52 protein-coding genes and 6 pseudogenes (1 of these 58 running past the window's edge) are annotated in these 57671 nt (G+C 51.4%); 34 read left to right on the top strand and 24 right to left on the bottom strand.

Going from position 1 to position 57671, the window contains the following annotated elements; all coding sequences use genetic code 11:
- Both AC2FAP_RS22815 and AC2FAP_RS22810 read right to left on the bottom strand, forming a co-directional pair.
- Nucleotides 1-1193, bottom strand: partial view of a MalY/PatB family protein gene (locus tag AC2FAP_RS22815; RefSeq protein WP_045343608.1) — the 5' portion only. 37 nt of this gene lie to the left of the window's left edge; the window shows 1193 of its 1230 coding nt (coding positions 1-1193); its start codon is at nucleotides 1191-1193; the stop codon falls past the left edge of the window.
- A gap of 123 nt (nucleotides 1194-1316) precedes the next feature.
- Nucleotides 1317-2171 carry a DMT family transporter gene (locus tag AC2FAP_RS22810; protein ID WP_014172362.1) on the bottom strand — a complete coding sequence of 285 codons (855 nt, stop codon included), beginning with the start codon at nucleotides 2169-2171 and terminating at the stop codon, nucleotides 1317-1319.
- 187 nt (nucleotides 2172-2358) lie between these two features.
- Between AC2FAP_RS22810 and AC2FAP_RS22805 the strand changes: the two genes are divergently transcribed.
- Complete coding sequence (locus tag AC2FAP_RS22805; RefSeq protein WP_041163014.1) at nucleotides 2359-2853, top strand: thioredoxin family protein; 495 nt, start codon at nucleotides 2359-2361, stop codon at nucleotides 2851-2853.
- Nucleotides 2854-3096: 243 nt separating this feature from the next.
- Here AC2FAP_RS22805 and AC2FAP_RS22800 read toward each other — a convergent pair whose 3' ends face one another.
- From AC2FAP_RS22800 to AC2FAP_RS22785, 4 genes are all read right to left on the bottom strand, one after another.
- On the bottom strand, nucleotides 3097-3849 hold the full coding sequence (locus AC2FAP_RS22800) for an alpha/beta hydrolase family protein (protein WP_041163026.1): 753 nt from the start codon (nucleotides 3847-3849) through the stop codon (nucleotides 3097-3099).
- An 87-nt stretch (nucleotides 3850-3936) separates the two neighbouring features.
- On the bottom strand, nucleotides 3937-4710 hold the full coding sequence (locus AC2FAP_RS22795; RefSeq protein ID WP_014172358.1) for an SDR family NAD(P)-dependent oxidoreductase: 774 nt from the start codon (nucleotides 4708-4710) through the stop codon (nucleotides 3937-3939).
- Nucleotides 4711-4773: 63 nt separating this feature from the next.
- Nucleotides 4774-5475 carry a DsbA family oxidoreductase gene (locus AC2FAP_RS22790; protein ID WP_041163013.1) on the bottom strand — a complete coding sequence of 234 codons (702 nt, stop codon included), beginning with the start codon at nucleotides 5473-5475 and terminating at the stop codon, nucleotides 4774-4776.
- A gap of 81 nt (nucleotides 5476-5556) precedes the next feature.
- Complete coding sequence (locus tag AC2FAP_RS22785) at nucleotides 5557-6663, bottom strand: alkene reductase (RefSeq protein WP_014172356.1); 1107 nt, start codon at nucleotides 6661-6663, stop codon at nucleotides 5557-5559.
- Between the two features lie 363 nt (nucleotides 6664-7026).
- On the opposite strand from AC2FAP_RS22785, the gene AC2FAP_RS22780 reads away from it, so the two are divergent.
- The gene (locus tag AC2FAP_RS22780) at nucleotides 7027-7590 is read left to right on the top strand and encodes a YbhB/YbcL family Raf kinase inhibitor-like protein (RefSeq protein WP_014172354.1); all 564 of its coding nucleotides are present in this window, start codon (nucleotides 7027-7029) and stop codon (nucleotides 7588-7590) included.
- Here the strand turns inward: AC2FAP_RS22780 and AC2FAP_RS22775 are convergent.
- Complete coding sequence (locus AC2FAP_RS22775; protein ID WP_230682134.1) at nucleotides 7549-8346, bottom strand: helix-turn-helix transcriptional regulator; 798 nt, start codon at nucleotides 8344-8346, stop codon at nucleotides 7549-7551. The genes AC2FAP_RS22780 and AC2FAP_RS22775 overlap by 42 nt on opposite strands.
- Before the next feature lie 357 nt (nucleotides 8347-8703).
- Between AC2FAP_RS22775 and AC2FAP_RS22770 the strand changes: the two genes are divergently transcribed.
- On the top strand, nucleotides 8704-9033 hold the full coding sequence (locus tag AC2FAP_RS22770) for a thioredoxin family protein (RefSeq protein WP_041163012.1): 330 nt from the start codon (nucleotides 8704-8706) through the stop codon (nucleotides 9031-9033).
- A gap of 120 nt (nucleotides 9034-9153) precedes the next feature.
- Here the strand turns inward: AC2FAP_RS22770 and AC2FAP_RS22765 are convergent, their stop codons facing one another.
- The gene (locus AC2FAP_RS22765; protein ID WP_014172351.1) at nucleotides 9154-10473 is read right to left on the bottom strand and encodes a 6-phospho-beta-glucosidase; all 1320 of its coding nucleotides are present in this window, start codon (nucleotides 10471-10473) and stop codon (nucleotides 9154-9156) included.
- Nucleotides 10474-10613: 140 nt separating this feature from the next.
- On the opposite strand from AC2FAP_RS22765, the gene AC2FAP_RS22760 reads away from it, so the two are divergent.
- Nucleotides 10614-11516 carry a LysR substrate-binding domain-containing protein gene (locus AC2FAP_RS22760; protein WP_232937875.1) on the top strand — a complete coding sequence of 301 codons (903 nt, stop codon included), beginning with the start codon at nucleotides 10614-10616 and terminating at the stop codon, nucleotides 11514-11516.
- 129 nt (nucleotides 11517-11645) lie between these two features.
- On the opposite strand, the gene AC2FAP_RS22755 is transcribed toward AC2FAP_RS22760, so the two are convergent.
- The 4 genes from AC2FAP_RS22755 to AC2FAP_RS22740 all read right to left on the bottom strand — a co-directional run bounded on the left by AC2FAP_RS22755 (nucleotide 11646) and on the right by AC2FAP_RS22740 (nucleotide 14691).
- Nucleotides 11646-11984 carry a carboxymuconolactone decarboxylase family protein gene (locus AC2FAP_RS22755; RefSeq protein WP_041163011.1) on the bottom strand — a complete coding sequence of 113 codons (339 nt, stop codon included), beginning with the start codon at nucleotides 11982-11984 and terminating at the stop codon, nucleotides 11646-11648.
- 16 nt (nucleotides 11985-12000) lie between these two features.
- Nucleotides 12001-12570, bottom strand: coding sequence for a TetR/AcrR family transcriptional regulator (locus AC2FAP_RS22750; RefSeq protein WP_014172347.1), 570 nt, complete (start codon nucleotides 12568-12570; stop codon nucleotides 12001-12003).
- A gap of 186 nt (nucleotides 12571-12756) precedes the next feature.
- Nucleotides 12757-13314 carry an OsmC family protein gene (locus AC2FAP_RS22745; RefSeq protein WP_014172345.1) on the bottom strand — a complete coding sequence of 186 codons (558 nt, stop codon included), beginning with the start codon at nucleotides 13312-13314 and terminating at the stop codon, nucleotides 12757-12759.
- Nucleotides 13315-13902: 588 nt separating this feature from the next.
- Entirely contained in the window at nucleotides 13903-14691 is a 789-nt protein-coding gene (locus AC2FAP_RS22740; protein ID WP_045343606.1) for a MipA/OmpV family protein, read from the bottom strand.
- 125 nt (nucleotides 14692-14816) lie between these two features.
- Between AC2FAP_RS22740 and AC2FAP_RS22735 the strand changes: the two genes are divergently transcribed.
- The 5 genes and pseudogenes from AC2FAP_RS22735 to AC2FAP_RS22715 form a co-directional block, all read left to right on the top strand.
- Nucleotides 14817-15509 carry a response regulator gene (locus AC2FAP_RS22735; protein WP_041163010.1) on the top strand — a complete coding sequence of 231 codons (693 nt, stop codon included), beginning with the start codon at nucleotides 14817-14819 and terminating at the stop codon, nucleotides 15507-15509.
- Nucleotides 15506-16687, top strand: a complete 1182-nt coding sequence (locus AC2FAP_RS22730; RefSeq protein WP_232937877.1) for a sensor histidine kinase — start codon at nucleotides 15506-15508, stop codon at nucleotides 16685-16687. The genes AC2FAP_RS22735 and AC2FAP_RS22730 overlap by 4 nt, the downstream gene beginning before the upstream one ends.
- Nucleotides 16688-16778: 91 nt before the next feature.
- Nucleotides 16779-17909, top strand: a complete 1131-nt coding sequence (locus AC2FAP_RS22725; protein WP_041163009.1) for an efflux RND transporter periplasmic adaptor subunit — start codon at nucleotides 16779-16781, stop codon at nucleotides 17907-17909.
- Nucleotides 17906-20986: pseudogene (locus AC2FAP_RS22720) on the top strand (efflux RND transporter permease subunit). Before AC2FAP_RS22725 ends, AC2FAP_RS22720 begins: the two are co-directional and overlap by 4 nt.
- 285 nt (nucleotides 20987-21271) lie before the next feature.
- A pseudogene (locus tag AC2FAP_RS22715) lies at nucleotides 21272-21373 on the top strand (transposase); the annotation flags it as partial.
- Between the two features lie 149 nt (nucleotides 21374-21522).
- Here AC2FAP_RS22715 and vapB read toward each other — a convergent pair.
- The gene (gene vapB / locus AC2FAP_RS22710; protein WP_041163025.1) at nucleotides 21523-21753 is read right to left on the bottom strand and encodes a type II toxin-antitoxin system VapB family antitoxin; all 231 of its coding nucleotides are present in this window, start codon (nucleotides 21751-21753) and stop codon (nucleotides 21523-21525) included.
- Nucleotides 21754-22183: 430 nt separating this feature from the next.
- Here vapB and AC2FAP_RS22705 point away from each other — a divergent pair, with 430 nt between their 5' ends.
- The 5 genes from AC2FAP_RS22705 (at nucleotide 22184) to AC2FAP_RS22685 (ending at nucleotide 28432) form a co-directional block, all read left to right on the top strand.
- Nucleotides 22184-24988, top strand: a complete 2805-nt coding sequence (locus tag AC2FAP_RS22705) for a TrlF family AAA-like ATPase (RefSeq protein ID WP_232937879.1) — start codon at nucleotides 22184-22186, stop codon at nucleotides 24986-24988.
- Nucleotides 24989-25324: 336 nt separating this feature from the next.
- Nucleotides 25325-25705, top strand: a complete 381-nt coding sequence (locus AC2FAP_RS22700; RefSeq protein ID WP_014172336.1) for a LysR substrate-binding domain-containing protein — start codon at nucleotides 25325-25327, stop codon at nucleotides 25703-25705.
- 886 nt (nucleotides 25706-26591) lie between these two features.
- Entirely contained in the window at nucleotides 26592-26930 is a 339-nt protein-coding gene (locus AC2FAP_RS22695) for a hypothetical protein (protein WP_239660960.1), read from the top strand.
- Nucleotides 26931-26974: 44 nt separating this feature from the next.
- The gene (locus AC2FAP_RS22690) at nucleotides 26975-27583 is read left to right on the top strand and encodes a hypothetical protein (RefSeq protein WP_100122904.1); all 609 of its coding nucleotides are present in this window, start codon (nucleotides 26975-26977) and stop codon (nucleotides 27581-27583) included.
- Nucleotides 27584-27649: 66 nt separating this feature from the next.
- On the top strand, nucleotides 27650-28432 hold the full coding sequence (locus tag AC2FAP_RS22685; RefSeq protein WP_333063220.1) for a site-specific integrase: 783 nt from the start codon (nucleotides 27650-27652) through the stop codon (nucleotides 28430-28432).
- Between the two features lie 157 nt (nucleotides 28433-28589).
- On the opposite strand, the gene AC2FAP_RS22680 is transcribed toward AC2FAP_RS22685, so the two are convergent.
- A complete protein-coding gene (locus AC2FAP_RS22680) occupies nucleotides 28590-28895 on the bottom strand; it encodes a ribbon-helix-helix domain-containing protein (RefSeq protein ID WP_014172326.1) in 306 nt (101 codons plus the stop codon).
- Entirely contained in the window at nucleotides 28892-29518 is a 627-nt protein-coding gene (locus AC2FAP_RS22675) for a ParA family plasmid-partitioning AAA ATPase (RefSeq protein WP_008502208.1), read from the bottom strand. Before AC2FAP_RS22675 ends, AC2FAP_RS22680 begins: the two co-directional genes overlap by 4 nt.
- 231 nt (nucleotides 29519-29749) lie before the next feature.
- Here AC2FAP_RS22675 and AC2FAP_RS22670 point away from each other — a divergent pair, with 231 nt between their 5' ends.
- Nucleotides 29750-31108 (top strand): hypothetical protein, encoded by a 1359-nt coding sequence (locus AC2FAP_RS22670; protein ID WP_119916869.1) that lies wholly within the window; start codon nucleotides 29750-29752, stop codon nucleotides 31106-31108.
- 293 nt (nucleotides 31109-31401) lie between these two features.
- Here AC2FAP_RS22670 and repE read toward each other — a convergent pair whose 3' ends face one another.
- The 3 genes from repE to umuD form a co-directional block, all read right to left on the bottom strand.
- The gene (gene repE, locus AC2FAP_RS22665) at nucleotides 31402-32163 is read right to left on the bottom strand and encodes a replication initiation protein RepE (protein WP_014172323.1); all 762 of its coding nucleotides are present in this window, start codon (nucleotides 32161-32163) and stop codon (nucleotides 31402-31404) included.
- A 443-nt stretch (nucleotides 32164-32606) separates the two neighbouring features.
- A complete protein-coding gene (locus AC2FAP_RS22660; protein ID WP_333063225.1) occupies nucleotides 32607-33878 on the bottom strand; it encodes a Y-family DNA polymerase in 1272 nt (423 codons plus the stop codon).
- On the bottom strand, nucleotides 33878-34309 hold the full coding sequence (umuD, locus tag AC2FAP_RS22655; protein ID WP_045261331.1) for a translesion error-prone DNA polymerase V autoproteolytic subunit: 432 nt from the start codon (nucleotides 34307-34309) through the stop codon (nucleotides 33878-33880). Before umuD ends, AC2FAP_RS22660 begins: the two co-directional genes overlap by 1 nt.
- Nucleotides 34310-34540: 231 nt before the next feature.
- On the opposite strand from umuD, the gene parM reads away from it, so the two are divergent.
- From parM to AC2FAP_RS22605, 10 genes and pseudogenes are all read left to right on the top strand, one after another.
- Nucleotides 34541-35512, top strand: a complete 972-nt coding sequence (gene parM / locus AC2FAP_RS22650; RefSeq protein ID WP_333063242.1) for a plasmid segregation protein ParM domain-containing protein — start codon at nucleotides 34541-34543, stop codon at nucleotides 35510-35512.
- A gap of 2 nt (nucleotides 35513-35514) precedes the next feature.
- On the top strand, nucleotides 35515-36177 hold the full coding sequence (locus tag AC2FAP_RS22645; protein WP_049022775.1) for a plasmid partitioning/stability family protein: 663 nt from the start codon (nucleotides 35515-35517) through the stop codon (nucleotides 36175-36177).
- 3 nt (nucleotides 36178-36180) lie between these two features.
- Nucleotides 36181-36444: a hypothetical protein gene (locus tag AC2FAP_RS22640; RefSeq protein ID WP_333063228.1), complete on the top strand. Its 264-nt coding sequence runs from the start codon at nucleotides 36181-36183 to the stop codon at nucleotides 36442-36444.
- A 28-nt stretch (nucleotides 36445-36472) separates the two neighbouring features.
- Complete coding sequence (locus tag AC2FAP_RS22635) at nucleotides 36473-36676, top strand: hypothetical protein (protein WP_013087140.1); 204 nt, start codon at nucleotides 36473-36475, stop codon at nucleotides 36674-36676.
- A gap of 374 nt (nucleotides 36677-37050) precedes the next feature.
- Nucleotides 37051-37518, top strand: a complete 468-nt coding sequence (locus AC2FAP_RS22630; RefSeq protein WP_023327694.1) for a hypothetical protein — start codon at nucleotides 37051-37053, stop codon at nucleotides 37516-37518.
- 522 nt (nucleotides 37519-38040) lie between these two features.
- Nucleotides 38041-38733, top strand: coding sequence for a DNA methylase (locus tag AC2FAP_RS22625; RefSeq protein ID WP_333063230.1), 693 nt, complete (start codon nucleotides 38041-38043; stop codon nucleotides 38731-38733).
- Nucleotides 38730-38951 carry a hypothetical protein gene (locus AC2FAP_RS22620; RefSeq protein ID WP_013087144.1) on the top strand — a complete coding sequence of 74 codons (222 nt, stop codon included), beginning with the start codon at nucleotides 38730-38732 and terminating at the stop codon, nucleotides 38949-38951. Before AC2FAP_RS22625 ends, AC2FAP_RS22620 begins: the two co-directional genes overlap by 4 nt.
- A gap of 55 nt (nucleotides 38952-39006) precedes the next feature.
- Nucleotides 39007-39429 carry a DUF1380 family protein gene (locus tag AC2FAP_RS22615; protein WP_479435896.1) on the top strand — a complete coding sequence of 141 codons (423 nt, stop codon included), beginning with the start codon at nucleotides 39007-39009 and terminating at the stop codon, nucleotides 39427-39429.
- 356 nt (nucleotides 39430-39785) lie between these two features.
- Nucleotides 39786-39971 (top strand): annotated as a pseudogene (locus AC2FAP_RS22610) (antirestriction protein); the annotation flags it as partial.
- Nucleotides 39959-40636: pseudogene (locus tag AC2FAP_RS22605) on the top strand (IS3 family transposase); the annotation flags it as partial. The pseudogenes AC2FAP_RS22610 and AC2FAP_RS22605, both read left to right, overlap by 13 nt.
- 1624 nt (nucleotides 40637-42260) lie before the next feature.
- Here the strand turns inward: AC2FAP_RS22605 and lpxP are convergent.
- The 3 genes from lpxP to AC2FAP_RS22590 form a co-directional block, all read right to left on the bottom strand.
- Nucleotides 42261-43169 carry a kdo(2)-lipid IV(A) palmitoleoyltransferase gene (gene lpxP / locus AC2FAP_RS22600; RefSeq protein WP_016239703.1) on the bottom strand — a complete coding sequence of 303 codons (909 nt, stop codon included), beginning with the start codon at nucleotides 43167-43169 and terminating at the stop codon, nucleotides 42261-42263.
- A 202-nt stretch (nucleotides 43170-43371) separates the two neighbouring features.
- A complete protein-coding gene (locus AC2FAP_RS22595) occupies nucleotides 43372-43644 on the bottom strand; it encodes a hypothetical protein (RefSeq protein ID WP_016239704.1) in 273 nt (90 codons plus the stop codon).
- 79 nt (nucleotides 43645-43723) lie between these two features.
- Nucleotides 43724-43900 (bottom strand): YnfU family zinc-binding protein, encoded by a 177-nt coding sequence (locus tag AC2FAP_RS22590; RefSeq protein ID WP_213076229.1) that lies wholly within the window; start codon nucleotides 43898-43900, stop codon nucleotides 43724-43726.
- Between the two features lie 153 nt (nucleotides 43901-44053).
- On the opposite strand from AC2FAP_RS22590, the gene AC2FAP_RS22585 reads away from it, so the two are divergent.
- The gene (locus AC2FAP_RS22585; RefSeq protein ID WP_032682062.1) at nucleotides 44054-44287 is read left to right on the top strand and encodes a hypothetical protein; all 234 of its coding nucleotides are present in this window, start codon (nucleotides 44054-44056) and stop codon (nucleotides 44285-44287) included.
- 19 nt (nucleotides 44288-44306) lie between these two features.
- On the opposite strand, the gene AC2FAP_RS22580 is transcribed toward AC2FAP_RS22585, so the two are convergent.
- The 3 genes from AC2FAP_RS22580 to cspF form a co-directional block, all read right to left on the bottom strand.
- Nucleotides 44307-52889: a GH36-type glycosyl hydrolase domain-containing protein gene (locus AC2FAP_RS22580; protein WP_333063277.1), complete on the bottom strand. Its 8583-nt coding sequence runs from the start codon at nucleotides 52887-52889 to the stop codon at nucleotides 44307-44309.
- Nucleotides 52890-53044: 155 nt separating this feature from the next.
- Nucleotides 53045-53209, bottom strand: coding sequence for a YnfU family zinc-binding protein (locus AC2FAP_RS22575; RefSeq protein WP_213076230.1), 165 nt, complete (start codon nucleotides 53207-53209; stop codon nucleotides 53045-53047).
- 81 nt (nucleotides 53210-53290) lie between these two features.
- Nucleotides 53291-53503 (bottom strand): cold shock-like protein CspF, encoded by a 213-nt coding sequence (gene cspF, locus AC2FAP_RS22570; protein ID WP_071993114.1) that lies wholly within the window; start codon nucleotides 53501-53503, stop codon nucleotides 53291-53293.
- A gap of 266 nt (nucleotides 53504-53769) precedes the next feature.
- On the opposite strand from cspF, the gene AC2FAP_RS22565 reads away from it, so the two are divergent.
- The 8 genes and pseudogenes from AC2FAP_RS22565 to AC2FAP_RS22530 all read left to right on the top strand — a co-directional run bounded on the left by AC2FAP_RS22565 (nucleotide 53770) and on the right by AC2FAP_RS22530 (nucleotide 57038).
- Nucleotides 53770-53988: a cold shock domain-containing protein gene (locus AC2FAP_RS22565; protein WP_032681777.1), complete on the top strand. Its 219-nt coding sequence runs from the start codon at nucleotides 53770-53772 to the stop codon at nucleotides 53986-53988.
- A 268-nt stretch (nucleotides 53989-54256) separates the two neighbouring features.
- Complete coding sequence (locus AC2FAP_RS22560; RefSeq protein ID WP_032681776.1) at nucleotides 54257-54484, top strand: hypothetical protein; 228 nt, start codon at nucleotides 54257-54259, stop codon at nucleotides 54482-54484.
- A 527-nt stretch (nucleotides 54485-55011) separates the two neighbouring features.
- The gene (locus AC2FAP_RS22555; RefSeq protein WP_024195748.1) at nucleotides 55012-55416 is read left to right on the top strand and encodes an H-NS family histone-like protein; all 405 of its coding nucleotides are present in this window, start codon (nucleotides 55012-55014) and stop codon (nucleotides 55414-55416) included.
- A gap of 52 nt (nucleotides 55417-55468) precedes the next feature.
- Nucleotides 55469-55630, top strand: a pseudogene (locus AC2FAP_RS22550) (arsenical resistance protein ArsH); the annotation flags it as partial.
- A 166-nt stretch (nucleotides 55631-55796) separates the two neighbouring features.
- Nucleotides 55797-56063: a type II toxin-antitoxin system TacA family antitoxin gene (locus AC2FAP_RS22545; protein ID WP_039025113.1), complete on the top strand. Its 267-nt coding sequence runs from the start codon at nucleotides 55797-55799 to the stop codon at nucleotides 56061-56063.
- Nucleotides 56051-56536, top strand: a complete 486-nt coding sequence (locus AC2FAP_RS22540) for a GNAT family N-acetyltransferase (RefSeq protein WP_039025114.1) — start codon at nucleotides 56051-56053, stop codon at nucleotides 56534-56536. The genes AC2FAP_RS22545 and AC2FAP_RS22540 overlap by 13 nt, the downstream gene beginning before the upstream one ends.
- 225 nt (nucleotides 56537-56761) lie before the next feature.
- A pseudogene (locus AC2FAP_RS22535) lies at nucleotides 56762-56971 on the top strand (DUF5431 family protein); the annotation flags it as partial.
- Nucleotides 56916-57038, top strand: a complete 123-nt coding sequence (locus AC2FAP_RS22530) for a type I toxin-antitoxin system Hok family toxin (RefSeq protein WP_223256846.1) — start codon at nucleotides 56916-56918, stop codon at nucleotides 57036-57038. The pseudogene AC2FAP_RS22535 and the gene AC2FAP_RS22530, both read left to right, overlap by 56 nt.
- Nucleotides 57039-57671: the final 633 nt, after the last annotated feature.

Raw genomic sequence — 57671 nt, 5'->3', positions numbered from 1 at the left:
ACCTTACTTATGCGTCTGAGCCCCTCAGCCAGCATAGCGCGGGGGCATGCCAGGTTGAGGCGTATATGCCCGTCGCCATTACCGACAAACATCCCCCCCCCTTCAAGCAGTACACCAGCATACCTGGCAAAGAACAGGGTTATATCGCTCTGATTGCTAACATTCATGAGAGGAGATATATCAATCCAGGCAAGATATGTCCCTTCGGGTATCAAAAACCTAACCTGAGGATGGTATGTGTAAAGGTAGCTCTTCAAATAAAGAAAGTTTTCATCAATATAGTATCTGACCTGTGTCAACCACTCGTCACACTCGGACCAGGCGGCCTTGTTAGCTACGAGGCTCAGTGGAGAGATAAAATCATCATACAGTCGAAGCCAGTTTGCTCTTACGGAGGCATCGGGGATCATTATGTTTGCCAGCAGATTACCCGCCAAGTTAAACGTTTTGCTGGTAGACATGCAGGTGATAATTTTATGATTTTCAGGAAAAACTGACGCCGCGGGGATATGCCGGACGCCCGAGCGGGATAAATCACAGTGGATTTCATCAGAAATCACCCAAACATCATGCTTAATGCATAAGGCAATCATTCTCTGTAGCTCATCGTGTCGCCAGACGCGCCCGGTAGGATTATGTGGGTTACAGAGGAAGAAGACTTTAATCCGTTTCTGTTCATCACACAGAGCTTGTTCCATCGCCTCGAAATCTGGTGTCCAGTGACCTTGGTTATTTTTAAGCGGACATTCGACGACGCGACGACCGCTATAGTCTCCGGCTTTTTTAAACGGTGCGTAAGAAGGGGTCAGGATAAGGATGCTGTCTTCTTTATGGGTGAGCAACGGTACCAGTCGGTTAAGCGCAGGAATGATACCGGGGGAGAAAACAATGTTTTCCTCCTGAAACCGGTATCCGTAATTCCTTTCACACCAAGCCCCAAAAATATCATAATAATCCCTGTCATAAACGCGTGTGTAGCCGAGAATTTTTTTATCTAACCGGGAACGTATAGCTTCAAGCACCGGCGCGGGTGTGGAAAAAGCCATGTCTGCTACCCAGAGGTTTATAAAACCATTGGACGGCACTTCCGGCACAGTTCCTTCACAGGCACCAAACATATATTCGCGCCAGCCATCGACGGTTAAGCTATCTGTCCCTGTCCTGTCCACTACTTCATCAAAATCATATTTCATAGAGGTTACCCGATTAGTTTATTCACAGAAGTCATAGCCGCACAAAATTTTGCTCACGATCCGATATACCACGGTTTTAAAGCCTAAAAACCTGCTAATAGAGGGCGAGTCATGACTGGCACGTTAATGCCAGTACCGTGTTTTCTGACCCGGTGCCTTGATCACCAACAGAATTCCTGCAAGAACTGCCAAGGTTGAAAACGCCATTCTGAGGCTGAGTGACTCGCCCAGAAACGTTACGCCTCCCAGCATCGCCAGGCAGGGCACACTCAGCTGAACCGTACTTGCAGCAAAAGACTCAAGACGAGGTAAAAGTGAATACCACAAGACATAGGCTCCGGCAGAAGCACCGGCACCTGAGAATAATGCCAGGAGAATACCGATGCTATCGAAGTGCGCTCCCTGACTAATAATCGGCGATAACACCAGGGCAAAAGGCACAGCAACGATGAAATTTGCCGCAGTGGACTGCACAGCATCGGGAGAGCGCTTTCCGCAGAGGGTGTAGGCCGCCCAGGCAAGACCAGAAAGTGCCATCAGAACAGCGCTGCCCAGGGGGGGCGCTTTGGCTCCCGGTAAAAGAAGAGCAACCATGCCAGCTACAGCTAACCCAAGCCCCGTTGCTCTGGAAAACGACAGCCTTTCTCCATGGAAAAGACCATGGGCCACCATCGCCAGTTGCACAACACCAAATAAGAGCAACGCCCCCGTTCCGGTATCCAAATGGATGTAGGCAAGAGAGAAACACAGAGCGTAGGCCATAAGAAAGAACCCGCTTTTCATGCTCCAGACGCCCTGCTTTTTCCCCTCACGCCATAACAACAGTGGTAACAAGACCACCGCCCCGCTAATCAGGCGAAGGTCACTGAATGTCACCGGATCAATATGTTCGCCTTTCAACGCAACCCGACAGAGCACAGAATTGGCGGCGAATGCCATCATTGCTATCACTATCTTGAATCCAAAAGACCACACCATCAGCTTTACGCCTCAGAATTAACAAAATATCTTTTAATCTATCAATTAGTAGATAGAATGACAATATCTACTTTCGAGAGCCAGCCCCCGAAATGGCTGGCCCCTTAAGGTCATGCATGAAACATTGGCCTTTATCAATGCCAGTTTTATGTGTAGTCGTATACCCGTTCCTAACAAAGGAAAACCCATGAAGGATTTCAAAGAACTGCTCGAAACAGCATCAGATTACAACGAATTTGTTGGCAGCGGATCAGAAGAAGACCGCAACGCATTGCGGCATTTTGAAGTGCTTGCCAACAAGGCATTACCTGATGATGTCATCAGTAAGCTCTCCCAGCTTCCGGGTTCGTATAGCATTCTGGTTGCAGCTGAAATGTGGTGCCCGGACTGTCATAAAAACTTGCCCGTTATCCATGCCGTTGCCGCGTCAGCGCCGGCAATTCGTCTGGGCATCGTTACGCGCAATAAGGCGGAAGCCGTCTTTAAAGCCCACTTCGGTGTCGAAAAAGTCAAAATTCCGTTTGCGGTGATACTGGATGAAAACGCGACTCCGCTGGGGCAGTTTATTGAACGGCCTGAAAATGCTACCGGCAAGAACGGAGAAGTGATCGAGAGTTACAAAAACGGCGAGCTTCTGGCCGAGACCGCCCGTGAAGTGACTTCAATTTTTCCAGGAAAATAGGAGATCAACAAAGTTAAATTAATGAATCTCAACATTCAGGTAATAAGCCTGAATGTTGAGCAGTGCCAGGGAAATAATAAAAATAAACTCTAGCAACATTGATTTCAGCCCTGCACATAAGCAGGGCTTTTTTGCGCGTAAACAAAGCATGTGACGCAGTCTTCTATGTCAACCAAAATGGTATGCCCATTTATTCTATGGCCAACGACAGCACCTGCGGCTTCGCGATGCTTTTCTCGCCCTCTAAATGTAAGCAGAACTCCAGGCAACGATAATCCCGGCGACATATTCTGCATCCTGGGGATGCGTCAGAAGATGATCAGCTTCGCCCAGTGAGATAAAGCTTTTGGGGTGTCGGGCGGCTTTAAAAATTTTCTCTGCCTGTTCAATCAGCACGGTATCATCATTGGGAGCATGAAAAATCAGCAGCGGCTTATTCATGGTAAATACCTTTTCCGCTATTTTATGCTCCTGAATATTATCCAGCATTTGTTTTTTGAGCGTGAATACCCGCCCCGCAAGCTCGACCGGAAACGCGCCATGATTCCTGATATCTTCGATATTGTCTTTGAACAACCGCTGTACATGCGTCAATTCGCCTGGCGAACCAATAGTTACGACAGCTCTGGCCTCAGGAACTTTGGCCGCAATAGAGAGAATTGCTGAACCGCCAAGGCTGTGACCAATCAGCAGCGAAGGAGCCTCGTATTCCCGACGAAGATAATCTACCGCGCATAGCAGATCGGAAATATTGGATGAAAAATTGGTATTAGAAAAGTCGCCTTCGCTGTTGCCTAACCCGGTGAAATCAAAACGAAGCACAGCAATAGAATTTTCTGTCAGTTTCTTCGCAATGCGCGCAGCACCCTTCAGATCTTTCCCGCAGGTAAAGCAGTGCGCCAGCAGGGCAAAGGCTTTTGGATTTTCTGGCAATTCAAGCAACCCGGCAAGTTCCTCACCCTCTGCATTCTTGAAGGTAAATTTTAATTTTTTCATTGCGTTAACTTTCAGCATGACTGAATTACAAAAAAAATGGCTATGAGCCACCCCATCATGGGGTGGCTTTGCGAGGTTACGAGAAACTTATCTGCGAACGGCCATGATACCGGCATCGACATCCCAGATTGCGCCAGTCACCCAGGAGGCTTTGTCGGACAACAGGAAGAAGATGGTATTGGCCACATCTTCCGGTGTGCCGACACGTCCCAGCGGATGGAAAGCATTCAGCGATTGCATTGCGCCGGCAATGTCTTCTTTCGCCATGAAGCCTTCATAAATCGGGGTATGCACGATCCCTGGCGAGACAGCGTTCACGCGGATACCCGCGCTGGCCAGTTCAATGGCCAGATTACGCGTAAGCGCGTGTAGGCCGGCTTTGGCCATGGAATACGCGGAAGCTGGTGAGTCGCCGAGTGCGGCTTGCGCGCCAATAGATCCCACGTTCACGATAGCACCTTCACGGCCGTCGGCCAGCATGTTCTTCACCACGTCCTGCGTGATGAAGAAGGTTGCCCGGTTCAACATCAGGTACATGTCGTAATCGGCTTCCAGATGCTCGGTAAAGCCTTTCGGCATGAAGATCCCGGCCGCGTTGACCATTAGGCTAATATCGCGATGATTAGCATTAATCTCCTGACGAATGGCGTTCATGCCCTCTTCGGTCATCAGGTTTGCCGCAATTACGGACACGGAACCCAGCGTGCTCAGCTCTTTCTGAACCGCTTCTGCCTTGTCTTTTTTATTACCAGTCAGTACCACGCTACCACCGGCTTTCAGCACCATACGCGCCGTTTCGAGCCCCATTCCGCTGGTGCCACCCACGACAAGCAGTTTTTTGCCTTTAAAGTAATCGCTCATTTTGAACTCCGTTATTTGCAGGGTAGATGTGGCCGGCAGCTATACCGCCGGCTCGTTCAGGTTTCAGATACTGCAACCGTCAGCGCCACAGGTCTGGCCGTCGGTTTGTGCCAGTTCAGCCGCTTTTTCCTCCCAGACTTGCTTTAAAGCATTCAGGAAGTTGTCCGCAGATTGCGCGCCGCTGATGGCATATTTTTCATTGAGCAGGAACAGCGGGACACCGCTGACCCCGATCGACCGGGCATAGGCTTCATCTTCAGCCACCGAGGCACGGAAAGCCTCATTTGCAAGGGCATCTTCGGCATCGGCTCTGGACATGCCCACTTCGACAGCTAACGCAATGAGCTCCTGCGGTTCGAAAATGGAACGCCCTTCAGTCACACTGGCCTGATAAAACCGTTCTGCCATGGCGTCGCCCATATTGGCGTGACGTGCAGCAGCGAGCAGCGTGTGGGCATCTTCGGTATCGCCAAAGAGCATGGTGTCAAAGTTATACTGGAGCCCTTCGGCCTTCCCGGCCGTGCCCACCTGATTCATCATCAGTTCAGCCCCATGTTCCCCGCCAAACTTCTTGTAAAGGGCTTTGCGGAACGGCACGGCCGGCCGGTCGCCGGAGATACGGAAACTGTGGTGGCGGACCACGACCTGTTCCTTGTGTTCAAAGGCGGCAAGGCCCTGTTCGAAACGCTTTTTGGCAATCCAGCACCATGGGCAGACCAGATCTGACCAAATATCTATCGTAATAATCGGCTTAAGAGTTTGCATATTGGCTCCTGAATACCTCATGAATATCGTCTGACGGTGCCTCTTTATGTGGGCACCGCACATGCCACCATCTGAGTGACGTTAGTTGGCTTGCCAGGCGGGATAATCGGTGTAGCCTTTTTCCGGCGACCCCGTCACGCCGTAATACGTCGTGCGATCGCTTTCAGCCAGCGGCCAGCCGTTCTGCATTCTTTCGACCAGATCAGGGTTGGCAATGAACGGCACGCCAAACGCCACAAGATCCAGTTCGTCTGCCTCAAGGGCAGTTTCGGCAATCTCGCGGGTGAAGCCGCCGGCGGCAATAACCGTGCCCCCCAGAGCTTTACGGAACGCGGCCTTGAAACCGGCAGGAACCGGAGCCTGGGTATAAACAGGCTGATAATAGAGGTGCACATAAGCCAGCTCACGCTGGCCGAGGGCCGCAGCGATACTGGCCCAAATCTCTTTTTCATCTTCATAAGGTGCCAGGTCGTAAATACGCCCGAACGGTGAAATGCGCAAGCCCACCTTATTGCTACCAATAGCCGCAGAGATGGCATCAACCGTTTCCAGCAGGAACCGCTGACGGTTTTCCACCGAGCCACCGTATTCATCAGTTCGTGAGTTCAGTTCACTGCTGAGGAACTGGTCGAAAATGAAGCCGTTCGCCGCCATGATTTCCACGCCGTCAAATCCGGCCTCCATTGCCAGACGCGCTGAATGAACAAAGTCAGCAGTAACGCGGCGGACTTCTTCGGTTTCCAGCGCACGCGGCTGGCTTGGAACTACAGGACCCGGTTCGCCAGACTCGGTCAGCGCAAAGACCGTGGTGTTAACTGCCTGTACAGTACCGGCGGAAACTGGCGCGATGTTGCCAGGCTGAAGAGATGTATGAGACATCCGGCCCACATGCCACAGCTGAGCAAAAATACGACCACCCTTCGCATGTACCGCATCGGTCACTTTGCGCCATCCCTGAACGTGTGCAGCGTTGTAGATGCCTGGGGTATACAGATAGCCGCGCCCTTCCTCAGAAACAGGCATGCCTTCGGTGATAAGCAGACCCGCAGAGGCGCGCTGGGCGTAGTAAAGTGCAACAACGTCATCTGGCACGTCGTTCATTGTGCGTGTGCGGGTCATCGGGGCCATGACCACGCGGTTTTTTAACTGCATGCCTGACAGATTGTAGGGGGTGAACAACTTACTCATCGTGTACCTCGCAAGGCGAAAGAGAGAAAAGCCCCGCAGGGGCCGGAGTGAATACTTAGTGCGTCGGGAGATGAAGGTCGTTTCCCAATCTCATTAAGCGTATGCCCACACTATATCTATCTACTAGTTGATTGGTCAAGAGGGAAAGCACAAAACATGCTTTTACATTATCTCCGAAAGCGGACACGAGAGTGATGTGTGAAGGGAGTTGCCACACTTAGCACAGCCATCAGTCTGTGAAATCAGAAGGTTTAAATGCCAATCTTGAGCGCTATGGAGCTAAAAATGGCTGGCTCAGGGCGGCAGCAAGCCCTTCTCTAATCTTATTATCTGGATGATATTTGTTCCTATGGAGAAGAGAGAATGTCCAGACTTAACTTTACCATTATGAGTACAATATACCTCGCGTTGTCGAGCCAGGTAGCTTTAGCTGCAGATTTTACGCTGACAAGTCATGAGCTTGAAAAAAAATATTTCCCTGATGCCCAAACACTGAGTACACCTTATGGATTTGGGTGCAGTGGTGGAAACATTGCCCCCTCTTTTAACTGGAGCGGTGCTCCGGCAGGAACCCAAAGCTTCGCTCTTAAAATTTATGACAGGGATGCGCCGACAGGTCTGGGTTGGATCCACTGGCAGGTGGTGAATATTCCCTCATCCCTTCACTCGTTACCGGCTGGGATAACGGCGGATAATAAAAATCTCCCGCAAGGGGCTCTTCAGACCCGAACTGATTTCGGTATCCCGGGTTATGGTGGCCCTTGCCCACCGAAGGGCGAAATGCACCGTTATGAGGTCACGCTGACGGCACTTCGTGTCGACAAACTTCCGGGAATAACCGCAGACTCAACGCCCGCACTGGTCGGCTTTATGACAAAAGCGAACTCACTGGGCGAAGCGCACCTTCAGATTACGCAGGGGCGCTAACCCAGCCAGGTTGCCGATGGTCGGGCCGGAAACCCGGACCAGGCTGGGGCTGAACCCGAAGCGGGTTCGAAATCTTGCGGCAAACTTAGACGGATTTTCATAACCGACTTCTTGGGATATGCGGGTGACAGAAAGATCGGTCACCTGCAAAAGTGTCAGGGCGCGACACATGCGAATGTCTGTCACGAGGTGGGTGAATGACGTATTTTCGGCATGCAGATGGCGTCTCAGCGTGGTGGCGGACATACCAAATTCAGCCGCTACTTGCGCAGTATTCCAGTCTTGTGATATGTCTGCTGCAACGAGTTTACGGATTTTTATCGCAAGTCCGGTATGTTTTTTCAACGCGAAGAAAATGTGGTATTCATCCAGCCAACTCAACATTTCTTCCATACGCCTGGCCACAATACTTTCAGGTATGTTTTCAGTATCTGCAATGGCATCTGCAGTGTGATAAAAGGCCTTGCGAAAACTGTTACCAGGCTCCGCCATTTTATTTGCTTCGTTCATACTCATACGTGGGGCATGCATGAAGCAGTAGTTTTGGACGAAATCGGAACAGAAACTCAGCCATGATGCTTCGTACGTACCCGTTAAAGGTGATGGCGTATTGATAATATCAAAAGAGTCTCCCTCGCCGATAACCACTGCGTCACCAGCCTCCAGGTTTATCTCCCTTTGTGCCCAGCGTATTATTTTCCTGCCATGCCGGACCAGGATAATTGTGGGTTCATCAATGGTGATATGACGCATCATCAGGGGCTGCGTATGCTGCACATGCGCTGTACTCCCTACATTAATACGACTGGATAGTGTTCTTTCCATCATCGCCTTCCGAAAAGGAACAGGCCTGTCCTGTAGTCCGACATTTTATAGGTGGGCTTGCTTTTTATAAAGTAATCCCGTTTTTACAATACATCAGTTTTCTCACTGAGATGCTGTGAATATCATACTCCTCAGAACGCCTTTCATATAAGATGACGATTAGACATTGATAACTAAAGGCATTTTCTTCGCTTCTACACATTCTGTTGATGATAGCTTTTTTTGTTAAAAAAAACTACCAACTGGTTGGTAGAATCAATATTAGGTTATATCCTACAGGAGTGAATGATGCGTGAATTAACTCTATACAATGAAGATAATTTTAGAGAAATCGAAAGGTATGAAGGAGTTGCTGTGGTACGCTTCTCTGCCCCCTGGTGCCCACCTTGTCAGATGAGCGAAGACATATTTAACCATTTTGTCGGACAGATTGAAAGCGACGTCAAAGTCGGCAAAGTGAATGTGGATCTGGCGCCGGTACTGACCACCAAATATAAAATTTGGGGACTACCGTCCGTACTGATGTTCAGGGACGGGCAGTTGGTCAAGCGTATACCGGGTGTGAAATCGGCAGGGTTTTATCAGCAAGCATTATCAGAGCTGAAAAAAGGGCAGTAATATCCTTTTATGTATGATTAAAAAGTCTCTTAGCAATCTGATGCCTCATCGACAAGCGGTTACCCCTCGCTCAGAGAGATAACCGCTGAGTTATAAAAAAGTCGACAAGTCAGCTTAGCGTTAGTTATTGTGCTGGAAGGCTGGCATTAGCGCTTTGTTATGGTCGATTACTTCATCCAGTGCATTTTCAAGCAGTTGCCCGCTTTTGATCAACGGATTGATGACCAAAGCGCGCCATGCCGTATATCGATTGCCACTGATGGCTGCCTCAATGGTCAATTGCTCAAAGCTTTTCATCAGTTGAATCAGGCGAAGTACATCTTCTGGGAAAGGTTCGACATTCAATGGTATAGGTCCTGAACGGGTGATCATTGAACTGACCTCAACCGCACAGTCATCCGGCAGGTCCGCAATCGCACCATTGTTTCGCGTATTGACATGCATGATGATGCGTTTGTCATTATATATAGCGCTCATCAATTCACATGCCGCATCCGAATAGTACTGCCCTCCCCGACCTTCCAGCGCTTTCGGTTTCTCGGAGAGTTCCGGGTTTCGATAAATTTCGAATAGCTCTCTTTCGAGCTCTTTTACTATCTCACCACGAGTACCTTCCCCTCGTGCTTCGCCAAGCTCCTGACGGTACATGTCGTCGCTCATGTAGTAATAACGCAGGTAGGGGCAAGGAATCATTCCCATATTCGCCAACAACCGATCCGGCCATTTGAAAGGAGGAATATTTTTTGGCACCAACGGATCATTCCCCTCTGAAATCAGATCAATAACCTGGGGAAGCTTATCCTTACCTTCATGATATATATGGCGCGCAAAAATGAAGTGATTAAGTCCCGCGACCTGCATGATGAATTCATTGATGTCACTGACGCCTAAAGCACTGGCAATACCCTTTTGCATGATAACAGGCACATTGCACAGCCCTACGGTTTTGACTTTACTGTATTTCAGTATCGCTTCGGTGACCATTCCCGATGGGTTGGTAAAGTTCAGCAACCAGGCATCCGGGCACAGTTGTTCCATTTCTTTCGCTATAGCCAATGCAATCGGGATAGTGCGGCATGCATTGGCAAACCCACCCAGACCATTGGTTTCCTGACCGATCATGTCATATTTCAGTGATATCCTTTCGTCGCTGATCCGCGCTTCAAGGCAGCCGGCCCTGAACTGAGAGCAAACAAAATCTGCACCGGGCAGTGCTTCTTTACGGTCAAGGGTTTCATAAACGGGAATATCCAGCCCATTTTTTTCCAGCATCCGTCGGGTTAGGGCCGCAATGATCGCCATTTTTTCACGACCATCCTCAATATCAACCAGCCATAATTCGCGGATCGGAAATTCATTTTGACGTTTGATAATGCCTTCCATCAGTTCAGGTGTATAGCTTGAACCCGCTCCAATAACCACTAACTTAAGACCCTTCATAAGATTATCCCCTCATTGTTGTTGTCAGGACGTCTGTTGGGTCAATTAAAGAGCACATGGGCTTAGTGGACAAACGATCAATTCCGGGGTATGCATTAATGTAAATAATGCATAAAAGAAATTTAGAAGGAAAATAACGAATGCTCGCTCAACAGAACATGCTGGCACTATTGCATACGTTTGAAACGGCAGCACTGCATATGAGCTTTACTAAGGCGGCGACTACCCTCAATCTGTCGCAAGGTGCTGTTAGTCAACGCATTCGCTCTCTTGAATCCATGCTCGGATTCAGACTCTTTATCAGAATGACCCGAAAGCTTCAGTTAACCGATGAAGGGGAGCGTTTACTTGGCGTGCTCGCGTTTTCACTTAAACGCATCAGTGATGAAATAGAAGATATTCGCGTGCAGGGGTTGAGAGGAACCTTGTCAGTCGGCCTTCCACCTACCTTCGCTTTTCTCTGGCTGATGCCGCACTTACCGGTATTTACCGAACGCTGGCCCGGCCTGAATATCAATTTCAGAGTAAGAGCCGGTCTGGTAGATTTTAATCTTGAACGGGTAGACGTCGCTATCTACTACAGTAATCTAAAATACCCCGACCTCTACTGCGAACGGTTATCTGAAGAGACGCTGGTTCCCGTCTGTATTCCATCTCTTGCAAAAAAAATCAGGCAAGCAAACCATTGGTTAGCTGAAGTCCCATTTATCCACACGTCTGAATCCGTTGATTCACAGAATGTTTTTTCCGAATGGCGAGAATGGTGCCGGGATTCTGGCAAAAACCTGCCTGTCGAAGATAATTTTTTAAGCTTCAACAACTGTCAGATGTCAATTGAAGCGGCACTCAATGGCAGCGGTATCATCATGGGCAGAAAACGACTCATTCGACATTTCCTCGATGAGGGCCGACTGGTTGCCCCTTTTGAAATAGAAATACCCGCCGGGCGAGGATATGACCTCATTATGCCCCGAGAAAACATTAACCGACCGGGTGTTCAGGCTTTGGCCGAATGGGTAAGAAATGTGTTTAACGAAGAATAAAGTCTGTTTTCGTTCTGATAAGGGTAATGTAAGCCATAACAGACCTAATCCCAAAAAGTTGGATGAAAATGTATGTCAGAAGTGAAAAAAGGGCAGTAATGCCCTTTTTTATTTTCAGCGTGATAAATATTACGCTTTCATTTGCTTAATCGCATCCAGCGTACGCGCTGAATAGACGACAGCAGCGCCTGCGTTAAGGTTGATTGCCACACCCAGGGCTTCAGCAATTTCTTCTTCTGTTGCACCGGCTTTGACGGCAGCTTCTGCATGAACAGCAATGCAACCATCACAGCGGGTCGTCACCGCACAAGCCAGTGCGATTAACTCACGCATTTTCGCGCCAAGAAGGTTGGTCTTATTACCGGCATTGCCCAGAGCCATGACGCCTTTTAACGTTTCCGGGGTCAGTTTACCCAGCTCACCAACACGTTCCATTACTTCTGAGCGATATTCATTCCAGTCTAACATGGGGTTATCTCCTGAATTATTTTCTTTTAACAATCATTAGGATCTGTTCAAGCGTATCGTTGAAAATCTCAGGCTTGTTAATCGCCCGGGAAACAACGCTGGCACCTTCGCATAAATTTAAAATAAGCAGTGCCATTTTTGATGGCAGCAGGTCAGCAGTCAGTTCCCCTGCATCAACGCCACGGCTGACAATCCTGGTCAACCAGGCAATCTGCATATCGAAATATTCGGTAGCCTGTACTCTGATATTCGGTGGCAGATTGGCCATTTCCGCAGACAATGCACAGCACAGTGGCATACGCGACGTGCGATAGCTCTCGATGAAAAGCTCCACGTAAGCGGTAAGCATCTGCACTACCGTATTCTCCGTCGCTTCAATCTGTTCAAATCGATTTTTGGTATCGGTATGGGCCTGAATCACCACTTGTTCGCCCAAAACGTCTTTGGTTGGGAAATGGTGATGAATACTGGCCTTGGTGATACCAATGCTCTTAGACAAATCGGCATAGCTGAATGCAGAGTAACCCCGTTCACGCATCAGATGGTCTGCTTCATTAAGAAGCCTTTCTCGTGTCATGACTGACATATAATCCTCATACCTGTAATCTACTAGTTGGTAGATTTTATCTGCAACGGATGTTCCCTGCAAGGGTCTTCAGCCAGGAACAACAATACAACCTTCTTCTGATAACGTGTTTTCATCCGGGGCTAACAGCCAACAAGTCGAGTAAAATGACTGGGTGCAGAGATTTTCTTCTTTAAGGTTTACCTGTTATACCAGGCGGGTATCAATGTTAACCGGATTCGCCAGGGTATCGTGGATTGGAGAACTTGCTGGCAGGGCGCGAACCATTTCTTCGAGCTGTTCACGGCTGGCCGTTGGGCTGGATAGTTTAACGCCAACTCGGATCCCTTTTGCCCCTTTACGAATTTTATCGTCAAGACCCAGGAAGCCATTCAGATCGATGTCAAAGTTCAGATCAAGGTCAATACCGTCAAGATCGATGCCTTTTTCTGCCGCCATCACGGTAAGCGTTGCGGTATAGCAGCCAGCAAGCGCCTGCAAAATGTACTCAGCAGGCCCCATACCGCTATCAGTACCTGACAACTCAGCAGGTTCATCGCCGACATTTACAAATTTGCCGGAGCGACTGGTATCAACCTGACCATTCTGAATCGTCGCATGAGTTTCCACCCGTACGGATACCCCACCGTTAGACTGACTCTTCATGTTAAACGTGATATTACCCAGTTCCGGATGCTGGCGAATAGCTTCTCGTGTATTGCGAATAACATTAGCGTCAGCAACAGGTTTTTTTGAATTAGTCATATTTACTCCTCAAAATATAATCAGAATTTAATAAATGGTTAAGTAAAACGAAACTCAACCAACTAGATGGTAGATTACACACCAAATGAGATGTTGTCTACTACCTCTGACGCATTTATGAAACCCTAGCCAAATCTAAACGGAATTTAGATGAAGATGGCCTTGGTCAATCGCTCCACATCGCTTTATCGAAGGCAGTTTACGGTGATCAGACAAAACGCCTTAATACCATCAACTCAAAAAGCTCACCTTAACTCCCGGTCAGTTACCGTTATCCAGAGCTTTTCTATTACCCGTGCCGATGTCAGTTCATTCCCTCATTCCACCCTTCCGTTCGCCTGACTGCCAGTCATCTGACCAGCCAGATGCACTCGTGGTCACCGATTGCGATTAAGCCATAACAACGCTGTAGCTGTATAAATACACACCCAGCAGAGAATAAGCGAAGAAAAAAAACAGGAGTATGAGGAGTAAGAAAACAATATCGTATTTCACAATAAATACCCACTGTGGTGTGCGGACGCCACAGTGCCAGTTCTCCAAAGAGAGAATTCTGCCAGGGCATTCTGTAATGCAACACCCGATGACTCAGAAGGTGTATAGCACCCCAAAGGAAGCCGATGTTTCATTGTGCCGAAAGACAACCGGGCTCTTTTCCGCATGGCTGTCCAGCCAGGTGTAGTCGAGGCTGATTAGCGTGCCCCACGCCGCTGTAAACTGATGGCTCCATGTCAGGCTGCTGTCGGTGCCATAAAATCCTCCGGCAGCATGATACGGGGCATAACCTGTGCGCGCGCTCTGCCGGTCGCTGACACCGTAAACGGTATTCATATACCGGCTGTCACCAAACAGTGCCGCCGTGGAAAACGCTACGGTGTCGCTGGCGGTCTGTAGCGGAATGAGCGTGGCAGACGTCTGGTAATTCCCCCCCTGGCTGTCGCTCAGCGGGAGCGTGGCTCTCCCTTCCACTGTCAGCCAGGGCGTCACTGTCCAGCCCACCGCAAAGGCGGTGTTGACGGTAGCCCTGATGTTCCCCATGCGCCGGAGCTTATCGCTGCCGTCCCGCCAGTCCGAATTCCGGTCTGAACGACCCAGGTTATAGCCCAGGGTGTGTTCCAGGTAGAGGCCACTATCGCTCTGCAGGTCATAGCCTATCCCCTTTTGCGTATCCAGGAAGAATGCCCCGTCGCGGGCCTGCACCAGTGGAATTAGCTGCCAGCGCCGCTTGTCTGACCCACTGTAACGGGGCAGATTCTGACCGGCGAGGCCCACCGACATCATGGATTGCTGCGGACTGGCGTCATCGGCACGGGCGGTGGTCGCCAGACCGGTCAGCGCGAAACAGGTCATGTAAAGCATCAGTTTTCTGGTTATCATCGTGGCTCCTGAGCAACGGTTTGGGGACGACCGCCAGGCATGTGGCGTCTGTTCAGGGGCGAGTATGCAGTGGCAGTGTCAGTAAACTGCCAGGAATTTATGAAGAAACGGTCAAGGTGGCTGGAATGTCCGGAAATCGAATACTGATAATTGAAGATGATGCCGACGCGGCGGACGTGCTCAGTGCCTATCTTGCGCGTGAGAATTATGCGGTCAGCGTGGCGGGTGACGGGCCGACGGGGCTGGAAATGAGCCAGCGGCTGAAACCGGACCTTATCCTGCTGGATGTGATGCTGCCCGGCATGAACGGTACGGAGGTGCTGGCGGCGGTGCGCCGAAGGGGGAATATTCCGGTTATCATGGTTACCGCTATGGGAGATATCCCCGACAGGATAGGGGCCCTGCGTTACGGGGCGGATGACTACGTGGTCAAGCCCTACAACCCAGGAGAGGTGGTGGCCAGGGTGCAGGCGGTGCTGCGACGTATGACGCAGACGCCGGAAACACCCCTGCTGCGCTGGCTGGGGCTCGAGGTGGATACAGCGATGATGACTGCCGGCGTCAGGGATGAGCGCGGAGAGTTCGCAGCACTTATGCTCACGCCGACAGAGTTCAGCCTCCTGGCGACCCTGATGCAGGCACCGGTGCGCCCCTTCTCCCGCCAGCACCTGCTGGAGCACTGCCTGCCGGAGAGTGATGCGCTGGAGCGCTCGGTGGACACGCACGTCTATAACCTGCGCAAGAAGCTGGAGACTGCAGGAATTTCCGGCGTGCTGGTCAACGTGCGCGGTGTGGGCTACCGGTTCTCTCAGCCATGAACACGTTACAGCAGCAGACCCTTTGGCGCTGGATTTGCGTGCGAATTCTGGCGCTGGCCATCGGTTCCGTGGTGGTGATTGCCGTGTGCATGTGGCTGCGTTTTGCCGTGCAGAACCTGTGGAACCTGCACCGTATGCCGTCCACCCTGCGTGATGAATTTATCCTCCTGCGCGCACATCCTGAAACCAATCTGGCCCGCTTTCATGAGATTGTCGACACGTGGTGGGGCGTCAGGTATTCCGACCCTTCCATTGCCTCTGCGGACTGGCTGATGGTCGGTATACTGGTGGGGGTGATGATACCGTTTATTGTCGTCCTCGGGCTGCGGGCGGCCCGTCCGCTCTCCCTGCAGTTCAGTCGCCTTGCCGCGGCAGCGCGCGCCGTTGCTGCTGGCGACTTTAGTGCCCGGGCGGTGCAGGTGGACAACGCGCCGCTGGAAATGGCCCGCTTCACGCAGGACTTCAATACCATGATGCAGCAGCTGGCACGCTATGACCGTGAGCTCAGGGCCTCCCACGTTGCGATGGCGCATGAGCTCCGCTCTCCGCTGACGGCGGCCATCGGCCGACTGCAGGGTATGATGGACGGCGTCTTTACGCCCGAGTCCCGGCAACTGGCGATGGTCATGAAACAGCTTCAGCTGCTCAGCCGCCTCACGGATGAACTGCACCTGCTGTCGCTGGCGGATGCCGGGCAGCTCATGCTGAATAAAACGCAAACCGATCTCACCGCCCTGTTGCGCGAGCGGACGGCCTGGCTTGGGCCACAGGCGCAGGCCGCCGGTATGATCCTGAGCGTAACCTCCCATGAACCCTGCCTGTCCCTGGCGGACCCGGTCCGGCTGGGACAGGTCATCACCATCGTGCTGGAAAATGCCCTGCGCTATGCGGCTGAAGGCGGGGAGGTCTCGGTGTCCGCACAGGCGACCCCTGAGGGGGCCCGGATGGTGTTTCGTGACCGGGGACCGGGCGTGCCGGCGGATTTTCTGACGGTGATGTTTGAGCGCTTCACCCGGGGAGAGTCGTCGAGGGCGCGCCACTCGGGCGGCAGCGGGCTGGGATTATCCATCGCACGGGGTATCTGTGAGGCTCACGGGGGAACCATTCACGCCGCGCCGGGAGAGATGGGAGGGCTGGTCATTACCGTCACCCTGCCGGCACATCACGACCGGAAATAATTCGCGCTCTTGACCCGTTCTTGACGCAACGCAGGCCGTATCTTGACAGAGCGCCGGTGTAATGGCGGCATCTTTGTTCAGGAATACGGCCATGACGGAAAACCTCCCCGAATTCACCGACTGCATGCGGCAGGCGCTGCGTCATCTTTTCACGACTGCGCCGCTAAGCGCGCTGTTGCTGCCGGTGTGTCTTCTGCTTGCCGCCTGTGGGGACAAGCCGGAAAAAACGGTACCGCCGCGCCCGGTTCACACCGTGAAGGTCCCCGCACCTTCGGTTGCCGGAACATTACGGCAGACCGGTGAAATTCGTCCGCACGATGAGGTGCCCCTCGGGTTTCGCCTCGACGGACGGCTGCTGACCCGGTCCGTGGACGTGGGTGACCATGTCGCTGCAGGACAGATACTGGGCACGCTGGAAAACAACACCAGTCAGAACCAGCTGAACAGCGCGCGTGCCGACCTTGAAAGCGCGCGGGCGGCGGAGCAGCTGGCGGTACTTAATCTCCGGCGAATGACGCAGCTGATGCCTTCGGGTGCCATCGCGCGCGTGCAGCTGGATACGGCCCGGTCAGACTGGCAGGCCGCCGTGGCCCGCCGGCGCAGCAGTGAGGCGGCCCTGAATACCGCCCGGGAGAATCTGAACTGGACGCGTCTTGTTGCCCCGGCCACCGGTGTGGTCACGCAGGTCAGCGCCGAGCCCGGCCAGGTGCTCAGCGCCGGTCAGGCGGTGGTGACGCTGGCGGTGAGCAGCGGACGTGACGCCGTGATTGACGTGGCGGACCCGCAGGCGTTTTCGCACCCTGCTGGCAGTTTCAGCGTGTCACTACTGGCTGATCCGGCTGTGTCGGTCACCGGTACACTGCGTGACATCAGTCCGCAGGCCGATGCGCAGACCCGGACCTGGCGCGTACGCGTCATCCTCGATAACCCGCCGCCGGCCATGGCGCTCGGTGCCAGCGTCCAGGTCGAACTGGCGGGTACCGGGCCTGCCGTGATGCGCCTGCCCTCCGGAGCCCTGACTCGGAGGCAGGACATCCCGGCGGTGTTTGTGGTGGACGACGCCTCCCGGCGGCTGCAGCTACGGCCGATTACGCTTGCCGGCTTTACGGCATCCGACATCCTGGTCATTGCCGGCATCCGGCCGGGGGAGCGGGTGGTGACCGCCGGCGTCAGCAAACTGCGTGAGGGAGAGGTGGTGGCTTCCGGGGAGACGGGCGAATGAGTCACTCCTCCCTGAAGCAGACCTTTAACCTGTCGGAGTGGGCGCTCAGGCATCAGCAACTTATCACCTTCCTGATGCTAATGGTGATGGCGGCCGGCATCCTGAGCTATGAGCAGCTCCCGCGCAATGAAGACCCCGCTTTTACCATCAAGACCGCCGTGGTGTCCGCGCAGTGGCCGGGGGCCACCGTGCAGGATACGGTGAATTTAGTGACTGACCCGCTGGAGAAAAAACTGCAGGAAATTCCGTACCTGGACTATGTAGAAAGCAACTCGCACGCAGGGAAGGCGGTGATATTTGTTAACCTGCGCGACGACACGCCGCCCGGAAAAGTGGCAGATATCTGGTATCAGGTGCGCAAGAAAATGGTGGACGTGACCTCCTCGCTGCCGGAGGGGGTGCAGGGACCGGCGGTGAATGATGAGTTTGACGACACCTTCGGCACAATTTATGGCTTTACCGCCGAAGGGTTCACCCCGCGCGAGCTGCGCGACCGGGTTGAGGACATCCGGCGCAGCCTGATGTCACTTCCGGACGTGGGAAAAATAACCCTGGTTGGCGTGCAGGAGGAGCAGTTAGTGGTGTCCTTCTCGCCCCGTCAACTGGCGGGCATGGGGCTGGATTTGCAGCAGGTGAGCGACACCCTGAAGGCACAGAACGACGTCGTGCCGTCGGGCACACTTCGCACGGACCGGGAAAATGTGGCTCTTCGGGTCAGCGGGGCGCTGACCTCGGAGGATAGCCTGCGGGCGGTCACGCTGCACGTGAACGGGCGCTACATTCCCCTGGCCGACATTGCCACCGTCCGGCGTGAAACGGCTGAGCCCCCCGCGCCGGCGTTCCGGGTGAACGGTCAGCCGGCCATCGGGCTGGCCGTATCCATGGCCGCCACCGGCAACATGCTGGAATTTGGTCATACCCTGAACGCGCGGATGCAGGCCCTCGGTCAGCAACTCCCGCATGGCATAGAGATGGTGAAGGTGGCCGACCAGTCGGCGGTGGTCGGCCAGGCGGTGAGCGGGTTTGTTCGCGTACTGGCCGAGGCGGTGGTCATCGTGCTGGCCGTGTCGTTTGTATCGCTGGGCCTGCGGGCCGGCCTGGTGGTGGCGGCGGCCATTCCGCTGGTGCTGGCCATGACCTTCACGGTGATGCTGCTGTGCGGCATCGGTCTGCAGCGTATCTCGCTGGGCGCGCTGATTATTGCCCTGGGGCTGCTGGTCGACGACGCCATGATAACCATTGAAGTGATGGTCTCCCGTCTGGAGGAGGGAGACTCACGAAGGCAGGCGGCGACCAGCGCCTTCAGAACCACGGCTTTCCCGATGCTCACCGGCACCCTGGTGATGATTGCCGGGTTTATTCCGGTCGGCTTTGCGGCCTCCAGTGCCGGGGAATACTGTTTTACCCTGTTTGCGGTGGTGCTGATTTCGCTGCTGTGTTCGTGGGTAGTGGCGGTACTGTTCTCCCCGCTGACAGGCGTCTGGATATTACCGGCACAACTGCGCAACGCGCACGAACACAAGGCGTCGGGCCGGCTCAGGCGCGGTTATCACCGTCTGCTGCTGCTGGCCCTGCGTCACCGGCTGATGACGCTGGCCTCGGCACTCGGCCTGCTGGTTCTGGCCGCGTATGGTACCACCTTTATGCAGGGGGAATTTTTCCCGGCCTCGGACCGGCCCGAACTGCTGGTCAGCCTGACGCTGCCGGCAAATGCTTCACAGACTGAAACGGCCCGGCAGACCGTCCGTCTGGAGCAGGCGTTGCTTCACAATCCAGACGTGGACCATTTCTCCGCCTACACAGGGTCGGGTGCCATCCGCTTTTATCTGCCGATGGATGTCCTGCTGGACAATGAGAATACCGCCCAGCTGGTTGTGGTGGCGAAAGACCTTGAATCCCGGGACCGGCTCAGGCAGCAGCTTGTCACCCTGCTGGCCCGGGAGTTCAGTGACATCACCACCCGCGTCTCGCCACTGGAGCTCGGCCCACCGGTCGGCTGGCCGGTGAAATACCGCATCACCGGCCCGGATTATGCGCGGGTGCAGACTGTCGCTCATTCCCTGGCCTCAGCTCTCGGTAGCAGTCCCGTGACACGTGAGGTGAACCTTACCGCCGGCGAGCCGCAGCGGGTCATCACGTTACAGGTGAACCAGACGGCCGCGCGGGCGGCGGGGCTGTCTTCAGAAAGTATTGCGCAGGCGCTGAATGCCATCTGGTCGGGCAGTACCGTGACCACGGTACGCGACCATAACCGGATGATTGACGTGGTGCTGCGTGCGGATAACGCCGAGCGGCAGGACCTCTCGACGCTGTCCGGAATGCTGCTGACGAATGACCGGGGAGATAAAATTCCGCTCGGCCAGGTGGCCACTCTGACATGGGGTGTCGACGACCCGGTGATCTGGCGGCGACAGCGTCTGCCGTATATCACCGTGCAGACGGACCTGGCCCCCGGCATGCGTGCAGAGGTGGTATCGTAACACCTGTTGCCGGCAGTGAACAAACTTCGCTCGACCCTTCCGCCCGGCTACCATATAGAGGAAGGTGGCACGGTGGCCGAGTCGGACAAGGGTAACCGCTCGGTGTATGCCGTGCTGCCGGTGACCCTGTGCGCGATGCTGATCCTGCTGATGATACAGCTGCAGCGCTGTTCCCGGATGCTGCTGGCGTTGCTGATGGCCCCGTTCGGACTCATTGGTATCGTGCTGGCCATACTGCCGACCGGTACGCCGATGGGCTTTGTGGCACTGCTGGGGATTATTGCGCTGGCCGGGATGATAATCCGCAACGCAGTCATTCTTATCAGCGAAGTGGATGACAATAAGAACAAGGGCATGGCCGGTGATGATGCCATTATTGCTGCAGCAGAACACCGTGCCCGCCCGATATTGTTGACCGCCAGCGCAGCCATACTGGGGATGATCCCCATCGCGGAACAGGTCTTCTGGGGCCCGATGGCTTACGTCATCATCGGGGGACTGTTTGTGGCAACTCTGGTGACCCTGACCGTTCTTCCGGCGGCCATGAGTTTGGTGATTCAGCTTGAACAGGCGACTATTAAGAGGAATGAGGAATGAATACATCTCCGGTCCCCTCATAATTCGACGCCCGGATATGTGACAAGTTTCGTATTCATTGACGGAGACAGCGCTGCGACTACGTTTTTCACCGCCATCCAGGATAAGGCGCGTTAACAATTAAATACGTAGTATTTTTCTTATAGAATACTTTCAATCGCTCTCGTACTGCCACCAAGTAAGAAAAAATATTTTAATCATGGATCTAAACGTATCCCGCATAATCGTGCCAGTCACATTTAGAGATCATCCGGCATAATCAATCTGCCAACGAAGGAGATCGCTATGCATAAAGCCCGTTTTACTGAGCATCAGATGATCGCTGTGATTAAGTCGGTTGAAGCCGGACGAAGCGTTAAAGATGTCTGCCGGGAGGCCGACCTCACGCGGGACCTGTGACACTTCGGCTCAGGTGATGGGCGAGATCACGCTGCTGTGATTGTGCATCACCGGCTGCTCCAGGCAGCTGAGCACGGCTTCCGCTAGCTCTCGCAGGATGAACGCGCAGAGTCTGGTATCAAGCATCTACGTCCTGTTCAAAGCTTACCCCGTCCGTTGTCGCTGATAACGCCTTCACACTCCGTCAAAAAATCAGGAGAAGTTTTTCCCAGCAGGGGGAATGTAATCCAAGCCAGGCAGACGGGACGCAGAATGATGCTGTCCTCTTCCCGGACGATCTCCAGCTCACCCACTCCCTCAAAATCCAGATCGCGGGGCAGGCGAATAGCACGGTTATTGCCGTTTTTAAAAATAGATACGATTCTCATGTTATTTCTCTCCCGGCAGAGTGGAATGTGGAAAATATCCGGTTTGATGTTCCTGACAGCGGATGTGTTCAGATGCAGATGCATGGCATATCCTAGTTCCACTCTTTTTCTCCACAGATCCGAAAAAAAAAGATAGTTCCGGATCTCTTGTGGTAACCGATTTGGAGAAATTAAAGAGGCTTTAGCTGGTAAGAATTTTCTTCAGGAGGGGTAACCGTCTCTGTCACATCAGTTTTGGCATCATCTGTCACCTATACCGTAATGGTGAAAAAATCTGTTAGGCCGCATTCTTATGTTGAGAATAAGTACCTATGTGCTCACGCATATGTGCTTGTAAAGGTTCGTGCTAACTATTAGGTTATGGTCTGTACCGACGGGTTGCGTAATCGCAGAGTTCAATTTCTGATAGGCATTTTAAGAGGAGATCACAGTGAAGCGATTCCCGAATGGCTCAGACTGGCGTAAATGGGATCTGCACGTGCATACCCCTCAGTCATCACTTGAAAATCAGTATGGGAATGACTGGGATGCTTATCTTTCTGCAATTGAAGCATTTAGTGACGAGATCGCTGTCATGGGCGCGACCGATTACTGCACCATTACCGGGTATGAGAGGCTGCTCTCATATCGTGCGCAGGGACGGATAGCCAATATTGAGGCCGTTTTTCCTAATATAGAATTTCGCATCACGCCAGAGACGCAGAAAGATAAAGGTGTGAATATTCATCTAATTATTAATCCGGAAGATGTTGGTCACGTTGACAAAATAAAACATGCCTTGGGCCGGCTGTTTTTTCGTTACGACGGGCAGAATTACTCCTGCAGCGATCAGCAATTAACTGAGTTGGGGATTGCGGTGGCAGGGCTGTCCTCTCCCGAAAGAAATCTGCGCGACGGCATTAATCAGTTCAAGCCCTCTTTTGACGCCTTTGAGGACTGGATTAGGGGTGAAACCTGGCTGCGGGACAATGCTATCATCATCGCATCTAACAGCTCAGGGGATGGAATCTCTGGGCTACGTGACAACGGTCTTCTTGCTATCCGGCAGAATATCTACCGTCTGGTGGATGCGATTTTTTCAGGTAACCCACAGGATTGTGAGTATTTTCAGGGCCGTGGCAGCGACAGCAGGGCTGAGGTCATCCGTAAATACGGCAAGCTACTCCCCTGTTTTCACGGCTCGGATGCACATGGGCTGACAAAAATCTTCCGTCCCGACCAAGACCGTTTTTGCTGGATTAAAGCCGATCCTACTTTTGCGGGATTAAAACAGGTGCTTTACGATCACACACGTGTCAGGATCCAGAAAACGTCCCCCCATACAAAAACACCCTATCAGTATATTAAACACGTCCGCTTTACTGACCGCAGCGGCCAAGCACTTTTTTCAGACCAGCCCGTCCATTTCAGTCCCGACCTGAATGCGATCATCGGCGGGAAGTCTTCAGGAAAATCTCTGCTGCTTTACCACATGGCGTGTGCTATCAACGCCAGTGAGGTAAGCGAGAAAATGAAAATTTCAGGACAGGCAGTCTATGGCGACCTTAATAGTCTCGATGTTGATGTCACGTGGGGAAACGGGGAAGTAAGTTCACTGCATGATGACGAGACCCGGCCTGTAACCTATATTCCGCAGTTGTATATTAATCATCTTGCCGAACGCAGCGGGCAGATCCAGCTTAATCAACTAGTCGAGGAGATCCTGCACCAGAATAATACTTTCAAAGTTTTCGCCGTGGGAAATGCCGCGCAAAGGGAAGCGTCGATACGGGCCATAAAAACCAGAATTGATTATCTTAACGAGTTGCGCAAAAAATATAGCGAATGCGGTAAGGAAATGGAGAAATATGGCACGGAAAAGGCTGTAAGCGATGAAATCCATCGGCAGGAAGAGAGGATAGCCCAGCTAAGGAAGCAGGCATCGTTTACACCGGAAGAAGAAAAACAGTATTTAGCGCTGAGACAGCGCACAGACACCCTTCACTCCCGTCGGCGCGCGATAGATGATCTTACCGGTGCAAGTAGCAGCCTGAAAGAAAGCCTTAAGCGATATGCCGGTAGCTCGATACAAAGCCTTACCGATCAACTCAGGCTGGACTCTCCGCTGCCTGATAATTCCTCCTTTCTGGAGAAATGCCTCCGTCAATTGGAGGCCAGCCTGGCAGCAGCCGTCAGTGACTTCATTTGTCTCCACGAGGCCCGTTTTGACAGCATCCCTGCCAAGCTGAGGCGGATAGACACCGAAAATGCGGCCAAACAGGAAACGCTGCTTCCTTTGTCGGTAAAAATTACCGATCAGGAAACGCTCAAAGCGGCCACAGCTGCGCTGGAGAAGGAAAACGAAAAGCTTAGACAGCTACAGCAATTGTCTGAACGACGGAAGTCCATTTTACAGGAAGGCAATGACACTAAAAGTCAGCTCCAGACAGAATATGCGCGCCTGACTAGCCTTTACCAGGCTTACGTGAACGAGCTCAGCAAGCCTGAATATCACCCAGCAGGTGAAATTAGCGTGACCGCTCGCATATCCTTCAATGCTGAGAAGTTTGATCGCTTCACTGGCTGCTTTGACCGGCGAGGAAACATAAACCTTCTGCTCGGCGACCTAACCAACCCAAAAGGCGGCTACGCATTTTCCGCCAACAGGCATGCGGACACGATAGCAAGCATCTATGAACGGTACCGAAACGGGGGCGTTGCACCCGCTCTTCGTAAGGGTATTGAGGATTCTGATATTCTGAATTACCTCTATGATGACTGCTACTTGATTGATTTTTCAGTGCGTTACCGGGGAGATGATATTGTGCAGATGTCGCCGGGCAAGCGAGGTCTTGTACTGCTCAACCTGATCCTGCACCTGAGCAATTCACGACACCCTATCCTTATTGATCAGCCTGAAGACAATCTCGATAACCGGACGATTTATTCCCAGCTCAATGATTTCGTGAGGCAGCGAAAGGCAGACCGGCAGATCATCATGGTGACGCACAATGCTAACCTCGTTGTTGGAACAGATGCCGAATGCGTGATTGTTTCTAATCAGAGTGGCCAACGTTCGGGCATTGAGAACAGTGAGTTTCGGTTTGAATATTATACTGGCTCACTAGAATGCTCGTTCACCTCGCAGGACGATTCTGGCCGTCTGCACACCCGGGGCATCAGGGAGCACGTTTGCGAAATTCTGGAAGGGGGGATCCAGGCCTTTAAGGAAAGAGAGCGCAAGTATGGCTTGTAGACTTAAACGGCGCTTCAGTTCTTGCCGTGCTCTGCGGTTTCGGCAAGAACTGACCATAAACATAATCCCCATAACCTGAAACTTTCGCCACGCGCTGTGTGTACTGCCCCCGAAAGTAGGACAAATTAAACGAGGCATTTGATAAATGGGTATAAGATGGCTCAGCATTTATCTTTTGATAATAGATAATTGAATCGCCACGGGTTTAACAGACATCTCGGAGTCATTTTAGATGACTTAAAGAGAGGTACCCTGGCCATTACCCGCTCACAGCAGTGATTTATAGTTTATGCTTTGAGCATATAGATACATGATTGCACTGTCAGACCGGTAGATGTGATTACCTCTAAATGGTTAGCTCCGCGTCTCAACCGGTTCAGGCAGAGATATCCTGAATTTGATATTGAACTGGATGTGACTGACATTAATGTGGATCTTAATGATGGTCAGGTTGATGCTGCAATTCGTTACGGCCTTGGTAACTATCGAGATGTTTCGTCTGAACGTATGTTCGATGAAACAGTCACCCCTGTCTGTAGTCCTAGTTTTCTTGAGAAACATAATGTTCTGACAGAGATTAAGGAACTTTTTAACTGCGTTCTTCTTCATGAGAATAGAATGCAGGCGAACTGGAAGGCATGGTTTGAGTTAGCCGGAGAAAAAAATTTCAGTTGCCATAAGGAGCCCTTATGGACTCTTGGCAGCATGGCGACGTAGGCTGCTATACGTGGCGAAGGAGTTGCTCTAGGACGCAGTGTGCTGATTGCAGATGATGTAACTGCTGGAAGACTTGTTGTTCCGTTTCCACAGTACAAGCTTAAGGCTGAGCGGGGTACGATTTAGTCTGCTGTCCAGATAATCAGGATTCATTCAAAATAACCATTTTAAGGCATTGGCTCTCTGAAGAAATGAGCCTGTTCAAAGATTGAATGACGCGCTAAGAAGGGCCCGCTCATGGCACAAAGCGGCCTCAAAGGGTGGCCGCAATGTCAAAGGTCAGTAAAAGCACATTCAGGGTGAAAATGATGGATGCCGCTTCATCGCCGATTCGCCGTGAGGATGATTAATCCATTTTTAGCAATAGTAAGCTATTATTTATTCCTTAAATACAATAATCGTTTATTAGCAACAATCCGTCACTTTTGGTAACTCTCATGCAATAATCAATCTTCTCCTCCGCAAGGATCCGAAAACTTCCAGTTCCGGATCTCCCTCAGACGCACCGGCGCGCAGCGGCGCAGAAACACAACATGTGCCACGCCGTCAGCTGCGTTTTCTTCTATATGTTGTGTTTATCCCCTTCCCCGTGACCCGTCGTGCAGGGGCAGATATTGCCGCTTTGCTTATTTCGTGTGCGTGGTACACTTCCGAAAACTGTTAAATACGCAAAAAATCGGATCACGTCGAAACGGCCATCCGGTAATTTAATTACGTGGTTATATGCCTGCTTATTATCATCATGCAAATGATAACAACAGGGTAAAATAATCCGGGTGACAGACGCAGGGTTGTGCGCAGACAGATCTGCCGCCCGTCATAATTACTCTGAGTGACTATTTGCCAGCAAACCAGAAAGGAGATCAGGATGGGACGTTCAATACCGGTGAAGATTGGTCAGAAGGAATTTAAATCCAAAAAAGCCGCCGTGAGCTATTTCATGGATCAGCGTGAGGCTGTTAAAGAAAAGGGGCCGTTAAAGGAGGGCAACTTTTTTGAAGAGCTGAAGGCGCTTTATCTGAATTATTGCGATTGCTGTGAAAGCTGGGGACTGAACGGACGGACCATCACATCCTTTACTGTTGACCTGGAACCCCGTCAGAACGGTCAGACCTGGGCATCACATCTGTGCTACTGGGTGCATTTTTCAGAAAAGCAGGCCCGGCCTTTCTCGGTAAGGGAAGCGGTGGATGAGATCGCAAAAGCTGCGGCTGAACAACTGTAGCTGAGGGCGGGAGTTCGCAGCAGATCATCGGAACAGAAAAAGCCATGAAAAAGAAACAAACGTCAGAGCCGGGGTTACTGGCAAGCGACAGCGACTGGCACAACAACGCATGTTTGAATTACATGCGTGATCACGGCACAGCTTACACTGAAGGTTACAGGCGGGCTGCTGACATTCTGATTAAACACATTGATGAATCCGGGCGGGACCAGGATTTTCTGGTTTATCCGGTGTTGTTTCTCTACAGGCATCACATCGAACTCCTTATCAAACAGATTATCGGACTGGCTCTGGCGCTGGCAGAAGAGCCAGATAAACACCAGTACAAAAAAGATGACCATAACCTGAATACCTTATGGCCGCTGGCACAAAAGCTGATCCTGGAGGTTGATGACAGCTACCGATCTTCCGATTTTAAAATCGTCAAAGAGGTGGTTAAAGCTCTTCACCAGGCTGATGAACGGGCGACAGATTTCCGATATGCCAGGAGAAATGACGGCACCCGGAGCCTTGAAGGAATTCATTACGTCAACACCCGCCGCTTTGGGGAAAAAATGGGAGAGGCTTCCGATTTACTTGACGGGGTCGACAACGGCCTCCGGTACCTGCTGGACTGTAAGGCCGAATGGAATCAAATTCTGGACAGCTTCTGACAGCCAGAAACGGCGCGAAAAACCATCAGACTTACCTGAACAACTAATGATACTGAGATACCGATCATGACTGGCCTCATACCTTCAGCTACTTCTCAGGGCTCAATGGCCGCCCTGCCAGTGACCATCGACTATCCCGCAGCACTGGCCTTACGGCAGATGGCGCTCGTTCAGGACGAACTACCGAAATACCTGCTGGCGCCGGAAGTGAGCGCCCTGCTCCACTATGTGCCCGATCTGCACCGTAAGATGCTGCTGGCCACCCTCTGGAATACGGGCGCCCGCATTAACGAGGCACTGGCGCTTACTCGAGGGGATTTTTCGCTGGAGCCGCCCTACCCGTTCGTGCAATTGGCCACACTCAAGCAGCGGGCGGAAAAAGCGGCCCGAACTGCCGGCCGTTCGCCTGCCGGCAGTCAGACGCATCGCCTGGTTCCGCTTTCTGATGCGAGCTATGTCAGCCAGCTGGAGATGATGGTGGCCACTCTGAAAATACCTCTTGAACGTCGTAACAAGCGAAGCGGCAGAACCGAGAAGGCACGTATCTGGGAGATTACCGATCGGACGGTCCGCACCTGGCTCAGCGAAGCGGTTGAAACGGCTGCGGCCGATGGGGTGACGTTCTCCGTGCCGGTGACCCCGCACACATTCCGCCATTCCTACGCGATGCACATGCTGTACGCAGGCATACCGCTGAAGGTGCTGCAGAGTTTAATGGGACATAAGAGCATCAGCTCGACGGAGGTGTATACGAAGGTGTTTGCGCTGGATGTGGCAGCACGGCACCGGGTGCAGTTCCAGATGCCGGGCGATGAGGCGGTGGCGTTGCTTAAAAAAACAGGTGACTAAGATAGCAAGGTAACAAGATGGTAAGTTACTATCTTACTATCTTACTATCTTACTATCTTACTATCTTACTATCTTACTATCTTACTATCTGATTAACTTAGTAACCATGCCACCTTTAACTACCAACTTCACAAGTTGTTAAGTTGTTAAGTTGTTATTACTTTAATCTCGATTTTTCAATCAGTTGAGAGATTTCTTCTCGTGATAAATTTTCTAATGCCATCACTGCAGCTCTAACTACATCGGATCTATTTACTCTCCTGTTCCCTGATAACATCTCTTCCTTAATGACATTATCGATTGAGTTAAGATTCTCTTCAGCAAGAGAGATACTGACTGGTTTTGCTTTACTAGTCGCAGATTTATTACTTGGTTCATCTGGATTTTTTGCAGTGAGGCCAGCTGTGCCTCCGTTTATAAACGAAGCTTCGTCTCTTGGCGGTGTATGTGCTCTATTCCTCACAGAATGATCTCCTTAACCAGAGCTTCAATTTCTTCTTGGGCTTTGATGTTCTGTGTTTCAAAAATAGTCATTGATTCGGCCCAGGCATCCCTGTGAGCTTTTCTGTCACACACGCGAGCATTAGACAGATTCATTTCCGGAAAGTCTTTGAGAACATCCGCTGCCTGATTAGCTTCATTAACGAACATGTTAGTTGGTGTCATATTCAACACTAAATACCCACGTACAGACTCGTTGAAATCTTTAGCTGCAGTAAAAACAGAGCATGTATGTGGTACGACATCCAAATCCATTTGGGACGGTCGTAAAGGGGAAATAAACACATCTGCAGCCATTAATCCGCTTCGCATCTCTGCACTGTCACGGCCAGCACAATCGGCGATTACAAAGTCATAAGATTTTTCATGCTCTTTTAGCATGGCTTTGATGTTGCCGGACGCTCCAGTCACAGGCATATGAGGCAAGTTCTCTGGTCGATTGTTATACCAGGTCAGTACTGATTTTTGATCGTCGGCATCTACAATGAGAACTCGCTTTCCTAGCGCCATAAGATATGCAGCGATAGAAACTGCGAGCGTACTTTTACCTACTCCACCTTTTTGACTACCAAGAACAATGATCATATTCCGCACACCTTGTTTGTTATCTTATTAAGATAATAGGATATTAAAAAATAATTTTCAATATCTCCGGCGCTTGTATCTTGCTATCATGTTAACTTGTTATGTTAATAAGACAATGTAATTCAACAAGATATTATTAAGTTTAAACGCTTTGCTATCTTAATAAGTTGCTATGATATCAAGATATTATCTTGATATCATAATCACACTTTTGAGTGAAGGAGTAAATCAATGGACCTTGTGTGGAAAAAAAATCCAAGGGGAAGGCTTGAAAGGAAACTGAATCTGGCAGAGAGAGAGGCATTGCTGCATGTTTTCAGCAACAGTCGAAAACCCGCTCAGGCTGATTTACGTATAGCAAATTCTGTGCTTGAAGAAATGGACCGCCGTAAGCTGTGGTTAAAATGTGATTGCGTCGAACATGACCCGAACATTGAAGGTCCTTTTAACTGCGAGGTTAACGTTGCCAGGTTACGCCACGTCAAGACGACAAGACAGCATGATGAACAGTGCCCTTTGTTCAGGCTAAAGAAAAGTAAGGATGCTGATAACACTATCACTGAAGGAAAAACCAGCCCATTAAATCCGGTTGGCGGGAATGATTGGTTACCTGACAAGAAGAAAGACAACAAAATCAACGCTGTGGAAGGGCCGGTAGTGCCCCGTAAGCGTCGACGCAAAACTCTTAAACCCATTCCGGCTCTGGGCCGAAAATTGCTGACTCTCATTCAGGCAGCTGGCCTGAACCAACTTGAACTAGTACCTGAATATAAAAGTCCGGGGTTAGTCGGTTCGGTCAATAGAATAAAAGAAGTTCTGGATGAACATACAATGGGCAATGGAAGACAGCTTAATATGCTGTTCAGTTGCGCGCCCTGGCTGTCCCTCGAACGGATTAACGACATGCTGACTCAGCTGGAAATTTCACTGCAGACTGATAGCAGTGATAAGGAGGCATGCGTGTATATCATTGGTATTGCGACCGATGCCAATCGGGAAGAAGTAACCTTTAGCGTTCGTAGTAATACTTTTATCCATAGGCCTGAAGCCCGAGTCAGTATCAATGGAGAAAGCACCTACAACACTGGCAGTCGGGCCCCATACTGGGCAATTCTGGAATACCGCAGAGGTAGGGATGGTAAGGTTTACTGCCATGAGGGCTATGCGCATGCCGCGTATACGCTTGATAATCCTGTGCCTGTGGATAGCAACAAAGAACGCGACACACTGAAGGTAATAATAAACGCCAGCAGCTATGCTGGTCGTCAGGAAAATCATCCGGATGCTATCAGCCTCAGCAAGCCACTTTTTACGTCTAAGAGCACTAAAAATGGGGTGGAGGAGGTCATTCATCCTGACTTCATACTGAATGTGGTTCCGAGCAAAGAAAACACAGTTACCACTTTCATCATCGAAACAATGGGCTCTGAATCCGAGGAGTATGTCGAGCGTAAACTACAAACACATAGCTGGATGGAGCAGGAAGGTGTGCTCTTAACTGATCCTCCGGGCTGGCCAGAACATTCAGACAGGACATTTAACAGCTGCCTGCTCAAACACATTTTTAGTGCAGGGAAAATGCACCAATAGTTACAGGCAGCGGTTTTGAATTCAAATAGTGACAATACACCCTCAGCCAGAAGTGGAAAGGGCGCTCTTAAGTGTGACAAACGACACTCTGGGCTGAGGGGAAATGTGACAAGCTGCACTGAACTAAGTGTGACAAATTGCCCTCAATAAGTGTTTCTAAAGCACAAAATAGGTACCATTTAGTTCCTGAAAACCAGTCAGGGCAAAGGAAGGCAAACTTTTCTGTGACAAATCACCCTGAGAGCTTTAACTCTAGTGTGACAAACCACCCTGCTAATTGTGACAAATCACCCTCAAGCTCTCTCAGGTGTGATCGACATTATGTCGCTGAAAGAAAAGACTATATGAGTCGTCTGGCGGCCTTTCTTTTTCTCGATATAAGACAGGCGCATTGGCGTTCTGCTGTTAATCTCATCGACACTCGCCTGCAGGAACCGACGGCGAAAGTCCGGCATACGCTGATAACTTTGCGGAAGCTGATAGCGCTCCATGATCCAGTCTATTTTCAGGGATACCACGCCAGAGCCATCCGGCTTACGGTACTGGCATAGTGACTCGTACAGGCGCATGGCATAGGGATTTGTGATCTCTTTCGTTTCACTTAGTCGGAACTGTGTGAAACGGTTCTGAAGGCCAATAAAGAAAGGAATGAGGTACGGGTTAATATGGACGCTGTAAAGCCCTCTGGAGGGACTATGGGCACGTTTGATGAACCAGGGAAAGGACTCATAACCTTTTTCCTCCCCGGCATCCTCTTCAGGCCGATAAAAGACCACTTCTTTACCCGCGAATCCCTTGAGAGCCTGACGGATATCTTTGCTGGCCTCGGCGGAGGTCAACCCGAAGGTTTCAGCATACTTGGCGACCTGAATTTCACATATCCCGTCATGCTCCTGGAGCGTACCGTCAGATTTTCTGATCTGGTCCACAAAGAGATAAAGCATACGCTTTTGATCGCGAGAAAGACTGTATGCCGCCTCAGTCAGTTCGTTTGACTGGACAATTCGCGGGCTATTCTTACGTTTTTTATGGTTGATAACCGCAACTTCCGTCATGACAGGTCCGTGTAAAGTGTGACAGGAATTTAGATTGTCACACTAATTGAAAAAGAGTCAACAGGTTGGGATAACTTTGTGGAATACAGCAAATCATGAGGGCAATTTGTCACAGGGTTAAGGGCAATCTGTCACCCTTTAAGAGGGAGGTTGAGGGTGATTTGTCACACTGAAAGGGCAAATTGTCACAATGATCCTTCTCAAACCCGCATGAATAAAGGGCTGAGAAGAGTTCTAAAAAGGTAAACCTAACAACCTATTAAAAAGATCTTATAAAAATATGTCCGTGGATAAGTGGATAAACTTTAAGGAGCTAACCTTTAGAATTCGAGCGTAAGCAGAATTTGTCAGTGCAGTTCCCTGGTGCTTCCTCGCTCACTCGCGGGCTTCGCCCTGTCGTTCGGCTGCGGCGAGCACTACTGGCTCTCTCTGAAAAGCGAAATTTAACTGATCCTCGCTATGGGGATATCTTTCCAGCGGGTGGTGTACGCAGGGGAGAGCATGTCGCGTTTCATTTGCCATGATGGCGCTATCCCTCGTCCGGCAAACCAGACCTGTCCCAGCCCGGAATGATTAATGCCATCGAGAACCTTCATCAGCTCAGCGCTGTGAGGACGTGGAGGACGTTCGTCGAACAGCTGCAGCTGCGAAACGCCGGAGCCGGTGAAGTCATTCAGCATCACACCGGCTTTGGCATACCGGTGCCCATCCTTCCAGATACGCTCCAGAGCCGTTGTGGCGGCCGCAATGATGTTCCGGGTGTCCTGAGTGGGGGTAAGCAGTTTCTCCGTGGCCACGTTGCCGTAGTAAGGCTCTTTAACGGCGAACGGAGACGTTTTGATGAATACGGAAATATGCCGGCAGTACTGGCGCTCTTTACGCAGCTTTTCTGAGGCCCGTTCTGCGTACTGACAGACAGCCTGGCGCAGCGAATCGTATTCAGTGATCTTCTCGCCAAAACTGCGGCTGCAGACGATCTGTTGTTTAGTAGGCGGTGCTTCCTCAAGCGACATGCAGCTTTCCCCGTTCAGTTCGCGCACTGTTCGCTCGAGAACGACGGAGAAATTTTTCCGGATGAAGGCCGGGTTCGTCAGGGCCAGATCAAGCGCGGTCCTGATGCCAAGAACATTGAGCTTGCGTGCAATACGGTTTCCCACGCCCCAGATCTCTTCGACCGGCTGCAGTGAAAGCAGTTTCCGCGTTCGCTGAGGATTCCCCCGGGTCAGGGCGAGCACGCCACGAAACTGTTTCCACTCCTTTGAGGCCCACTGGGCTGATTTTGCCAGGGTTTTCGTCGGCCCGGCACCCACGCCGATGGTCAGACGGGTACAGTCATACACGTGCTGACGCAGCTGCCGGCCGAAGTCCTCCAGGTCCATGCAGTGCTCAACGTCGGTCAGGTCGAGGAACATCTCGTCAATCGAATACTGTTCCACCCTTGGGGCCAGCTCCTCCAGGCAGCTCATCACGCGCGCTGACATCGAGGCATAAAGTTCATAGTTGCTTGAGAACGCGTATATTTTTTCCGGGTACGTTTCGTTTTTCAACTGAAACCACGGCGTGCCCATTTTGATCCAGGGCTTTGCCTCGGCACTTCTTGCGATGACGCAGCCATCGTTATTACTGAGCACCACAACCGGCTTTCCTTTCAAATCAGGGCGGAAAACACGTTCGCAGCTGGCATAAAAGCTGTTCACATCGGCCAGGGCAAACATCAGTACATCTCCCTCGGGCGGTGGATGATGTGCGTGACGACGCCAAAGATATCCAGATCGTCCGGGTCGGGATAAATCGGCGACCAGGCGGCGTTCATTGGCTGCAGCGTCAGTCGTGGCGTCAGCAGAAGCCGTTTAACCGTAAACTCCCCCTGCACACTGGCCACAACAATATCGCCGTGCCGGGGCTTCTCTGCACTGTCCACAACCAGCAGATCGCCATTGTAAAGGCTGCCGTCGGACATGCTGTCACCGCTGGCACGGAGATAGTAAGTCGCGCTCGGGTGCCGTATGCAGTAATCATGGAGATCCAGGTCGGACTCGACATAGTCAGCGGCAGGGCTCGGAAAACCGCAGCTGGCCAGGTCTGCAAACAACGGATGGGCCTTTGGCGGGAGTGCTTTCCCGGTGCTGAAAAGCTGCAGTTTTATCTTTCCTCCTGACGTCTAAATATACTGGATATGCATACAGTATATTTAACAGCGTGAGGATAATCCAGATCACCTGCTTCATGAACAGGGTGAGTAACCTAAGTTACTCAAAATGCTATTTAATATCATTATGGGACATTTAAATTACTCATAATGAGAAATAGGGCTTTTATTTTGCCATTTTGCTCTTATAATATGTATCAAATTGAGTTTAATTGACGGAGCATAATGATGAATTTTTACTGCGATGATGGTTCAACTAATGTTAAGCTGGCATGGTTTGAAGGAAACGAGCTGCAGACCCGGGTTTCAGCTAACTCCTTCCGGCATGGCTGGAAAGTGGCGGAATTCAGTGCCGCAACGTTCAACTATCAGGTGGGCACGCTGAAATACACCTGGGACAGCGTCAGCCGGGATGCCATCCCGACAACAAACGTGGAATACCAGTACGGTGATCTCAACCTGCTGGCCGTGCATCATGCCCTGCTGAACAGCGGACTTGAGCCGCAGCCGGTGAGCCTGACCGTGACGCTGCCCCTGAGCGAGTATTATGACGGGGACTGCCAGCGGAACGAGGAGAACATCCGACGCAAACGAGAAAACCTGATGCGTGAGCTGGTTCTGAATAAGGGCAGGGCATTTACCGTAACGGACGTGAAGGTGATGCCTGAATCACTGCCGGCGGCGTTCTCCCGTCTCGCGGAGCTGAAGCCCGGACCCGCTGAGACCACCCTGATTATCGATCTCGGCGGAACCACGCTCGATGCCGGCGTGATTGTCGGACAGTTTGATGATATCAGTGCGGTACACGGCAATCCGTCTGTCGGCGTGTCACAGGTCACCCGCGCAGCTGCAGGCGCGCTGCGGGCTGCAGACAGCGAAACCAGCGCGCTTATTGCTGACACGGTCATCCGCAACCGCAATGATCGTCAGTATCTGCAGCGAGTGATCAACGATGCCGGAAAAATTGACGATGTTCTGAACAAAATTACAGAGGCAATCACTTCCCTGGGGGCGCGTGTCACCAGTGAGCTGACGGCCTTCAGGAACGTTAACCGGGTATTCCTGGTCGGGGGAGGGGCATCCCTCATTGAAGAGGCTATCCGTCAGGCCTGGCCTCTGGCTCCTGACCGTATCGAGGTTATCGGCGATCCGCAGCTGGCGCTGGCCAGAGAGATTGCCCTTTACAATAAAGAGGACTAAACGTGCCGGACGGCCAGTATTCTTTCTATCTGCACAGCGACGATCGCACCGACATCGCGGCGATGGCGACCATCAGCACCATCTCACAGCCCCTGCGCGGTGACTTCATCCGGACCGCCGCCACCGCCGGGGCGGTGATGTACCAGACGGATGCCCGTTTACCGGCGCTGATCCCGGTGTTCTTTGACGGACATCTGAGCGCCATCCGGCTTTGCGCCGTGATGGCGCTGGTATCCGGCACCTGGTCTTCACTCTCAGGACTTCCTGATGAGCCTGATGGTGGCGTTGCTGCTCTGGCCATGTCACCGGAGACGGAATACCAGCGCCGGCGTTACACCCTGACGCTTCAGGATGACCGGAGCAGTGAACGGGTTGAGCGTGTGCTGACGGGCGTGTCATCCCGCCTGCGCGGAGAGCTGCTGAGAAACCTGATTATCACCGGTCTGGCCCTGCATACGACCGCACCGGAGCTGCCGCGTCTGCTGGCCAGTATGCCGGTACCGCCCGGCACGGTCAGCGAGTTGCAGGTTCTGGTTCAGCAGATGGCTGGTACGGCTGACGTGAGTATGGCTGCAGTGCCGGAGAAACCAGCGGAGCCTGCCGCACCGGTATCCGCTGAAGCGACCAGCATAAAGAAAAATATGCGCCGGGCATTCGGAGACTAGAGCATGTCAGTGATTAAACAAAATGCAGTGCAGTGCATTCATAACTTTCTGCGCGCCCGGAACGTGCCTGAATCTCAGTGGCCGGAACGGGTCAAAAAGACCGGCAGGGGAATGATACTGGCAGGCGTGGCCGTCGTGGTTCCTGGCGTACTGGTTGATAACATCTCACTGCCGGTGACAATCGCGATGCAGGTCTGCTATGCCTCACTGATCGGCCTCGGGGTTCTCCTGGCGTTTGACGAGAAAAAACCAGAGGGGCGGGGATGAATATGAACATTAACCTGAAGGAAACAATATGCAGCTTGAAGAACTGACAGGAGACGAACGTACGCTGGTCGTTGTGGCACTGCAGGCGTTGTTCCGCGAGAGATTATCCGCATCAAATGCCGTCTTTACGGTATGTAGCCTGTCCGGAAAAGAGCAGCCGCCGGAAGATATTTTTGGGCTGCGTGAAGTAGAGGATGCGCTGAGACGTATTGGTGCAGCTCCTGCGCGTTAAATCCGGTCCCGTACACTTCAGAAAAAAACGGCAGGGTGACATCTCATCCCTGCCGTCAAAACTAAACGCTTAATTTTTCGGCGATTATAATGTATTGTTTTGTGATGTAAATCACATTTTAATTTAATGTGAAATTTTCCCTCCGTTTTATATCTCCCGTAAAAAATTACCCGCCGTGCCTTCACGCTAACCCGGCCGCTGCGGTCGCAAGGGTTCACGTTGTCTCCGTCCTCACCCGTTCGCGCCCTGCACGGTGCATTCAGCCCGTGAAGGGCTTGCGCTGCGGCTTCGGCGTCGCCCTGGCGTCCTCCGCTTTACGCCGTGTTTTTGTGGCGGCACGGCGCAAGAGGGTGCCGGATGCTGAGGACACAACCATGTTCAGACTGACCTGTATTGAACTCGATAACGGCGAGTTTGCCGTCTATATCAATCACCATTACCTGGGGAGTGAAGATGCCAGCGGAGAGCGACTTTCTCTGGGGGAGGTTCTGGAGCAGCTCTCACTGCTGCCGGGCGTGGAATTACAGACCCTGCTGGAACCTGTACCGGAGTGCGATGACTGGTGCTGGAACGACATCGCCGATCGCGTCCTGCCGTCGCGTCCTGCATGTCGTGATGATGTGACGGTGGCAGGGCTCATCGCCAGGCTGAAGCAGTACCCACCGGATGCACTGTGTATGGGGACGTTCTGGCTGGAAGATGATTTTCTGTCGCTTGATGGCAGTCTGTCGGAGGAGGAAATTGCAGAAGCCATGCGTATCTGCGACCACAGCCACGATGCAGGCATCGGTTTTAACTGGGACACGCTACAGTTCGCTATCGACCACGTGAAGGGGCGCTGAAAAAAAGGACACCATCCGGGGAGGGGGTGTCCTGAAGCCATGCAATTCGTTACAGGTGAAAACCCTTAAGATGTTTTCGGCGCTGATAATCACATAATCACTTCGCACTTTCACCTGCCATATATCCGACTCAAAAAAAAGACGTCTCCGGTTGGGGACGTCCTGAAATCAAAGGCACACATGTCAGATAACGGCGCGAATCCATTATCAGTGTGCATTCTGCCATACACTCACGGACTCATCAGCTACCAGAACCGGTACCGAAGGATGTCGGTTCCCTCCGCCTTATTGCCGCCAGCCGGCGGCGTGTTCAACGCCGTGCCTTCACGCTAACCCGGCCGCTGCGGTCGCAAGGGTTCACGTTGTCTCCGTCCTCACCCGTTCGCACCTTTCACGGTGCATTCAGCCCGTGAAAGGCTTGCGCTGCGGCTTGCGGCGTCGCCCCTGCGCCCTCCGCTTTTCGCCGTGTTTTTGTGGCGGCACGGCGCAAGAGGGTGCCGAATATCAGAGAGGAGTGTGTCTATGTCCCGTTTTATTCTGGGTGACTGCGTGCAGGTGATGTCCCGTTTTCCGGCGCGTGCCGTCGATTTTATCCTTACCGATCCACCGTACCTGGTTGGCTATAAGGACCGTACCGGCCGCACCCTGGCCGGGGACAACTCTGCCGAATGGCTCCAGCCCGCCTGTCATGAAATGTACCGCGTGCTGAAAAATGACAGCCTCATGGTGAGTTTCTATGCCTGGAACCGCGCGGATCTGTTTCTGAATGCATGGAAAACGGCCGGTTTCCGGGTGGTTGGCCATATCGTCTTTGCCAAGAGCTACGCCTCAAAATCGACGTTCGTGGGTTACACCCATGAGAGCGCCTACCTGCTGGCGAAGGGAAGGCCGCAAACCCCGGACCGTCCCATCCCGGACGTGATCCCCTGGAAATACACGGGCAACCGACATCACCCGACGGAGAAGCCGGTGCAGAGCCTGCGGCCGCTGATTGAATCGCTCACGCGTCCGGGGGCTATTGTCCTTGACCCGTTCGCCGGCAGCGGCTCCACCTGCGTGGCCGCCGCCGAAGCCAGCCGCCGCTATATCGGGATCGAGATGCTTGAGCAGTACCACGCCGCCGGCGTTAGACGTCTGGCACAGGTTGAACGGGCGAGAAGGATGCCGGCTGCCAATGACGGCGCGTTTTACCCCGACTATCCGGATGCGGCATGAACTACCCGGGCCTTGAACACCTGCGCGCGGACGTGGCCGCGCTCAGCAATGCCATGTGTGACGTGCGGATGCTGCTGAACCGCCTCGAATCGCAGCACCGGCACGACGCGGCAACGCTTACCGAACGTATGGCTGCGCAGACTCTGCGCCGGATCAACACCCTGCTTCTTGAAGCCTACCGCGAAGCCCTGGTGCTGGACGAAACCTTTCAGGACTGACTGACCCTGCCGGGCTAATGCCCGGCCTGTAACCCCTTACAAGAGAGAAAAAACGATGTACGGAACCCGCGAAGAACTTTGTGTACAGCTTGAAAACATGTTCACGTTTGACGAACCCCTGGTCCTGCTGGTCTGGACGGAAGAGGGGATTAGCGTGGCCTGCCGTGAAGCCCAGCCAGAACCGGACGGGACTGAAATCCGGAATCTGATGAAGGCGATCGGCGAAATGAAAATGACGCAATACCGCCAGGAGGGGGTAAATAATCTGACTGTCAGCGATCTCCTGGCCAGTCAGCGAGAAGTGGCAAACCGTCAGGTGAGTGTCCCGGCGGTATTCCTGTCCCGCGTCCTGCGTAACTATGAATGCGAGCTGGAAAACCGGATCGGTATGGCCTGGGAAGCCGGGCGGCAGGAGCCGGAATCCGTCAGGAATGAGCTGAAGGACGTTCACGCATTACAGGAGACGCTGGCCGCGTGAGGGTGAGAGCCGGGGTAACGCCCCGGCAACCGGTGGACATCCACAGCGAAAAGGATGTCAGTACCTTCCGCTTTTATCCGCCGCCGCCCTCCGGGCCACGTCGGGACAATGAAACTCCCCTGAAGCTCCGTGCGGTGACGGCATGCGCCGTGACTTCACTGTAGCCCGGCCGCATCGGCCACAAGGGTTCGCTGACGCCTCCGTCCTCACCCGTTCGCACCCTTCACGGTGCATTCAGCCCGTGAAGGCTTTGCGCTGCGGCTTGCGGCGTCGCCCCTGTGTCCTCCGCTTTTCGCCGGTCTGTCGTGTCGTCACGGCGATGCCGGAACCGAGAATATGTTAACCGTGGAGGATCTATGAACCAGACCGTGACCTGTGATGCTGTTCGTCTTGAGGGTGCGCAGCGCCTGACTTTCCTGCCTGATTTGTTTGGCGGCGATTTTATGACGTCCGAGGCATCCGTGTACGCCTATGCCCAGCGTTACTGCCCTGAGTATCAGCGGGGATTCTGGCAGTTTTACCGGCTGCCGGAAGGCGGCGGATAGCACTGGCGCTCAGAAGAGAGGGAGGAGCGTTGAACCACAAAGTGATTCAACGCCTGATGAATGCACTTCATCTCAAAGCTGCAATAAGAGTTAAGCGCTACAGTTCCTGGCGGGGTGAACATGGGCGTGCTGCTGACAATATCCTGCAACGAAACTTCAAAGCCAGCCGGCCTAATGAAAAATGGGTCACCGATGTCACTGAATTCGCTGTCAGTGGCCGCAAACTCTACCTTTCACCCATTATTGACCTCTTTAATAACGAAGTGATTTCCTACAGTATTTCAGAGCGTCCAACCATGCCTATGATCGATGACATGCTCATTAAGGCCTTTGCCAGGCTTGATGCAGGTATCAATCCTGTTCTTCATTCTGATCAGGGCTGGCAATACCGTCATCGATGGTACCAGTATCAGCTACGGGAGTTTGGCATCATCCAAAGTATGTCCCGCAAAGGCAACTGCCTCGATAATGCCTGTGCAGAATGCTTTTTCGGGACGTTAAAATCAGAATGTTTTTACACCAGTAAATTTAAGGATATTGATGAACTTAAGCTAGCTATTGAGGATTACATTCGATACTACAATACCCGGCGAATTAGCCTTAAATTTAACGGACTCAGCCCGGTTGAATACCGCCTAAAGAGCTATCCAGGCAGAAATTAACAAGCTCTGTACTGGGATGCTGTCAGGAAACCGGAACGTCGTTGGACAGGCTCACGCAAGGGTCTGATATGAGCGAGGATCGGAAGTTCGCTGTACGATAAAGGCATTACTTAAATCGGGGCGTGTTAAAAAACAGGTAGCAGGTCAGCACGGATATGGTAGAGAAAGATCCCCAGTACGCAGCGGCGAAGCTGTGTACAGATGAAATTCAGGACATCTCGAAGGCCCAGGAAGCTAAAGGCATAAGATGTAAGCACTCATTCAAAACCATTCCTCGCACGACTTTAGCTCATGATGGAGCGGTCGTTTCAACAGAGGTTTTAAGTATTCCGTATGTAACGTCAACCTATGTCGATAACGGTGTTGAGGGGAGTGCGTGGCGGAAATGTGTGGAACAAAAAATGAGGAAAAACGCGAACATTTAGTGGAAAAACTGCGTGGATTGCGCAACATGATGTTGCGCAAATTTGACCTCTCGTTAAAGAAATCAGCATTCGATCAAATTTTCATTTTTTTTTCTAAAACATTGACATAGTGTCTAGGCCTTACGGTACGAGGACTTAGGCTTTTTTACCCTTTCACAACCTCAATTTAACGTCAAAATCAACTCTTGTGCTGAAAAGATTCGATACTAGAATACTCACCATATAGCGGAAAGATTTTTTGCAACCCCTATATGTAGTATTTAAGGATGAGAATTTTTCTGTCCGCCGGAAATGAAAAAACCCGGCTGATTAGACCGGGTCTTCCAATCGGTGTCAGGAGTTACAGCTCCCTAACCGTGCCGTTGTTAACCGGCGACTAAAGATAGCTTAATCAAATGCACTGCATTCTACAAGCAACCGGAAAGGCCAGAATTTGGTCAAAACGGCTGAGGGGCGCTTGAAGACTGATGCGAGGCTGAAAAAAAATTTTGTCAGGGGATTTGGTGATTCGAAGACCCCACCCACATCCAAAATCGTGCTGTTGTTAACCGGCGACAAGTTAACTCAACTGCAAAGGCAAGCCCAAGGGTGTTTGCAGCCAGGCGCGAGAAAACAAAGTAAGGCCTCAACATGCAAATGCTGTTGTTGTTTTTAAAACTCGCGCACCCAGTGACTGTCATCATTATGACACTGCTGGGTTTCTGGAAAAACCGATAACCCTGAAGCCCAAGGAGGCTCAAATGTTTAACTTGCTGATGAAGTTACTACCGCCGTTGGTGTCCATTATCGTTATGGTCGTCGATTATTTTAATAAGCGGTAATTAGGTGTAACAGAAAAGGCCCAATGGATGGGCCTTTTTTTGCAGTTACTTCACATCAATCTCAACGTCACTTAGCAAAATGTCTGCGGGAAGGTCTGATTTACCTGTCAGCGATAATGGGTCAGTTTGGATATCGAAAATTATTGTACGTTAAGGTCATTTTTTGTTCTTCCTGGCTGCGGTAAGGGCGATCGATCACGTTGACAGGCAGCTTTGAGCGAAAAACGGACCTTCAAATCCGAACCGGTTCAATTGATTAACCTTGGTTGTCAGTTAAGCCATCGTTAACATGAATCCGATCGGAAATTCCTTATCGAATTTTTTACAAATACGCAGTGGCAAGAAAGATAGATTCTGGCTCATGACAAGCAGAGTGGTTCATTTGTATAAAGAGACTTCGCCTTCAGGACGCGTTTTGAACCTGCGATGCATCCACAGGTATTGCTCAGGGGCACGGAGAATTTCACGCTCGATGATCTTGTTCATATAAGCTGCTGCGGCGACCTTGTCTTCCCCTGGATAGCCTGACAACGGATTGCTGATATACATGTGATAACCTTTTTTATCGCTACGTCGAATCATGCTAAGTGTGATCAAGTGTGCACCAGCTAGTTTTGACAGAGCATACGTTCCGTTCGTCGTGGCTGCTTTTTTTACCGAGAAAAAAGGTGCAAAAACGCTTCCTTTAGACCCATAATCCTGGTCTGGTGCAAACCAAACGGCTTCACCTGCTTTTAGCGCATGAACAAAACCTGATAAATTACGTCGATTAATCATAGCCTTATTTGAACGCATACGCCCTTTTGTCTGTACCCATTCCATTAATGGATCATTGTGTGGGCGATACGTTGCCATCATAGGATGGCATAACCCCATTACTCTTCCACACAACTCAAGGGACATAAAATGAATCCCGACAACCATTACTCCTCTTGTCGCACCGGTCAGGTTTTCAAGCCCTTCGACATCAAACCATTTTTTGACTCTCGCATCGCTCCAGAACCAAGCCATTCCTGTTTCCATCAGTCCCAGCCCGAGAGAAACAAAGTTTTTATTGACCATCTGACTCCGGGCAAACGGTGTCATCTCGGGAAAGCACAGTTCGATATTTCTAATCGTAATTCCTTCCCGACGTTTCAGAAAGGGTCTGGATATTTTTCCAAGGCCAGAACCCAGAATATGTAAAACCGGGTAAGGAAGTTGAACGAGAAGCCACAGCAGACCCAAACCAGACCAGGTAAGCCAGTGGCGAGGATGAAGTAAATTATGAGTAAAAGTCTGTGCCATAAATTTCCTTAATGCTAATGAAGGTTATAACGCAAAAGGAAAACAATGAGGCAATTCGTCTTTGGCGATACATTTTGTTTGAGGCAATTTAAATTCATCTAAATTCAGAAAAAATAATTTTGCAATGACTGGTAAAGAATTTAAAGAGTCAGGAATGAATTGTAAGCCAGCAAAGTTATTCTATTATAAATCCATGATTTTATCATTGATACTCAAGAAATTGTCTTCTTGATTCATCATCATCAAGGTACTCAAAAGAAAGAAGGCGAATTTTGGTAAGTTTATAAAACCACTCACAATCGTTTCGTTGAATAATTTCGCCTGGTTTGAAACATATCCCGGATGCCACCCGGATAATCGCATATTTACCATTACTAAACCTGACCCGGTGAATACAGAAAGGTTGACCGGCCTGCCCGTGACAGCTGTTTGACAGGATATGTCCTTCAATAAAAACAGATTTTTTAGATTTCATTATCATACCCTCGACAACTGCAGTACAGGAGGAACGTTGTCATTTTCCGACATCACTGACGTTAAGTGGCAGAAGCTGATCAGCCGCCGATACACCAGCATTCTGAAGGTCTGAACAACAGTCCGCAGGCAGGGCACTCAAGAACCGCATCTTTTCTTAGTTTACCTGCTTTCTGATCGGCTCTGTGCGCGCATACCGGGCAGGCAACATGAACCGGTCTTTCTTTAAAATACCTGAGCCCATTTGTATAAGACATAAATAATTCTCTGAGGAATATAGTAGTTATTATACGCTTTAATATAAAAATAGCTGGCATGAGTTATGTTAAGTTGTGTCTGAATCAGGATATCAGATATTGAAAATTGAACGTCTCATTTATGGTATACTACCCTTCCGTGAGAAATTTAAGATGAAATCAGAAGACACCCTTGACTGGTATCCGGCACAACTACCGCCTGTGAAAATTATTCTTGGCGAAGCCGTGCTGGCTGTGGGTAAACAGGGCCGACCGATTAATACCCGCACCTTGCTGGAATACCTTCAGGTCATGCAGGACAAACAAAAAAGGCGGGATGACAAAATCGCCATGCAGACTGCGATTAATGTTCTCAGGGATAATCAGCGCATTAACGGCAGACGTTAACGCACCTCCGGGATCAGTGTCAGTTCTGAATGATCTCAACCGTGTGGTTTTGTCCATCATCCTTCAGCGGTATTCTGTCATCAGGGAGGAGAACACCATCCAGCGTCACGCAATATTCTGCATCGCCGCGTGAAACACTAATCTGATAATGGCTTTCACCATATTGATATGCCATAGAAAAAGACGACCACTCATCCGGTAACCTGGCATGAACACTAAAGTCAGTGCCGGAACGTTTTATCCCCAGTAATTCCTCGGTAAGTAAACGCCAGGCCCAGCCTGCGGAACCGGTATACCAGCTCCACCCTGCACGTCCGATATGGGGAGCGACGCTGTAGACATCAGCACTCATGACATAAGGCTCAGCTTTATAAATCCCGACAGAGTCCGCATTCAGGGTATGATTTATAGGGCTGAGCATTGACCAGAGTTGCCAGGCGCGTTCGGCATTCCCCATTCGGGCAAAGGCCATCACTGCCCAGATGGCGCCATGCGTATACTGCCCTCCGTTTTCCCGCACGCCGGGCAGGTACCCCTGTATGTAGCCCGGATTTGGACCGTGTCCGTCGAAAGGAGGCGTTAACAGTTTGATCAGCCCTCCTTCGTTATCCACAAGGTGCTTATCCAGCGCCTGCATGGCCTTTGCGCACCGTCCCGGGCTCGCGGCGCCGGACAATACAGACCAGCTCTGCGCAATCGCATCAATCCGGCAGTCCTGTGAGGTTTTCGATCCCAGGGGAGTACCATCGTCAAAATACCCGCGGCGGTACCATTCCCCATCCCAGGCGTGGGCTTCGAGATTACTTTGCAGGCGCAGAGCCTGTGAACGGCACATCGCGGCGACGCTTTCATCCAGCCTGCGCTCCGCCAGCGCTGCAAACCGCTGCAAAATGTCGTACAGGAAGAAGCCCAGCCAGACGCTTTCACCTTTGCCTTCGATACCCACCCGGTTCATCCCGTCATTCCAGTCACCAGCCCCCATCAGCGGCAGGCCATGCTCCCCGAAGCGAAGTCCATAGTGAATAGCTTTGACGCAGTGTAACCAGAGTGTCTCTTCGGTGCCGCTGATGACCGGCGTGTCATAGACAGACTCTTCACCAGGCTGAAGCGAGCGTCCCTCCAGATAAGGAATGCGTATTTCCAGTGCATCCATATCCCCCGTCGTTTCAACATAGTGGCAAACAGCAAGCGGCAGCCAAAGATAGTCATCGGAACAGCGGGTACGCACACCGTTGCCGTGTGGCGGGTGCCACCAGTGCTGCACATCTCCCTCGATAAACTGCCGTGATGCACAGAGTATTATCTGTTCACGCATCCGGTTCGGAGCAGCGTGGCTCAGAGCCAGCGTATCCTGCAGCTGATCGCGAAAACCAAATGCACCGCCAGACTGATAGTAGCCACTCCGGGCCATAAGACGGCAGGCGACCGTCTGATACAACAGCCAGCCATTAACCAGTAAATTTACGGACGTGTCGGGGGTGTTAACTACGATTTTATCGAGCACATTGTGCCAGTGATTATGAATCCGGTTCAGCTCCTGGCGGACCGTATCCTCGTTCATGTAGCGGGCCAGCGTCTCCTGAGCACAAACATCATTCTCCTCTGCGCCGAGGATAAAAATAAACGTCCTCTGGTCCCCGTCAATTAATGTAACCGCCGATTGCACCGCTCCGCAGGGATCCAGACCGGCCCCCGTCTTACCAGAAAGCTTTTGCAGTTTCATGGCCGAAGGGGCGTGAAGGGAACCATTACGGCCAATAAACTCCCGGCGGTCCCCTGTCAGAGAACAGTCATTACCGCTGACGGCAAAAAATGCAGTTCGGCCGCCACCATTATCACCATAAAAGTTATTCGCAAGCACCCCGCAGCCGGCGGGCGTTCTGGCCACATGTGTCACAATGTGAGGGGCTGAGCGCGTTCGTGTTTCTCCGAGCGTCCACTCTACATAGCCTGTGACGGAAAGTTGACGTGTCCGTCCCGAAGAGTTACTGAGCGTCAGGAGCACCAGTTTAACCGGATCTTCTTCAGCAACCAGGACCGTCAACTCGCTGTCTATACCACTCTCACGATGGGCAAAAACGCTGTAGCCAAAACCATGGCGGGTCAGGTAATCACCGTGTCCGCGAACAGGTAAAGCCGTCGGCGACCAGCACTCCCCGCTCTCTTCATCGCGCAGGTAAAATGCCTCGCCGCTGCGATCGCTCACCGGATCGTTCTCCCACGGCGTCAACCGGTATTCATGGGCATTCTCATACCAGGTATAGGCCTGCCCTGCCTCTGAGATCACGCTGCCAAAACGGGAATTTGCCAGTATGTTCGACCAGGGAGCCGGTGTAAGCGCATTTTCCCGAAGGACGATCTGATACTCCCGCCCATCCTGAGAAAATCCACCGTACCCATTGAAATGGCATAACTGACTGGTATCAGGGCTCCAGTCCGTATGTTGATTACGCTCGCGCACAGCACGCGGAATGAATGCCCTTGCCGGCGATTTCAGGGTATGAATACGCTGGTTAAGCTGCTCAATAATACCCCCTGCGCGGTCATCAAGATAAAGACAGGCCACGCTCATCAAAAGCAACTTATCCTCAGCGGAGAGATGCTCACCGTTGCGGACAAAAAGCCCGCCCTTTTTATCCAGCAGACTGGCTTCAGACCCGGCATAAATTAACTCCATAATCTGATTTTGTAATCCCTGCTGGTAGCCGCCGGGGCTGTTATTCAGGATAACCAAATCAACATTCAACCCTTTCTGTCTCCAGTAACGATGTGCCTGAATCAGTGTGGTCACTGAGGTGATACTTTCCTCGCTGGTTATACTCAGCAGCACTATCGGCAGATCCCCTGAAATTGCCCAGCCCCACAGTCCGGACTGGCCACGCCGGTTGCGGCCGATCGCCTGTCCTTCGGCGCGCAGCTCCTGGACAGGGTAAAGCACAGCGCTGGCGAGACAATTGAACAACGTGGCATCATCTTCACTGGCGTTCATCTGGCGCAATACCACCAGACTGTGAGACCAGGCCAGTTCAAAGACGCGATCGGCGATAGGGTAATCGCGATATTTCTCCAGCAACGCCAGGCTCTGCTGACGGGTCTCGCTGATGCCATAAATGATATCAATCGTAACCGGCTGCCCCGGCTGCAGAATGATGGCGTTGCGAATTGCCAGTATCGGATCCAGCACCGAGCCCGACGTGTTGCTTAGCATCCCTCCCGTCTCTATTGCCTGGGCATTCTCAGGGTTTCTGCCACGTCCAATAAACCTTGCCCTGTCCGTTTCAAACGACACGTTATGTCGGTTATCGCCATGCACCACCATCATGTGAAACAGGCAAGGGCCCGGTTCATCCGGTGAGCGCGGGCGCCGGTGGCAAAGAATAGCGTCACGCTCAGGAGCCAGCTCAGTCTGAATAAACAAATTGCTGAATGCCGGGTGTGCCAGATCGCTGGCATCAGGTGCCAGTACCACTTCAGCATAGGTTGTCAGCTCCAGAGAGCGAGGCTTGCGACCACGATGAATCAGTGTGAGCCGTCGCAATTCAACATCATCCTCCGGAGAGATCACCACCTGAGTTTTGACGCTGAGTCCCCCGAAGCTGCATCTGAATTCTGCCCCCGCATCGGTGAACAACACTTCCTCGTCTTGTCCGCTGGTGTAGCCTGTCGGTTGCCAGGTATTGCTCCACACATCTCCCGTCTGGGTATCGCGGATGTAGCAGAATGCTCCCCAGTTATCACGGGTGGTATCACTGCGCCAGCGCGTTAGTGCAATATCCTTCCAGCGACTGTAACCACCGCCCCCCGCAGTCAACATCAGATGATAATGGCCGTTGGACAGCAGTTGAATATCCGGGGCGGGAGTATCCACGCTATAGAAAATACGGGGTTCATAGCGGACGGGTTTGACCCTGCCCTCATGAGATTCAAAATGACGGCGCGGACTGTACAGATCGACCGCATCCGGCACGCGCTCCTGTAACAGCAGACTCGCTGACCGGAATACCGTGCTGGACATAAAGCGTTCAGTCATGGGGGCGTCAAGCAGCACATGAGCCAGCGCCTGAAATGCCATACCCTGGTGATGCGCCATCCAGGACTGTACCACCGCATAGAGCTGACCGGTTGCAAGACGTGAGGGGGTATAGTCCAGCGCTTCATAAAAACCGTATTCTCCGCGTGCACCATTTTTTTGCAGCCTGAACAGGTTCTCACAGGCTCTCTGTGGGGAAACCATCAGGGCCAGCAGCGTGGCGTAAGGAGCAACAACCATGTCATCGGCAAGTCCCCTGCGCAGACCGAGCCCCGGTACGCCAAATGCCTGATACTGATAATTATGCTGAACATCAAAAGCATGATAGCCAGACTCTGAAACACCCCATGGTACCCCGCGTTCTTTCCCCCAGTGAATCTGGCGCATAACCGCCGACTGACTCATTTCATCGAGCAAGCTGCCGGGCCAGGTGGGCATCACTAGATTCGGCATCAGATATTCAAACATGGATCCGCTCCATGACATCAGGGCAGTTTCATTATCAATCGTGGTAAACAATCGACCCAGCGCGTACCAGCTTTTAAGAGGCAGCTGATTAGTCGCAATGGCAAGAAAACTGGTCAGGCGGATTTCAGACGGCAGGAGATCGTAGTGGCTCTTGTCAGGCATATTGGTGTCACAGTTATAACCGACGCTGAGCAGACTGGTTGCTTCACTGTACAGAAAGGCGAAATCCATCCGGGCATGCTCATCCAGCCGCTGTTCCAGCTCGGTGATAATATTGAGTCGCATTCGGGCCTGCTCCGCCACTGACGCCGGAGCCATTCCTGTACCGGTTAATGTCGGACAGGCAAGCTCGCTCAGCGTCGGCAGCGTCTGTTCATTCCAGGATGCAGGCAACCAGCCAAGCAACAGAGACCACTCATGGCAAAGCTGAACCAGTTGATGCTCCAGATGTCCAGCCCAGCGCATCTGAAGAGGAGATCCCTGATGACATGCGCTGGTCAGATGGTTGCACTGGGTGCGCATGCTTTTCAGTTCGCTGAAAAGCGCCTGCGGAGAGAGCGACACCGCGTTCAGGCAATGCTTGCGCAGCAGTCTCAGGCTGTCAGGTGGGTTCTTACCCCACTGTTTTTCCAGAATATCCAGCGTATCGTTCAGTCCTGCCAGTATCTGTTGGTTGCTTAAAACAGGCTGATGACGCATGGCGGACAGACCTGCACGCAGGGTCAATAAATGCCCGGCCATATTGCCGCTGTCGACGCTGGAGATATAGCGTGGACTTAGGGGGACCAGCGTACGGGTGTCATACCAGTTGTAGAGATGGCCCCGGTAGTGCTCCATTTTATCCATCGTGTCGAGCGTGAGCGACACGCGCCGGAGCACCTCTCCGCCAGGCAGGTAGCCAAAGTCCCATGCCGTCAGGTTAGCCATAAGTGAAAGACCAATATTGGTAGGAGAAGTTCGGTGTGCCACCGTCGGTTGTGGTATTTCCTGATAATTATCAGGCGGAAGCCAGTTCTCTTTTGCTGTGGCAAATGTTTCAAAAAAAGCCCAGATTTCACGGCTTGTCTGGCGTAACAGCTGTTTTTGTTCCTGGTTAGGCGAAAAAACCTTACGCACGGGCTGGCGACTCAGCCAGCTCATCAGCAGTGGTGCCACACACCATACCAAACCGATCGGTAACGCAATCCCCAGCAGCTGTGGGGCAAATTGTCCGGTCAGTATTGTCAGCGCCACGCCACCGGCAACGTTCAGCCACATCGCCTGATAAAAACGTGCAACAGTGGGTCTGGCCTGACTGCTGTCCTGGCTGTGGCTGACCCACTGGCTGAGGTGACGCCTGTTTATCCCCAGTCGCCATAGCGTCACGGCGATCGCTTTCAGCGAATATCCGGCTTCGTGCGGCAGTATCGCAAAATTAAGGCTGATACCTGACAGACGCTTTAGCGCGCCCGCCCCCACCAGTAACAGATGCGGCTTCACGCGGCGACGCAGAGGTTTATGCAGAAGGTCGTGGCTAATGCAGAGGATGGTTGGCAACAGCCATATCAGCAACAGTATGCCCAGCCAGTAAACCGGATTGGGTACCCAAAGCAGAGTGAAGAACAGCAATACCAGTAAGGAGGGGGCGACCAGACTGCGACGTAGATTATCGAGTAATTTCCAGTAAGAAAGCGCGGTCAGCGGATTCCTGCCCCGGGTTCCATCGGCTTTTCTGACGCGTGGTTTCAGCCAGTTAAGTAGCTGCCAGTCACCCCGGATCCAGCGTGAACGTCGTGCAACATCCGACAGATAATTATTAGGATACTGTTCGTACAGTAATACCTCGCTCAGCAGACCCGAACGTGCATAGCATCCTTCAAGCAGATCGTGGCTGAGTACCAGATTTTCTGGGCAGATGTTGGTAGTGGCCTGCATAAAAATATCAACATCGTAAATCCCTTTGCCCACAAACGAGCCTTCCCCAAAGAGATCCTGATAGATATCCGAAGACATCATCGAATAAGGGTTATTGCCCGGTACGCTGCTGCGCAGGGCTGCGTAACGCCCCTGACCGTTGCGTGGTATCTCCTCCGCAAGACCGGGCTGTAAAATACCGAATCCTTTGACAACCCTCTGGCGTACCGGATCATACTCAGGCGTATTCAGCGGATGCGCCATCGTCGCGACGAGTTTGTGTGCCGTATCGCGCGGGAGCACCGTATCGCTGTCCAGGGTAATGACGTATTTTATGTGACCCGGTAAAAGGTGGGCAGGCATCTCTGCAACGCTGACGAATTGCGTTCCGGGATGGCGCAACCAGCTGTTCAGTAACGCCAGTTTTCCCCGCTTGCGTTCATAGCCCATCCACGCTCCTTCCGAGGGGTTCCATTCAGGCTGGCGATGTAACAGATAAAAACGTGGTCGGCCGGAGGGGTAGCGGCGATTAAGCGCCTGCGTATCGGCGATAGCCTGTCTGAGCAGCGCGTGACTTTCCGGCGAGGGTTCATTTTCAGAATCAGCAAAATCAGTGAGCAGCGCGAACCTGAGATTTTCGTTTTCATTCCCTAACCAGCAGACTTCAAGACTGGTGAGGAGCTGGCTGAAACTTTCGTGGCTGGTCAACATGCAGGGAATGACTAACATGGTGGCACTGTCAGCGGGAATCCCGGCTGAAAAATCCATCCCCGGCAAGGGTCGAGGAACGCGAAAACGGGTGGTTGCATCACTGAGTAAATCGCTCATTAACTGAGTCAAAGCGATAATCAGAGGCAATATCACCGCGATCAACAGCCAGTCTGTGCCCTGCATGGCGGTTTCGTGCAATATTGCTGCGGTCGCTGCGGTTGTCAGCAGCGTCAGGCTTCCAATCCATGACAGCAGGGTTATTCTGTTGAAACTGTGCCGCAAGCGTAGGAGCCTTGAGGCGTCTGCCAGGAGATGAATATCCAGCGCCTGTCGACCTTCGCCCGCAAGATAATAACCAACATGATGTTCCGGTGTATCGGGCGCTTTTTCCTCTGAAAACGCCAGCACTTTCTCTGCAACCTCAGGCTCGCTGAGACCGCTGTCTCTGGCCAGAACCTCCACTACGTGCCGGTAATGATCCCGGGTATTGAAGTGCATCCGGGGATAGATGCCGGCAGGATCATTGCGTAATGTCTGTTCGACAACGCTTATCGTTTCGGCGAAATCAGCCCAGTCCGTTTCACTCAATAATCGCAGGCCCGCAATGCTGTTACTTACGGACAGCTGGCTGGCGGCAAGCTGCTGATTGAAACTATGTATGAGAACGTCAGTGGTGATCCCCTGTTCCCGAAGGCACTGATCAACCCAGGTCAGAGGTAACGACAGCGCGTTGCCATGCCCCTGCAGGCGCCGCACCAGCTCTGCGACAAACGCACTGGTTAACGGAGGCCGGGAGCGCGCCATATCGGCAACCACCATGATTAAATCACCAGGCGCACTCTCTGCGCATTCGACAATCCTTGTTATCCACGTATCGGCAAGGTTTCTGTCTTGCTGCGCTTTTATCACTTCCATACTGATACGACGAAGATTTTCAATCAGCGCCAGGCGCAGCATTCCCGGTAACGCCCAGACTTCACCCAGCGTCAGCGGCGTCACCTGTTGATAGGCAGTGAGATAGCTGGTCAGGCTGGCGGCATCCCAGCGGCCATCGCCGTGAGCAATAGCCTCTGATGCAATATGATAAATTCGTGGGCAATTCAGCGGCGATACCAGCGACGGAAGACCTTTGCCAAAGCTTTTCGGCAGATGCTGGCGGACAGTGCGGATTTGTTCCTCAATCAGATAATAATTGTCCAGCAGCCATTCACCAGCGGGCATGATACTAGTCTTTTTACCCGCGTTAAGCTCATAGCAGTTTTGGGTAATGACGGCCTCATTGTCGCCAAGCCGTTTCAGAAGATAATAAGGATGCTTATCCGGTGATACTTTATGAGTCCGCGCCAGCTTCTGGCCGTAGCGTTCCATCTGGACGGTCGAAAAGAGTTCTGACCGCGGCGAGCTTTCACCGGCAGGATCGTTCGCCGAAAACGTTATGTTTTCGGCAGCATTCATCAGTATACGGGAGCGGTTAAACCACGCTCTGGGGATCATTTTCATAGCATTGCTCTGATGCGACGTTAGCGCGCAGGAGCAGTTGCGAAATCAGTTCAGAAACGTTCTCTCAGGATGGGCGTCAGGCATCAGGGATTTAACAGCTGCCGGAATCTAACATAAGTATAGGACATGAGCTCTGTTCTGCGGTTTTGGTCGAGCTAGCGTCGGGAGATAAACAGAGCCTTACATCCGGGGCAAAGCATGGTCTGGTTGAGCCGGATTTTTGACAACGGTTGTACTGATTTTAAGCCACAAACAGGACAGGCAGCTGTGGCAGTAGACGCACTGCTGAAGAATTTCATTGCGTAATTGATAACAGACATAACCATTAACCTTTCAATGAATGAGCTTCACCGTACCACATGTGGTTAAGTTTTAATCTATCTATTTTGACACACTGAAAATCAGGAAAGATAAATGTTCGCAGCCACAGGCCCCCTGAGACCGTTTATCCGGCAAAATTCTATGCGCCTTCCACGGATGAGTAATTCTGATTCGCGGGAGTTAACGGATGAAATGTGAAGCAGAACGTCTTTTCTTCCATCAGATGGGATGATGAGGCCTTTACCACTAAGAATGTCAAAGCTTTTGACAATTCCTGTCATTTTATGGGACAAGTCAATTCCTTATTAAAAACTCGTAAAGACTATACATTGAAAATGGCATTCAGCCATTTTTATTTTCCCAACAGGACCTCTGGACGGCTAAAATATAATTTTCTTATAACGATTCCTTGTGCCTTAATGAATCCCATCAGTTCGATGCACTAATGAAAGTTAGATATTTTCCGGGCAGTTCTCATTACCAGGCGCTATCGTTGATATCCCCTCTTTTTGAGTCCATACGTTTACTATCAATACAATGATGCATAACTGGAGTCAGTATGACCTATAGAATTACAGGCCTGGTAAAATGGTTTAACGAAGACAAAGGTTTTGGCTTCATCTCTCCTCTTGATGGCAGCAAAGATATCGTTGTCCATTTTCCTAAGCTTAATGTCGACAACTTTAAAACTTTATTTGAAGGACAGAAAGTTGAATTCGCCATTCAGATCGGAGACAAAGGTCCTGCTGCTGCAAACGTAATACTTTGCGATAAATAAATCAATGTGGGTTTGCGATAACGATGAAGGATTATCCCTGAGTAGACAGACCCATAACTTAAATCAGTGGAAAATCGTTTATTCTTAATATCTGATCAGCATACTTTTCACAATTATGAGTGCGCTGACCGATGTTATGAAGTGCAGGACTAATGCATAAAAATTTTAAAAGCACAAGCTAACCGCAAGTTAAATAAGAAGTGCGTAATGGCTTTGACCTTAATGGCATCTGCCAGTTAACACCCACAAGAGAACAGGGTAATAGAATATGATTAAAGTCCTTGTTTTCTTTAATGCTGAATCCTGTAAAGTCATGACCGTTCTGGAAGGTATATCCTCTATCAGGCAGGAATATCCAAACGGTGAAGATACACATCTTCGGATTATGTCTGCAGGTTTTCCTTCCTTAACTGGCGATCATGGCATTGTTTACGTGGCTACTGACAGGGAGTTAACGTCACAGGAGATATTTGATGCGGCCAGGAAATATTTATAGCATTTTTGTTATGCTCTCTGATTCACGTTTAATTGCATGCTTACCCTATTTATCAGAATCGAACAAAAAATGAGTTAAAAAAATTTATGGCCTGCTAACAGTAGGCTTTTTTTTTACATTTGAAAAAAATACAGGTGTCTATCCCCTGTGTGCCATCTTGCCATTTGTGAAAAAACTTACTAAGCGGCGGCGCTAATTCACTAAATGTCTCTCCTGATTTAAAACTCATCAGGTATGACTGAAGCAATAAGTTATGAGGGTATAAAAAGGCTCTTCGGATGACTCCTGGCATCATCGTTTTAAGTACCTTTAAAAATGCATGGACATTTCGTAGGGGTTAGAATTTAGTTCTTGCACATTCTTCTTGATTTTGTCTTGCGATAAGAGATTTATATCAGTAGTCTAAACCTCGTTAATAACAATATGTACCAATCGGATTAAAATGCTCAGTAAGAGAAATCGGGTTGATGAGCAACCGTCGATATTGGTATTTGCTGAACAACGAAAAAATTTTTAAAGGTCTCTTTATGTCAGATGCTCTTACACAGTTAAACAATATCCGTACCTTACGCTCTCAGACTCGTGAAATGTCATTAGATGTGCTGGAAGATATTCTGGAAAAGTTTAAAATTATTCTTATAGAACGACGAGAAGAAGAGACATTACGTCTTGCAAATGAAAGTCAGCGCCGCGATAAACTGGAAACACTTCGTCAGATGATGCTTGATGAGGGTATCGACCCCTCCGAACTTATGGCTGCTATTGGCTCTCCGGGTAAGTCTAAAAGGACGCGCTCCCCCCGCCCGGCGAAGTATCGATATACTGACGAAACTGGAGAGTCAAAAACATGGTCAGGTCAGGGGCGAATGCCGAAGCGGATCTCAAATCTGATTGCTGAAGGTGGGGAATTAAAAGATTTTGAAATCAGCTAAAAAAAGCCGGGTATAACCCGGCTCTTTTTTGTATAGGCCGCAAGTTGCCTTAGAGAATAGTCGAGAAACATTTAGTTCCGTCGATGTAGCCGAGGCGCTGTTTAAAATCACAGTGCTGCTTAAGGGACAAACCGGTTATCTTGCAGATCGTTACAGCGAGCGAAAAGAGAGCCATCAGGAGCTTTCATTCCGAGTCAATCAGGACAAAAAATAACGTATGTTCTTCGTGAATCCATACTGCATGAGCTTAACAACGTCCGTTATTTGCACAAAGCGGAAATCAGTATTTAAAAAATGAAAACCACAACTTGATGTATAGCGTTTGCTATACGTGATGGTTATGCTATTCTTGTAAAGTAAATGCTATACAGGGGTGTCTCATGAAATCAGATGTTCAACTTAACCTTAGAGCCAAGGAATCGCAGCGGGCGCTTATTGATGCAGCTGCGGAAATCCTTCACAAGTCACGTACAGATTTCATTCTGGAAATGGCCTGTCAGGCTGCCGAGAATGTGATCCTCGACCGCCGTGTATTTAACTTTAACGATGAGCAATATGCGGAGTTCATCGATATGCTTGATGCACCCGTTACAGATGATCCCGTTATCGAGAAACTGCTGGCAAGGAAACCTCAGTGGGACGTGTAACAGCACCAGAACCTCTGTCAGCTTTTCATCAGGTGGCTGAGTTCGTCAGCGGTGAGGCTGTGCTCGATGACTGGTTAAAGCAGAAGGGCCTTAAAAACCAGGCTCTCGGAGCGGCCAGAACGTTTGTAGTGTGTAAGAAAGACACAAAGCAAGTATCCGGTTTTTACTCTCTGGCCACCGGGAGCGTCAACCATACAGAAGCGACAGGCAATCTTCGGCGTAACATGCCAGATCCCATCCCTGTCATCATACTTGCCCGTCTTGCAGTCGATCTCTCTTTTCGCGGAAAAGGGCTTGGCGCTGATTTACTTCATGATGCAGTGCTTCGTTGCTATCGGGTTGCCGAGAATATTGGTGTACGTGCAATTATGGTTCACGCACTCACTGAAGAAGCTAAAAATTTCTACATTCACCATGGTTTCAAACCATCACAAACTCAGCAACGGACATTATTTCTTAAACTCCCTCAATAAACGCGAAGACTATTACGCTCAAACCGATACGAGCGAGAATCGGATGGCGCGTCTAATGTTAATTCAGTAGAAATGCTTCACGAAAGAAGATGACGAACGGTTATTGATGAGACTGTAAGGCGTAAGGAAGGAAGCGGTGGGATGGATAATCCGACTGTGGAAAATGTTATTGAGTTATAGCCATAAACAAAAAAGAGCCCATATATTAAATGGACTCTTTCTCTGATGCCTCGGTTAATCTGTCCAACTTATTGGGGTCAGTACACCCACGAGGCCCGCTGTATGTCTAGTCAACACCAGTATGGCCTCTTACCGTGCAATTTGCAAGGAGGAGTAAACCATGAAACTGCCGCGAAACGCCCTTATCTGGTGCGTATTAATCGTGTGTATAACGCTTTTGATATTCACGTGCCTGACCCGGAACCGCTTATGCGAACTCCGGCTAAAGGACGGGGACAGGGAGGTCGCGGCAAGCCTGGCTTACGAATCCAACGGTAAGTAGCAACCTGGAGGCGGGGGAAACCCCGCCTTTTCAGGAGCTGAGTTGGCCTGATATGCCTGAAGCGCCTTTATGAAGGGGTTGCCGGTTCGCTGGCAGCCCCTTTTTCCTTCCTGACGCGACCGCACGCCTGAACTTCCGGGAAGGGCTGTTCCCCTGCGGGGAACGGGGGAAGGGGGACGCGCCTTCGGCGCTGCCCCTCTGCTCCCTCCGCCTTGTCCACATTCCTGTCTTTCCTGCCTGATTTTGCTGAAGTCAGCGCGCCATGAGTTACCTGCCTGTACCTGGCTTCAGCCTGGTTTTCTCTGTGTTCTTCATCCCGGGCGTCATATCCGGCGTCCTGCTGGTTAACTTTCTCAGCTGCAGCTCAGTGGCCATAACCCGAAAACAGGGCAGGGCGATGGTCCCCTTCGGCTCCCGGCCAGCGCTGCTGTCCGGTCGTCGAGCCCCACTCCGCCAGGGCGGCCGCTGCGCACCCGCCGGGCTCCGCCGAACCCCTCCGGGTTTCGGGCTGACGCTAGGGTCTGATGGCTAAGGTCAAAGGCTGCGGCTTCTCCGGCCGTGCCGTCCGGAACGCCTTCACCGCGCCGGCTGATGCCGTCGCTTTAATGGCGCCACGCCGTTCCGACGTGTCGG

This window comes from Enterobacter cloacae complex sp. 394I7 (assembly GCF_057320345.1).
Note: the sequence above shows the minus strand (reverse complement) of the source record. Positions and strands in the feature narration are given on the sequence as shown.

Bases quoted from the DNA above. Each gene is read 5' to 3' on its own strand.
- AC2FAP_RS22735 (WP_041163010.1), top strand. From the start codon at position 14,817: ATGTCCGGAAATCGAATACTGATAATTGAAGATGATGCCGACGCGGCG.
- AC2FAP_RS22585 (WP_032682062.1), top strand. From the start codon at position 44,054: ATGAAATCAGAAGACACCCTTGACTGGTATCCGGCACAACTACCGCCT.
- AC2FAP_RS22800 (WP_041163026.1), bottom strand. From the start codon at position 3,849: ATGAAAAAATTAAAATTTACCTTCAAGAATGCAGAGGGTGAGGAACTT.
- AC2FAP_RS22670 (WP_119916869.1), top strand. From the start codon at position 29,750: ATGGACCTTGTGTGGAAAAAAAATCCAAGGGGAAGGCTTGAAAGGAAA.
- AC2FAP_RS22690 (WP_100122904.1), top strand. From the start codon at position 26,975: ATGAAAAAGAAACAAACGTCAGAGCCGGGGTTACTGGCAAGCGACAGC.
- parM (WP_333063242.1), top strand. From the start codon at position 34,541: ATGAATTTTTACTGCGATGATGGTTCAACTAATGTTAAGCTGGCATGG.
- AC2FAP_RS22745 (WP_014172345.1), bottom strand. From the start codon at position 13,314: ATGACTAATTCAAAAAAACCTGTTGCTGACGCTAATGTTATTCGCAAT.
- AC2FAP_RS22730 (WP_232937877.1), top strand. From the start codon at position 15,506: ATGAACACGTTACAGCAGCAGACCCTTTGGCGCTGGATTTGCGTGCGA.
- lpxP (WP_016239703.1), bottom strand. From the start codon at position 43,169: ATGGCACAGACTTTTACTCATAATTTACTTCATCCTCGCCACTGGCTT.
- AC2FAP_RS22750 (WP_014172347.1), bottom strand. From the start codon at position 12,570: ATGTCAGTCATGACACGAGAAAGGCTTCTTAATGAAGCAGACCATCTG.
- AC2FAP_RS22630 (WP_023327694.1), top strand. From the start codon at position 37,051: ATGTTCAGACTGACCTGTATTGAACTCGATAACGGCGAGTTTGCCGTC.
- AC2FAP_RS22560 (WP_032681776.1), top strand. From the start codon at position 54,257: ATGATTAAAGTCCTTGTTTTCTTTAATGCTGAATCCTGTAAAGTCATG.
- AC2FAP_RS22810 (WP_014172362.1), bottom strand. From the start codon at position 2,171: ATGGTGTGGTCTTTTGGATTCAAGATAGTGATAGCAATGATGGCATTC.
- AC2FAP_RS22580 (WP_333063277.1), bottom strand. From the start codon at position 52,889: ATGAAAATGATCCCCAGAGCGTGGTTTAACCGCTCCCGTATACTGATG.
- AC2FAP_RS22565 (WP_032681777.1), top strand. From the start codon at position 53,770: ATGACCTATAGAATTACAGGCCTGGTAAAATGGTTTAACGAAGACAAA.
- AC2FAP_RS22555 (WP_024195748.1), top strand. From the start codon at position 55,012: ATGTCAGATGCTCTTACACAGTTAAACAATATCCGTACCTTACGCTCT.
- AC2FAP_RS22625 (WP_333063230.1), top strand. From the start codon at position 38,041: ATGTCCCGTTTTATTCTGGGTGACTGCGTGCAGGTGATGTCCCGTTTT.
- AC2FAP_RS22765 (WP_014172351.1), bottom strand. From the start codon at position 10,473: ATGAAGGGTCTTAAGTTAGTGGTTATTGGAGCGGGTTCAAGCTATACA.
- AC2FAP_RS22640 (WP_333063228.1), top strand. From the start codon at position 36,181: ATGTCAGTGATTAAACAAAATGCAGTGCAGTGCATTCATAACTTTCTG.
- AC2FAP_RS22785 (WP_014172356.1), bottom strand. From the start codon at position 6,663: ATGAGTAAGTTGTTCACCCCCTACAATCTGTCAGGCATGCAGTTAAAA.
- AC2FAP_RS22660 (WP_333063225.1), bottom strand. From the start codon at position 33,878: ATGTTTGCCCTGGCCGATGTGAACAGCTTTTATGCCAGCTGCGAACGT.
- AC2FAP_RS22685 (WP_333063220.1), top strand. From the start codon at position 27,650: ATGACTGGCCTCATACCTTCAGCTACTTCTCAGGGCTCAATGGCCGCC.
- vapB (WP_041163025.1), bottom strand. From the start codon at position 21,753: ATGAGAATCGTATCTATTTTTAAAAACGGCAATAACCGTGCTATTCGC.
- AC2FAP_RS22635 (WP_013087140.1), top strand. From the start codon at position 36,473: ATGCAGCTTGAAGAACTGACAGGAGACGAACGTACGCTGGTCGTTGTG.
- AC2FAP_RS22545 (WP_039025113.1), top strand. From the start codon at position 55,797: ATGAAATCAGATGTTCAACTTAACCTTAGAGCCAAGGAATCGCAGCGG.
- AC2FAP_RS22755 (WP_041163011.1), bottom strand. From the start codon at position 11,984: ATGTTAGACTGGAATGAATATCGCTCAGAAGTAATGGAACGTGTTGGT.
- AC2FAP_RS22620 (WP_013087144.1), top strand. From the start codon at position 38,730: ATGAACTACCCGGGCCTTGAACACCTGCGCGCGGACGTGGCCGCGCTC.
- AC2FAP_RS22740 (WP_045343606.1), bottom strand. From the start codon at position 14,691: ATGATAACCAGAAAACTGATGCTTTACATGACCTGTTTCGCGCTGACC.
- AC2FAP_RS22790 (WP_041163013.1), bottom strand. From the start codon at position 5,475: ATGCAAACTCTTAAGCCGATTATTACGATAGATATTTGGTCAGATCTG.
- AC2FAP_RS22780 (WP_014172354.1), top strand. From the start codon at position 7,027: ATGTCCAGACTTAACTTTACCATTATGAGTACAATATACCTCGCGTTG.
- AC2FAP_RS22805 (WP_041163014.1), top strand. From the start codon at position 2,359: ATGAAGGATTTCAAAGAACTGCTCGAAACAGCATCAGATTACAACGAA.
- AC2FAP_RS22795 (WP_014172358.1), bottom strand. From the start codon at position 4,710: ATGAGCGATTACTTTAAAGGCAAAAAACTGCTTGTCGTGGGTGGCACC.
- AC2FAP_RS22615 (WP_479435896.1), top strand. From the start codon at position 39,007: ATGTACGGAACCCGCGAAGAACTTTGTGTACAGCTTGAAAACATGTTC.
- AC2FAP_RS22775 (WP_230682134.1), bottom strand. From the start codon at position 8,346: ATGATGCGTCATATCACCATTGATGAACCCACAATTATCCTGGTCCGG.
- AC2FAP_RS22590 (WP_213076229.1), bottom strand. From the start codon at position 43,900: ATGTCTTATACAAATGGGCTCAGGTATTTTAAAGAAAGACCGGTTCAT.
- AC2FAP_RS22595 (WP_016239704.1), bottom strand. From the start codon at position 43,644: ATGAAATCTAAAAAATCTGTTTTTATTGAAGGACATATCCTGTCAAAC.
- repE (WP_014172323.1), bottom strand. From the start codon at position 32,163: ATGACGGAAGTTGCGGTTATCAACCATAAAAAACGTAAGAATAGCCCG.
- AC2FAP_RS22760 (WP_232937875.1), top strand. From the start codon at position 10,614: ATGCTCGCTCAACAGAACATGCTGGCACTATTGCATACGTTTGAAACG.
- AC2FAP_RS22725 (WP_041163009.1), top strand. From the start codon at position 16,779: ATGACGGAAAACCTCCCCGAATTCACCGACTGCATGCGGCAGGCGCTG.
- AC2FAP_RS22770 (WP_041163012.1), top strand. From the start codon at position 8,704: ATGCGTGAATTAACTCTATACAATGAAGATAATTTTAGAGAAATCGAA.
- AC2FAP_RS22675 (WP_008502208.1), bottom strand. From the start codon at position 29,518: ATGATCATTGTTCTTGGTAGTCAAAAAGGTGGAGTAGGTAAAAGTACG.
- AC2FAP_RS22575 (WP_213076230.1), bottom strand. From the start codon at position 53,209: ATGTCTGTTATCAATTACGCAATGAAATTCTTCAGCAGTGCGTCTACT.